Below are 57,671 nucleotides of genomic sequence, written 5' to 3' on the forward strand. Positions count from 1 at the left end.
ATTACCATGTTTATGCTATTGATGACGTGGCAGAGGCGCTCACTCTACTAACTGGTGAGAAACAGAACCACCTTTATGCCCGAATTGAGAAGCGTCTGGACGAGCTGCAACACTGCGAACCAGAGCAACCATGGTACAAGCGAATCTGGTAAAGTGACTAGTCGGACTTGTTTAGCGTACAAGTGTTCGCTAAGCTAGCTGCACTTTTCACGCCGCAGACAAGGTGTTTATGACTCAATCAAGCTTAAATCGCGAAGACCTGCTCGCTTGCTCCGAAGGCAAGATGTTTGGTCCAGGGAATAGCCAGTTGCCCGCCCCCAACATGCTGATGATGGATCGCATTGTCACCATTAGTGACGAAGGCGGCGAATACGGTAAAGGCTTCATCCACGCTGAACTCGATATCACCCCGGATCTTTGGTTCTTTGAATGCCATTTTAAAGGTGATCCGGTTATGCCGGGCTGTCTCGGATTAGATGCCATGTGGCAGTTGACGGGCTTCTTTCTGGCCTGGAGCGGCGGCCCCGGCCGTGGCCGTGCGCTAGGTGTTGGCGAAGTAAAATTCACTGGTCAGATTCTCCCGACAGCCAAGAAAGTAAGCTATTTCATTGATATGAAGCGCGTAATTAAGCGTAAATTATTCATGGGCGTAGCTGACGGTCGCGTTGAAGTTGACGGTAAGACCATCTATACCGCTAAGGATCTTAAGGTAGGATTGTTCACCGACACATCCAACTTCTGATTCCGTCTGGCACAATCACGTTTTCATAAAAAAGCCCGCTTTATGCGGGCTTTGTTTTTTCAGAAGTTGATAATCTTTAGCTAATTTGCCTTGGACAGATTAACGATATAATCCTACACTCCGCGCTTCTTGCGCGTCGCGCCAACCGCCTAACCACTGACAACGAATTTCTTGATTTTGATACGGACATAGCTCTTTTGATCGACCCGCTACACCAGCTTGGAAACCTTTTGCATGTGCCCGTTCCAGGCGATCGCGTTTCTGTCTTTTCATCATTAATTTCCTCGTCCAGTTGTTCTTGTAATCTTTCTTACTAAGAGCGAATTTTTTTTCGCTCTTGTATTATAGATAGCAACTTAGAGAGGGAGTTCAATAGCAAAAAAAAACGCTTTTCCAGTTCGCCGGCTAAGCTGCTGAAAAAGCGTCAGATCTGCGTTCAATTTTTTTTAGAACAAGTTTTTCCGTTAAGCTTTGATCCAACGACGAACCGTAATAAGGCCACCGATCAAGAACATAGCGAAGAGACCTCCGAAGCCAGTCGCAGCGCCCTGGCGCTCAACACGATTATCTATAACTGAACATTGATTGGGTTCCCCCGAGGTGGGATCCAGGATAATCGTCTTGGCAAACTGCTCAGTTCGCATATTGCCTTCATCATCGACAATTTCAGTTTCGTTAATTGTCGTTGCGGCAATCACACCATCATTATTAATGCCATCGGCAGTGGCAATAAATAACTCAGCTTCGCAGTCAACAGTAGTATTGAGATCGACAAAGGCTACGTTTTCCGCGGCGCTATCGTAGCTGAAGCCAACCCGGCGACGTTGCGTCGACAAGCTTGCTTCAATCTCACCAGAACCAACGATCACGCCGGCATTATTAATTGCTGCTGGTAAGGTACTGGACCCCACGAAAAATCCCGGGAGTTCGGTAAAGGTGTCAGTATCAATTTCATACATGAAGCCAACATTACGTTGAATCCCCTGAATGCTGCGGATGACAAAACCAATCACCTGGTTTTCATCATTAATGTCCGTTGCAGCGCCCCAGATATAATCTGGATTTTCAGTGATTGGCAGGGTTTCGCCATCTTTAAAAATTGCAGGCATTTTGATCCGGCGATTTGCTTCGGCAATGCCTTCGTAATAGGTCCAGCTTTGGCCCACTGCAATACCATTATTATTGATTGCGAACGCATAGCTGGAGAAATCAGCGTCGTCGTCCTCAGCGCGTTCCATCAAGGTCGGATAGTAATCCACAGTGATGATGTCACCGTTGGCATCGAGCTGCCACACTGCTGCCTGTATGTCGTAAATAGACTGATTGCTGGCAATGCTGGTGCGGTTGTAATAATTCTGCAGGTTTGTTGCTGTAGCATTGCGCAACGAAAACCAGCGCTGCCACATACAGCCGTAGACGGAACGGATCGCGTCACCTTCCGCAAGTGCGGTTTCACACTGTTCCGCATACTCTATGGCGTCCGGACTCAAGGCCGTACTGACAAAACCGACCGCCATATTTTGATCGTTGATCTCCATCATGGCTGATTCACCACCCAAATAGGCCTGTTCTGGCGCTGGGTAGGTCTTGGTCTGGTTACCGTCTGCCCACATTGCCTGACGTATAAAATCGCGCTCAGCGGCTTCATAGGTAATAGTTTCCGGGTCATCGCCATCGGTGGTGTAAGTAAAACTCTCGTAGCGATAAGGTGCAGTGCCCCAACCTACCCGAATATCATTGTTATTCAGACCGTAAAAATAGTGGTCAGAAGTGTTCGCTAATTCTGGGGTTTCGGGGTCGGTATCGTTAAAAAAGTTATTAAAAGTAACACTCTGGCCATCGAAATAGCCCGCAAAATAGAAGCTGATGCGTGGATTCCGAAGCTGTGGACTGACGCTATCGCGCAATATGCGAACCAATTCGCTGTACTGGTTATAACTCAGTGAATAATCGGCCAGGTCTTCTGACTCAGGATCAATACCAATTGAGGCCAGTGTGCTTGGCTGAACCTTGGTTAAATCAATTTCAAGATCGTTAGGAAACTGTCCTAATAGCGTTGTATGCCGATTGTCGTTGATATCCGTTGGATACAAATGGCGGACTTCTTCAGGGGTTTCAAGTTGTTGAAACGTGAAGACTTCGGCCTTTGCCGGGCTTAAAAAAGACGAAGCGACAGCTACGCTAAGCACCCCTAAAGTAAATTTTTTCATATGTGATTCAACTGCTCTCTTTTTGTAAATTTTCGAGTTCTTCCCAACGTTCAAGCGCAGCAATAAGCTCGTCTTCCAGAGCGGCTAAACGCTCAAGAACCGGCCCTGTTACTTCATGCGGCTGATCATAAAAGTCAGCGTTGCTGGCTTGCGCTTGTAACTCCTGTTGCTCTGCCTCTAATGATTCGATGCGCTTGGGTAGCATATCAAGTTCACGTTGCAGCTTATAGGATAACTTTTTCTTTATTGGCTCTGAAGCTTTGCTTGCAGGCTTTTCTGACTGCGGCTGTACTGGTTTAGTTCCCTTACTCGTTTGATGCGCTAAATAATGTTCAACATCGTTAAAATCCCCAACGATTTCGGTGATTTTACCAGCGCCCTCAAACAACAGAATACTGGTCGCGGTATTGTTAACGAATTCGCGATCGTGGCTCACCAGAATCACTGTCCCCTGGTAGTCTGCGATGATTTGTTCAAGCAGTTCGAGGGTATCTATATCAAGATCATTAGTGGGCTCATCAAGCACCAGCAGATTACTTGGCTGCAAAAACAGCTTGGCCAACAATGCCCGATTACGCTCTCCACCAGACAGCGCATGTACCGGCGTGCGTGCTTGTTGCGGAACAAACAGAAAATCCTGTAAATAGCTCAGGATATGGCGGGTGCGCCCGTTAAAGGTAACATCCTGCTTGCCTTCGCCTACGTTTTCGGCCACTGATTTCTGCGGATCAAGTTTCGCGCGGTGTTGGTCGAAGTAAGCCACTTCGAGGTTGGTCCCCAGCTTCAACACACCACTATCGATTTCCTGCTGCCCCAACACCACCCGGATTAAGGTACTCTTACCACAACCGTTTGGCCCCACAAGCGCGATCTTATCGCCTCGTTGTAGGGTAAGGTTAAAATCTTTAAAGATTGGCTGACCGGCAAAGCTTAAGCTCATGTTCTCGCCTTCGAACACCAACTTACCCGAGCGTTGCGACTCCTGTACTGCGAGTTTGGCAGACCCTTGTTGCTCCCGGCGTCGTTTGCGTTCATTGCGTAAGGCCTGCAACGCACGCACCCGGCCTTCGTTGCGTGTGCGTCGCGCTTTAACGCCTTGCCGGATCCAGGTTTCTTCCTGTGCCAGTTTTTTATCAAACTCGGCGTTGTGCTTAGCTTCAACTTCTAACAGTTCTTGTTTTGCGGTTAAATACTGATCGTAGTCGCCAGGAAACGAGCTCAATTTTCCGCGATCAAGATCAATAATACGGGTTGCCAGACGGCGAATGAACATACGGTCGTGGCTAATAAACAATACCGCACCCTGAAAATCCAGCAATACGCTTTCTAACCACTGCACCATATTGATGTCGAGGTGGTTGGTTGGCTCATCGAGCAGCAATAAATCAGGATCAACAACCAAAGCACGCGCCAGAGCTACGCGCCGTAACCAGCCGCCGGACAAGCTCGCCATCGAGGTGTTTTCGTCCAGCCCTAAGCGCGTCAGTGTTTGCTCGATGCGCGTTTGTAACTGCCAGCCATCCGCGGCTTCAAGCTGGGTTTGCAAGGTTGCAAGTTTATCTAACAGCTTATCGTCGGGTACTTCCTCGGTAAGTTGTTGCGAGACTTCATGGTACTGCTTCAATACTTCGCCGACATCAGCCAGGGCTTCGGCAACATAATCGTAGACACGTTGATCCGAGTTCGCAGGAGGATCCTGAGGCAACCTCGCCACCACTGTATCCCCTACTTTCTGTATGGTTCCCTCGTCGAGCTGGATGTCTCCGGCAATCGCTTTTAGCAGGGTTGATTTGCCGGCACCATTGCGGCCTACCAGACAGAGTCGTTCGCCTGCTTCGATAAGCAAGTCAACACGATCTAATATGGGTTCATTACCAAAGGCGAGCTGTGCCTGTTGCACGCGTAAAACCGTCATACTGTTACAAACTCCATTAATTGCTCACCGAACGGCCAACGTAGTTCCGCATCGTCTGCTTCTCGCACTAACACCGGGACCAGTAAGGCGTATTCTTCATAAAGTTCCGGTTGTTCACTGATATCGACCCAATGCAGACGAATCGGCTCCTCCAGTTGCAACTGATGCAACTGGGCAAGGGCTTCATTACACAATGGGCAATTCGGCTTACTCAATAAATAAAAATCAGTCGACACGCTGAGTCACCTTATACAGCTGATGAATACCTTTATGTCTTGCAAAGTCCGGGCTAATCGAGCGTTTGGTCCAGTCTTCTGCCTGCAAAAAAGCCTCAGCCAGGCCAGCTTCATCCAGTTTGAAGCGACGTTTGTTGTTCGAAAAGATAATCACGCCATCATCTTTCAATAATCGCGCGGCAAGCTTGAGCAACTGCACATGGTCACGTTGAATATCAAGCACATCATGCATCCGTTTCGAATTGGAAAAGGTTGGTGGATCGAGAAATATCAGATCAAAACGTTGCTGTGGCGGTTGTCGCTGTAACCATTGCATGCAATCGGCCTGTATAAAGCTATGTGGTCGCAGCTGCAGGCCATTGAGACGAAAATTCTCTTCGCCCCAGGCAAGGTATGTTTTGGATAGATCCACAGAGGTAACTGCCCGCGCGCCACCTAATGCCGCATGTACAGAAGCACTACAGGTATAGGCGAACAGGTTCAGAACAACTTTATTCTGGCTCAATTCGCCAATGGTTTTTCGTGCCCAACGATGGTCAAGAAACAGACCGGTATCCAGATAGTCACTTAAATTGACGATAAACTGTGCGTTGTACTCGTGAACAACGGTAGTAATGGCCCGCAAGTGTTGACGCTGGTACTGCTGTTTGCCCGCTTGTTTCTGGCGCACTTTTAAATGCATATTAGCGGCTGAGAACGGCAATACTTCAGCCAGGGTATCAAGCAAATGCCATAAGCGTTCTTTTGCCAAGGCTGGCGGAATATCTTTAGGTGCTGCATATTCCTGAATGACGAGATGTTCGTTATACACATCCACTGCCGCGTTGTATTCGGGCAGGTCTGCATCATACATGCGCCAGGCGCTAAGACTTTCTTTTGCCGCCCATTTTTCAAATTTTTGGTAATTCTTTTTAAGCCGGTTAGCTAAATCATCAGATTGCTCTTTAGTAAACTCAACTTGCTCCTGACTCAAGTCATAAAGCGCCAGAATCACCTCAAGGGCACCGTTATACAGCTTGTATTTTTTGTGGCTGCGCAGTTTAACTCGTTTTAACAGACTCTCGTCACCGGCTAAAATCGCTATTTGCCAGCCGTTAAATTCCTGCCGTAACCGTTGACCAAAGCGACGATACAACAACAAGGTCTCGACTTCTTCGCCTAGCCGTTCTCCATAGGGGGGATTACAAAGCAGCAATGAGCTTTGCTCGGAAGCCCCCCTCTCTGGCGCATTGAGTTTGGTTGCATCACTGGATTCCCAGGTGAAAAAGCCATTCAGTTCAAGCCGTTGCGCGTTTTGATCAGCAATAGCCAATACCCGGGGATCATTGTCCGAACCATACAGACGCAGTGGTCGTGCCGCTTTTGCCTGTTGGTGTTGTTGCTCTGCCTGACTGAGGAGCTGTTGCCAGATTTGTGGTTGATGTTGCTGCCAATGGCTGAAACCCCAGTGGGTGCGACGCAAGCCTGGCGCATGCTCAAGCACAATCATGGCGGCTTCAATAAGCAAAGTACCCGAGCCACAAAATGGATCAACAATAACTTCTGTCGCGGAATTTACCCCGGCGCGAATAGCAATCGCTGCCGCCAGGGTTTCACGTAGTGGTGCCTGCCCCTGTTGCAGGCGGTAGCCCCGTCGATGTAGCGCTTCACCGCTTAAATCCAGGTACCAGGTCAATTGATCACGCTGTAGATGGGCGTTAATGCGAATGTCCGGCTCCGCTTTATCAACGTTGGGCCGCCCTAGCCCGGCGTGGCGGAAGTGATCGACAATACCGTCCTTGACCAGCTGTGCACCAAACTGGGTATGTCGGATCTGTTGATTCTGGCCGGTGAAATCGACCACAAAGGACTGCTCGGCAGTCATGTGCTCGGGCCATGGCGTGGCAGCCACTTCAGCACTAACCGCGGCCAGATCTGAGCCCACGGGACATTGACCAAGCTGTAGGAGTACCCGGCTCGCCAGGCGGCTCCACAAACATACGCGGTACGCACCTTCGAGATCGCAGCTAAAGCGACAACCGGCTAGGGTTTGTTGTACATCATCGATGCCCAGGCTATGTAACTCATCGAACAGCAGTGGTTCGAGACCTTTGGCACAGGTTGCAAAAAGTTGCAAAGCTGACGTCATAATTGTGGATGATCCTTTTGCGTCATTGAAAACGGCTCGATTATACGTGATGCAGAGCGCACTGTATTGTCGCAATTGTGCTAAAAAGCAGCAGTCGGACCGGAATCGGTGAAATAATCAGCAGTTGCTGCGAATAAGCATTGCGTTATCCTGAAAGCTTGGTAACATGCGCAGCATCGGACGCGGGGTGGAGCAGTCTGGTAGCTCGTCGGGCTCATAACCCGAAGGTCGTAGGTTCAAATCCTGCCCCCGCAACCAATTCCGATAACTTGCCAATGTTCCTCGATTTGTTCCTGATAGCTATTTTCTGGTAGTGACCCAATATAACCTAACAACACGTCTGACAGCATGTCTGCGCCGCGGGCTACGATATTTTGTCCGTCCAGCGACGGGAAATCTCCCCCGCCGGTAGCGCGGTAGTTGTTGGTTGCCACATAAAATTCATCGTCTGCGGCCACGGGTTGAGCCCGGTACGTTAAATTAACGATCCTGTCACCGACTGGCTGGCGGACGTCGATGTTATAATCGACTCCCAGAATCATATCAAAATTATAATGCGGGAAATCTTCGTTAATAAGTGACCAGCATTGTTCTGATTGCTTCCCTGCTACTGTCGCGGCGGATAACAATCCCTCAGCGCTGTGTTCTAACCAGGCTTTCAGTTGCGCACCATTAACTTTAACGACATCCAGAGTATTAGGATAACGGTAGAGATCACCAATAGCCCCGCGAGTGATCGGCCCCGCGGCAATAGTAGTCGCCCGATCATTGGCAGCAAATGCTGCATCAAAAGGCGCGGCCGCGCTTAGCAACGGCAAATCAGCTAAGCCATGGGCCGTTAGCAACTGCTGTGCCTGCCAGGCCTGCGCTCGTTGTACAAACTGTACTGCACTACTTGGCTGCACACGCGCGGTCTTATAACTCAAAGGTACCAGGGTCTGCCCTATTGGCTGCTGCATGAAATCCAGAGTTGCTTTGTGCGCAGGGTCTATCTGTTGTTTTATGACGGGAGCTTCGTGCATGCTGTCATTAACAGCACGCACGCTTGTCTGGAAATCACTTACCTGCCACTTCTTGTCGGCAAAATCATAGGTAAGCTGTAAGTCGATAATGCCCAGATGGCTGCCATAAATTCCTGGCTGTACGGCGGGAATACCGCGGATAGTGCCGAGATTGCTATTTACTTCAGGCAACAGGTCATAAACATTAGTGCCAGGGAAAACTTCATGTTGATGCCCTAACAGCAACGCATCAATGTCCTTGATGCCGGCCAATAACCAGCCAGTTTGCTCGGCATCTTCTGGGTTGGCGGTATGCTTTGGCATGCCGGTGTGGGCCGCGAGAATTACCACATCAGCGCCCTGGTGACGCGCTTGCCGGGCAGCATCACGGGCACTACTTAGCATGTCGTCAACCTGGACCTTATGCTCGAGATGGTGCTGATCCCATTGCATGATTTGCGGCGGAACTACGCCGATTACCGCAACTTTTAAAGGAACAGGCGCGGACGACGGTGGCGTCACTGAATAGTCAAACCAGGCAATAGGTGTTAGTTGCGCTGCGAGCGCCGAAGGCGCTTGCTCAAGTAACTGCAGGTTACTGCTAACAATTGGAAACTCTGCATCGCGGTAGCTATGGGCAAGAAAATCCAGGCCAAAATTGAATTCGTGGTTGCCAAGGTTGGCAACATCGTACTTTAACTGATTCAGAACAGCGATAATGGGATGCGTCGCCTGTGCCACTGGAAATTCAGCCACAGCCCAATCGGCAAGTGCTGAGCCCTGGAGCAAATCGCCATTCTCAATCAGTAAGTTAAGTGGGGCTTCTTTTCGGGCCTCGGCAATGAGCAGCGCTGTGGCAGCCAGACCCAGGCCGGGTTTATTCTGTTCAGAAAAATAGTCGTAACTCAGCAATTGACCATGAACATCACTGGTTTCCATGATCCGCAAAGAGGTCGTATAACTGCCATGATTGGGCATCGTTCGCTCGCAACTGCTTAATCCGCCGATAAGTATGGCAGAAATTGTAAGGAATTTGAGACTATGCAACACCAGAAGCTCACTTATGCGTGGCGTAAATGATCGTCGTCGTAGTGTAATTGCAGGTAATGACTGGGTTGAAGACGATTATGCAGAACTTTCACCGACTCGAATTGCTGCATGACTTTGACATCAGATATTGTCAGTGAATTGGTCAGCAGCATACATTCAGCGAATTCATCGTCGATGGTCATGATTGCAAAAATGCCGGTTTCGGTACCTGAATTGAGCTCGATTAAGGCTCCCGTTTCGAGGGTATAATTTGGCACCGTTTCACAGGACTGAAAGTACCAGCTTTGGGGCATCTGTGGGCGCCCGAAACGTTCCAGAATTGTGCGATTAATGGCCGCTTGAGTGAGCAACATCGGATCCCATAATTCATAAGCTGACAGGGCGTCGTAAAACTCCTGAAAACAGCTCGCATCTTCCATGGTGAAGGCAGCATGCATGGGTTTCATCGGAATTAAGCGGGAAGGTTTGTAGGGACACTTGTGCACAAGACCATGGTCAAGTTCAATAACGAGCTGTTGCTGCTCGGGGTCATATATCCAGCGCCAGTGCTGAGATGCGTGCACGGTTATCCCCTTTTTATAGTTATTAGATGCTGCTTAACATAGCTAAGATAAGATTAAATTACAAGCGATTCACTATGTCCGCAATTAATTTTGGACCTTTATAAATAAAGCCTGAGTAAATCTGTACTAAACTGGCTCCTGCAGCTAGTTTTGCCTTGGCAGCAGCGTGCGAATCAACACCACCTGCAGCGATAATAGGTACAGCACCGTCGAGCAATCCGGATAGTTTCCGCACAATACGGGTGCTGTCCTCAAATAACACCGCCCCACTTAAGCCTCCGGCCTCTTTGGCATGGGGTAATCCTGCTACCGCGTCGCGGCTGAGCGTGGTATTGGTCGCAATTACCGCATCGATCTCATGTTTCACTAATGCACGAGCCATGGCCTGCAGTTCTTCATCTGTCAGGTCCGGCGCAATTTTTACGGCAACAGGAACATAACGGCCATGTTTAGTGGTTAGTGCTGCTTGTTCCCGCTTCAGAGCGCTGAGTAACTTATCCAACGCTTCCCCATGTTGAAAAGCGCGCAGACCAGGGGTATTTGGAGAGGAAATATTCACTGTGATGTAACTGGCGTATGGATACACCTTACGCATACAGTAAACATAGTCTTCGACGGCACGCTCTTCCGGCGTATCCTTATTCTTGCCAATATTAATGCCAAGTACGCCATTGAACTTTGTGTTCTTTACTTGTTCAACAAGATAATCCACACCTTTATTATTGAATCCCATCCGATTAATGATCGCTTCCTTTTCCGGAATGCGGAATAAACGCGGTTTCGGATTCCCCTCCTGCGGCCTTGGAGTTACCGTCCCTACCTCAATGAAACCGAAGCCCATTTGCGCGAAGGCCTCGATACATTCAGCATTTTTATCCAGGCCTGCAGCCAGGCCAATCGGATTCGGGAACGTTATACCCATAACTTTAACCGGTTTAGGCGTTACTTTTTGCCGCCAAAACATGGCTAAAGGCGTGCGCGCATAACGACTCAACAGGTTGAGTGTGAGTTCATGTGCTTGCTCTGCATCTTTGCGAAAGAGCCACGCCTTAGCCAGTCCGTACATTAAGAAGTCACCGTGCAGTTATGGTTAAGTAACATTAGCTCGCGTAAAGCCACTGAGAACTTGGCAAATTCATGGCTCTTAGTGGTACGGAAATCGGCCAACATATGCAACCAGCGATCTACATAGGCTTGATTTTCCTTCATCCAAAGATCCAAGACTTCAAGCCCGTCAGTTTTAGCATCACCGCTTTTCAGCATACTCATGGTTAATGAGCGCTGTTGCCAGTCAAGCTCTTCACGGAACGCCGCGCGCGCTAAAGCCTGCCAGTGGTTGTCAACGGGTTGTGTATTGATTTGCTCAAGGAACCAATGCAGAGATACCCGCGCGCCCAGATGGAAATAGGCGAGCGCTACGCTGCGTACCTTACGGTTCGTTTCATGCACAATATCGGCAATATCAAGAGCTGAGAACAAGGTCGATAACGTGCCTATCTGCTGTGCCAGTTTTGCTGGTACACCAGCATTGGTTAAACGTTCAATTTCTTTCTCAAGACCAGCTCGCTCTTCGGGAACCAAATAATCCAGCACATTCTTGCGCAGATCATTAAAGGCGCCCTGATAAAAGTCGAGACGTTGCTGAATTGTCATATGCTCTGGTTTGCGATGGCGCAGGAACCAACGAGTGGCGCGGCGTACCACGCGACGTAGCTGGAACAGCATATGGTTTTGCATTTGCGCCGGTATTTTATTATTGCCAGCTTCAATCTGCTCCATTAAGCCGCGAAGATCGAAGCACTCACGCGCAACTACGTAGGCTGAGGCCACTTCCGCTGCGGTTGAGCCGGTCGCATCCATTTTTCTGAACACGAAATTAGGTCCCATATCGTTGACAATATTATTTGCCAGGCGGGTCGCAATAATCTGTGCCCGCAATGGGTGCGCCTGCATCGCGTCCGCATAAGGTTCTTGCAGCGGTTTCGGGAATGCATTAATCAATGAACGCGCATGGAATGGATCCTCCATCACCGCGTCATCGAGCAAATCTTCTTTCAAAACCATCTTGCCGTAAGCGGTAATAACCGCAAGCTCAGGTCGTGTGAAGCCTTCATTATTGGCCTGACGCTCCGCCAGTTCATCATCATCCGGTAAAAATTCCAGACTACGATTAAGCTGACCTTCACGCTCCAGATGGTGAATAAAGCGTTGCAGCTCTTTGATCTGGTCAGCGCCACGCAGGGCCGTTACGGAAATCGACTGGGACTGACGGTGACAATCCTTGATAACGATTTGTGAGACTTCATCGGTCATGTCGTAAAGTAATTTATCACGCTGCTTGCGCGTGAGTTCACCATCAGCAACAAGCCCGTTCAGTAAAATCTTGATGTTTACTTCGTTATCCGAACAGTCAACACCACCAACGTTATCAATGGCATCGGTATTGATACGTCCACCGTTGCGCGCATATTCGATGCGGCCAAGCTGGGTAAGTCCCAGGTTACCGCCCTCTCCAACAATTTTAGTGCGCAGTTCGTTACCATTCACCCGCAAAGCATCGTTGGCGCGATCGCCAACATCACTGTCGCTTTCTTTGCTGCATTTCACATAGGTGCCGATACCACCGTTCCACAACAAATCGACCGGCAGCGTTAAAATGGCGCGGATCATATCCGTTGGGGTCATGGATTTCTTCTGTGTATTAAACAGTTTTTTCATTTCCGGGCTGAGTTCAATGGCTTTCGAACTCCGTGAGAATACGCCACCACCCTGAGAAATCAGTTTACTGTCATAATCCTCCCACGACGAGCGTGGCAACTGGAACAAACGTTCCCGCTCAGCGTAGGTTTTCTTCGCATCTGGATCCGGGTCGATGAAGATATGTAAATGGTTGAACGCAGCGATTAAACGCGTGTGCTTAGATAACAACATGCCATTACCAAACACATCACCCGCCATGTCACCTATGCCAACTGCAGTGAAATCGGTGGTCTGACAATCGACCCCCATTTCACGGAAGTGCCGTTTGACCGACTCCCAGGCGCCGCGCGCAGTAATACCCATTTTCTTGTGGTCGTAACCGACTGAGCCGCCTGAAGCAAACGCATCCCCCAACCAGAAGTTGTAGTCATTAGAAATTCCATTGGCGATATCAGAGAACGTTGCAGTACCTTTATCTGCAGCCACCACGAGATAGGTGTCATCGTCATCATGACGGACCACGTCTTTTGGTGGAACAACATCACCGGCCACAATATTGTCGGTGATGTCTAATAATGCCCGGATAAAGGTGCGGTAGCATTCTTTGCCTTCTTCAAAGAAGGCTTCGCGTTCTTCCGGCAGTTTTTTGCAGTAGAAGCCGCCTTTTGCACCCACTGGCACAATCACGGTATTCTTAACTTGTTGCGCTTTTACCAGACCAAGAACTTCGGTACGGAAATCTTCGCGTCGGTCTGACCAACGCAAGCCGCCGCGTGCAACTTTACCGCCGCGCAGGTGCACACCCTCAACCCGCGGCGAATAAACGAAAATTTCGTATTTCGGCAGCGGTAAAGGCATTTCCGGAACTTTTTCAGGTAAGAACTTAATTGAGATGTACGGTTTTTCCTGATCATTTGCATCATTCTGGAAAAAGTTAGTACGTAAAGCAGCAAGAATTAATTCGACATAGCGGCGAATAATCCGGTCATCATCAAGGTTCGCAACATTATCGAGCTCACTGGTGATGCGCGTTTCCAGGGCTTCGATTTTTTTGTTGCGGCTTTTAGCTGCGGGATCAAATTTGCTGTAAAAGAGTTTCACGATCAGCGTTGCGATAACCGGGTACTTGCTGAAAGTACTCTCAATATAGCTTTGGCTGAAGGTGGTACCAATCTGCCGCATGTATTTGGCAAACATGCGCAGAATAATAACCTGACGTCCGGTTAAGCCAGCGCTTAATACCAGACGGTTAAAACCGTCGTCTTCATAGTGCCCGTCCCAGACCCGCGCGAACGCGTTCTGGAATAAGTCACGACTGGCTTCAAGATCAAGCTTGGTGTTGCTGTGTAACATCTGGAAATCCAATACCCAGAACACATCACCATTGGTCGCTTTGATTTGATAAGGGCTCTCGCCAATTATGCGCAAGCCAAAATTTTCCAGCATCGGCAGCACGTCTGACAAATGTATCGGCTCGTCTTTGTGGAACAGCTTCAGGCGGATACGCTTACTTTGTTCGTTTTCTTCACGCGAACGGTAGAACAACATACCCAGCTTGTGCTCGTTATCGAGCGCTTCCAGTTGCTGAATGTCAGCAATGGCCACCGATGGCAATACTTCTTCTTTGTATGCGCGGGGGAAGGCATTGGCATATTTCTTATTGAGTGCATTGGTCTTGGATTCACCAAACGTGCTACGCAATATACGCTCAAAGTTGTCTTCCCAAGTACGCGCTGCTTCAACCAGGTCGTGTTCCAGTTCTTTCACGTCAATGTCCTGTACGTGGTCACCAACGCGCACAGTATAATGCGTGCGCGCCAGAGAGGATTCAGAGAAATAAGTAGTAAATTCCACATCGTATTTGCTGCCCAGTCGTGCAGATAAAATCGCCTGAGTTTTTTGGCGCAGCAATGTGTTGTAACGCTCTTTAGGAACATACACCATACATGAGGCAAAGCGTCCAAAGATGTCGCGGCGCACAAACAAACGGGTCATGTCACGTTCCTGCATTTGCAGGACGCCCAGGCCAACATCTAGTAAGTCGTCTTCGCTGGCCTGCACCACTTCGTCGCGTGGATAGGTTTCCAGAATGTTTAGCAGCGCTTTTGCGGCGTGTGAGTTCGAAGCAAAGCCAGACTCATCCATCACCCGTTTAATTTTTTCACGAACTAATGGTACGTCACGCGCGCTGTTGTTATAGAAGCTACTTGAGTAGAGACCAATAAAGCGGTCTTCACCTATCACCTTGCCATTTTTATCAAAGCGTTTAACACCAATATAGTCGCAGTACGCCGGACGATGTACCCGCGATCTTGAGTTGGTTTTGGTCACCAGCAATAAGGTATTGTTAAAGGTTAGCTCACGCGCTATTTCCGGCAGTGAGGAAACCAGACGTTCCTTATTGGTCGCCGATTTTCGCATGAGACCTAAGCTCGACCCTGCCACCTGTCGAATCTGATGATCGCCTTCTACCGCTTTCAGGTCATAGCGTCTATAGCCCATCAGGGTAAAGTTGTCTTGCGCCAGCCATTTTAAGAAGCGCTGCGCTTCTTTGAGCTCATTGGCATCGCCGGGATAATTTATGTCGCTCAGCTCTTTCGCTACACTTTCAAGGCGCTCACGCATTGGTTGCCAGTCGCTAACCGACACCGTGACATCATCCATCACTGAAGCCAGCTCACGTTTTAACTGAGCCATTGCATCTTTGCTGGTCTGACGATCAATTTCTATCAGGAATACCGTGTCGACTTCATTGTCACCGCGGGTGCCGGCTTTTAGTAACTTGGTAATCCGGTGCTTTTCATCACGCTCATGACTCAGCGGCAAATGCAGCAATAAATGCGAATTAATGCCTAACCGTGACAATGCCATGCGAATGGAGTCGACCATAAATGGCATATCACTTTGGATGATCTCGATGATGGTGTGCGCGGATTCCCAGCCATGCCGGGCAACTTCAGGATTGTAAGCTTTAATTAAGGCTTTGTCGCCCGGGCGGTACTCATTAAAACTATGCCAAAGCCCCATGATTGCGCCATAGAGATCGCTGTCGTTGCGTTGCGCCAGTTCATCGGACGAAACATTTCGGAACATACGTAAGGCAAAGTCTTGGATGATATCAGCACGGTCGCTCGCGCGTTGCTGAATGAGGGTGGCCACTTTTTGCAATATCACGGGAGTCTGGCTATCGCCAACAGAGTTCATGCTAAGTATCCTTGTAACCTTGAAAGGTGTAACGCTACTTTGTTTTTATCAAAAAACGATGTTAGCTAGTATTGTCGGACATTTAGCTAAGCTATTCAATGCTTATTACTGGGAAAAAGTAGTGTTCAGACCACGTCTGACGCGGCCTGAACATGATTATGACAGGTTACTGCATGATTATTGCTGTGATTCCCCTTTCTGCTCCAGGGCACTGGCAATTTTCTCATCAAGATCTGGCGCTAAATCAGCAAGTTGTTGCAGCTGAAGCAGGCTTTCTTTGAGCATTTCCTGACGTCTTGTATCAAATCGCCGCCATTGCATGAAAGGTGTAATTAAGCGTGACGCGACCTGCGGGTTTAGCGTATTCAGTTGCGTAATTATGCGTTGTAATAATTTATAGCCACTACCGTCCTGTTGATGGAAGCGTAAGCTGTTGCGGCTGAAGCTCGCAAGCAGCGCATAAACACGGTTCGGATTGCGCAAAGAAAACGCCGGATGGTCCAGTAAATCGTTCACCCGCTCGACGGTCTTCTCGTGCAATGCGTTGGCTTGTACAGCGAACCATTTATCCATTACTAACGGCGTATCCTGCCATTGCTCAGCAAACTCCTCCAATACCTGTTCGGCGCATGGCAACTGATGTTGCACGGCAATTTCGAGTGCGCCCCGCTGTACTGTCATATTGCCCTGCTGTAACGCGAGTCGCGCAACTTCCGCATCGTATTGTTGCGGTTGCGCGAGCGCTAAGAAATACAGGCAACGCTGACGCAAAGCCCGGTCCGCCATAGCTTCGCCACTTAAGTCTTCAGGTTGATCATCGAGAGCATTGTAGGTCTCCGTAAAAGCCCCAACCAAAGCTTCAGCAAGTGCACGATCTAGGCTCGTTACGGCTTGCTCAATGGCGTCCAGTGGTGCATCGGTAGGATAATATTCCAGCAATTCTTCGGCACTTGGCAAAGTGAAAATGAGAGCCTTTAAGGCATTATCAATCGGCGCCTTCAGTACTTTTACTAAGGCTTGCAGTTGGGTTTCAGAGAGTTCTGCGGATCCTTTAACGTTTACTGCCTGCTGCAAACACGTCAGGTAAATTTGTTGCGCCGCTTCCCAGCGGGTTACTTCTTGTTCCGCGTGACCAAGTAAAAGCTCAAGCTCGGCAGTCGTCATCGACGCATGTAATTTCACCGGTGCGCTAAAATTTTCCAGCCAGGCAATTACAGGTTCCTCTTCAACATTGTCAAAGCTCAGTGTGGCCGAGCTATCATTTAGTACATACAGCTGGCTGCCCGACTCATGTTCACTGACCTGCTCCGAACCTTTCAGCAGTATACGCTGACCCGTTGTGCTATAGGCACTGAAGAGTAATGGAATAGTCAGAGGCGCTTTGTCCGTCTGACCCGGTGTCGCGGGAGTTCGTTGCGCAAAATTAAGAGTCAAAGTGCGTTGTTCGGCGTCATAATTCTGCTTGATCCGTACTTCGGGGGTACCGGCCTGACTATACCAACGACGGAATTGCTGCAAATCAACCGGATTAGCGGTTTCCATGGCCGCCACGAAGTCTTCACAGGTGACAGCCTGTCCATCATGGCGCTCGCGGTACAGTTGCATGCCGGTCTGAAATCCCTGTTCGCCTAACAAGGTATGTAACATGCGAATAACTTCCGCCCCCTTGTTATACACAGTGACGGTATAGAAGTTATTCATTTCAATGACTTTGTCAGGACGGATAGGATGCGCCATAGGGCTTGCATCTTCATTAAACTGAAAACTGCGCATGACCCGAATGGCGTCGATACGATGCACTGCACGGGAGCCTAAATCGGAACTGAATTCCTGATCGCGGAACACCGTCAGGCCTTCTTTCAGGCTTAACTGGAACCAGTCACGACAGGTAATACGGTTGCCCGTCCAATTATGGAAATACTCATGGCCAATTACCGACTCAACATGAACAAAATCCCAGTCTGTAGCCGTTGCCTGATCCGCAAGAACATATTTCGAGTTAAAAATATTGAGGCCTTTGTTTTCCATGGCGCCCATGTTGAAGAACTCAACGGCGACGACCATGTAGCGATCGAGGTCATAAGCAAAGCCGAATCTTTCTTCATCCCATTGCATCGCCCTTTTTAGTGATTCCATGGCGTATGTCGCGCGGCTCAGATTACCTTTATCGACAAATAATTCGAGGCGCACATCACGGTCTTCTACTGTGCGATAGTGATCTTCAAGACGGTCGAAATCGCCCGCCACTAAAGCAAACAGGTAGGCCGGTTTCGGATGAGGATCGTGCCAGGTTGCATAATGGCGACCGTTATCCTGCTCGCCTTCGGCAATCAGATTACCGTTACTAAGCAAGTACGGATACTGTTCGCGATCGGCGGTAAGGGTTGTGGTAAACACCGCCAGGACATCGGGACGATCAAGGTAATAAGTGATCCGACGGAAACCTTCGGCCTCACATTGGGTACAAAATGCCCCACCCGACTTGTATAAGCCTTCTAATGCGCTGTTGGCACTGGGGTTAACCTGAGTAATGATATCCAGAGTAAATTCGTCCGGTACGTCATTCAGGATTAACTGCTTGTCCGTCAATTGGTAACTATCCGCTGAGCGTGTCTGGCCATCGACGGCAAGCTCAAGTAATTCGAGGTGTTCACCGTCGAGTTCGAGTGCCCCGGGATGTTGTCTTTTAAGCTGTAATTGTGAGTGAACGCGGGTTGCATGATCGTCAAGATCAATGCTCAGATGAACCTTCACTATAGTAAATGCCGGAGCGCGATAATCGCTCCGGTATTTTGCTGACTTCTTCGACATAACGACTCTTAACTGCTTGCGTGGATTGGTGTATTAGGTGCTTTGTCACGGTGTAAAATACGAATACCCGTGTAACCATAAAACATTGCGATGAGTGGCGTTAACCAATTAAAGAATGCAAATGGTGCGTACTCCCACGGGCTTACCGCGAGCGTTCCCATCATAAATGCACCACAGGTGTTCCATGGAATCAACGCGGAGGTTAAGGTACCGCTGTCTTCCAGGGTACGTGAGAGAACTCGCGCATCAAGCCCGCGTTTTTCATATTCTTCCCGGAACATACGACCTGGAATCACAATGGCCATGTATTGGTCTGCTGTGAGCAAGTTCGCACCAAAACAGGTAAATAATGTTGCTGCAATCAAGTTCCCGGTTGATTTGGCAAAGCCTAGAACGCCCGAGATAAGACGTTGCAACAGACCGATTTTTTCGACAATTGCGCCAAATGTCATGGCGCTAAGAATCAACCAGACGGTGTTGAGCATACTGGACATACCGCCGCCACTCAGAAGTGAATCAAGCTGCTCGCTGCCTGTTTCCACTACGATACCGTCAGTAAGGGCCATCCACACCACCTTGAGTGAGGCTACAGCAGAGCCGTCACCGGCAAGTTTCTCGATTAATTCAGGCTGAAAGATCACAGCCCAGGCGCCGCCTAATAAGGCGCCAAAGAATACCGTGGGTAACGCAGGTTTGCGGGTCGCAGCCAGGTACAAGAGGACCAACAGTGGGACTAACATCTCCCAGCCAATATTATATGCGTTGGTCAATTCCAGCTGCATCGTTTCGAGTTTTAGCGCACTGGTTGTAGCTTCGACATTTAAACCAAGCAAGAAAAAAAGCACTAACGAGATAAGGTAAGCAGGCCCTGCGGTGTAAACCATGTATCTGATGTGCGCAAATAACTCGGTGCCGGCCACCGCAGGTGCAAGGTTTGTAGTATCTGACAAAGGCGACATTTTATCGCCAAAATAGGCGCCTGAAACCACTGCTCCGGCAGTAATGCCGGGAGATAATTCCATTCCTGCTGCAACCCCCATTAACGCAACACCTATAGTTGCTGCGGTGGTCCATGAACTACCAATGGCAAGCGCGATGATGCCGCAAATCAGCGCGCTGGCGGCGTAGAACCAACTCGGGTTAAGAAGCTCCAAGCCATAATAGATCATGGTTGGTACCGTTCCGGATAATAACCAGGTACCAATCAGGGAGCCAACAGCAAGGATAATAAGTAAGGCACCCAGAGCAACAGAGACCCCTTCCTTAATGCCTTCTTCAATGTCGTCCCAGCGGTAATTGTTGACAAACCCTATGATAACCGCAACACCACCGGCCACCCATAGTGCAATCTGGTTGGGACCGTAGGACGAGTCTTCTCCAAACAGGTAGACCGAACCTGCAAGAGCGCAAATGAGAACCAGCAATGGAATTGTAGCCTGCAGCAAGCTCGGCTCTTTAAAAACTGTAAGGGATTGATTTCGCATAATTGTCTCTGAAAGTTACCTTTAATGTTTTTGTCGTTATCTGCTCAGTGGAACAATTTATTTTAAAAATTAAGTACGCCAATCAACTGCATAAAAATGATTGCGATGATAACCGGAGCTAACCAGCGCACCATAAACAACCAAAGACGGAACAATGTCGGGTTGGTATCGAGTTCATCCTGGCTTGCAGAGCGCGTCATTATCCAACCACTAAACACCGCTAATAACAGGCCACCAAGTGGCAGTAAAATTGAGCCGGTGGCGTAATCAATAAGATCAAACCAACTACCGAGTGTCTTGCCCGGAACCTGCCAGTCTATCTGCGTCCAGGGTGCTCCGGCAAAGGAGTAAATAGTAACCTGCCCTAACAGCCATAAGCTAAAAACGGCAACAATAGTAGCTTTCCAACGGCCCCAGTCACATTTTTCTTCAAGAAACGCAACTGCCGATTCTATCATCGCGATAGCTGAGGTAAATGCGGCGATAACCAACATGACGAAGAAAGCTGTACCGACCAGAACACCACCTGGCATCGTACTAAAAGCTACGGGCAAAGTCTTGAAAATAAGACCCGGTCCGGCTTCTGGAGCCAGCTGGCTACCAAAGACGATAGGGAATATAGCCAAGCCAGCCAGCAGAGCCACGAAAGTGTCGGCCAACGCCACCCATAAGGTGGTTTGTACAATTGATGTTTCTCGTGGCAGATAAGCGCCGTACATAATCACCACACCTGAGGCAAGGCCCAGAGAAAAGAACGCATGGCCAAGAGCAAGTAACACCCCGTTGATCGAAAGGTCAGCGAAATTAGGAGCGAACATAAAGCTCATTGCACTGCTAAAATCACCAATCGACGCCGCATATATGGCGATCAGGATTAATAGCCCAACCATTATCGGCAGCATCCAACGTACGGTGCGTTCCAGACCATCTTTCAGGCCTTTGCCAACCACCACTGCCACGGCCAACAGAACAATTGCATGCCATACGGTTAGTCTTAGTGATGAACTGACAAGTTGATCAAAGACGCCGCTGATTTGCGCAACAGACTGGCCCTGAAAGGCGCCGCTGGCTGATTCGTAGACATAGGCCGCAGCCCATCCTGCAATCACGGCGTAAAAGCTAAGTACTAAAAAACCGGTCGCCATACCCAGCCAACCGGTAATTTGCCAGAGGCTACTGCGTCCCGACTCCTTGGCAACTTCACGAGCGGCAATCCCCGGGCTATGCCGCCCACGCCGGCCGATAATGATTTCTGCCATCATCACCGGGATGCCGATCACTGCAATACAGAGTAAGTAGACCAGAACGAAGGCGCCGCCACCGTTTTCGCCGGTAATGTAGGGAAACTTCCAGATATTTCCCAAGCCGACCGCAGCCGCTGTTGAAGCAAGAATAAATGCCATGCGGCTTGACCAGCGACTGGCAATTAGTTTAGGACGTGTCATAACCGGGTTGTTCCGTAATGTTATTATTGTTTTAGGTTTAGTTTAGTCTATAAAAAAGCCGCCAAGGGCGGCTTTTGCGGTGACAAACCACAGTTAGTGCATGGCGAGCTTCATGTTATCAATCAGTTCGAAGCCTAACACTAAGGTTTCATTTAAATAAGGGTCTGGCACTTCAAAATCATCCGGTACATTTTCAAGGCTTTCGACCGGTTCGAAGCCGGCTCTAACCAGACGCTCATTGGCACGCTCTAACGCTTTTTCTTCACCTTCCTGCTCTTCGGCTTTACGTTCAGCAAGTACCAGGCTTACCCAGGTTTTATCTTTTTCACGCTGGTATTCAGCGGCATCTTCGAGGATATAAGAAAACTCTGGGTTTTCCTCAATATTTTTCTCTTTTAACGCCTGCAACTCGTTAAGCTTCGCCGCAGAAATTAATTCCAATTGTTGATAATCGGCTGTGTCAATTTTATCCCAGGGCAAAGCATTCTCCTGACTACTTTCGCCAAAAGTTTCCGAGTCGGTCACCGTAGGAAATTTCACATCAGGTTCAACGCCCCGCATCTGGGTGCTACCACCATTTATCCGGTAAAATTTAGCGATGGTGTATTGCACACTGCCGAGCGGTTCATCAAAAAAGTCGAAGCGACGTTCCAGACCTCGATGCTGCTGCACTGTGCCTTTACCGTAGGTATTCTCACCAACAATCAGCGCGCGCTCGTAATCTTGCAACGCTGCCGCAAAAATCTCAGAGGCTGAAGCGCTGTACCGGTCAACCATGACCACTAACGGGCCCTGATAAAAGATTTCGCCATCGCGATCGCCGTTGACTTCGCGGCGTCCGCTTCCGTCAGTCACCTGAACCACCGGACCTTCATCGATAAACAGACCCGTTAAGCTTATTGATTCCTGTAAAGAACCGCCACCATTGCCACGCAAGTCAATAATTACGCCTTCAGCATCGGCAGCTGTGACTTCCTCAATGAGCTTTTTAACATCATCCGTAAGCTTATGGTAAAAACTTGGAATAGTGATTACACCCATGGTCCGACCGGCGTAAGGCCCCTCTTCCATAGTTTTAATCTCAACTTTCGCGGCCCGGTCTTCAAGCTTTACTTTATCGCGAACAATAGAAATTTCAGTAGGTTTTGCGCCTGCCGCCTGGTTTGCTTTTAACACCTGCAGTTGCACCGTGGTGCCTTTTGGACCTTTAATCAGTTCAACCACTTCATCTAAGCGCCAACCGACGATATCGACAAACTCCGCGTCTTCATCATCACCCTGGGCAACCGCCACAATTTTATCTTCTGGTGCAATCTCGCCAGACTTATCGGCCGGACCGCCGGGAACCAAACTACGAATCACGGTGTAGTCAAATTCAGACTGCAGCACCGCACCGATGCCTTCCAACGAAAGATTCATATTTTGCTCAAAGCGTTCAGCATTTGCCGGAGACAGATAACTGGTATGGGCTTCGACACTGCGGGCAAAGGCGTTCATGACAGTCTGAAACACGTCTTCGCTGTTGGTCTGAGTCAAACGTTTAAGCGCGTTGTTGTAACGCTTACCCAACGTCTCAACCACTTCAGGCCACTCTTTCCCGGCCATGGTGAGGTTCAGGGCATCGTATTTAACCCGCTGCCGCCATAACTCATCGAGTTCTTCGCTGGTGGTTGCCCACTCGGCGTCTTCACGATCATAGTGATAACGGTCGCCTTCGGCAGCGAAGTCAAATGGCTTTTCTTCGTCGAGCAAGCTGAGCGCATAGACATAGCGTTGATAATTACGCTGCAGTGCTTTTTCGAACAAAGAATACGCCGGACTGAGCTTTCCGGAATGGATCATGTCATCAAATAAATGCTTGTATTCACTGGCTTGCTCGACATCTGAGCGCAGCAAGAACATCTTATTGTAGTCAAGCATTTCGAGGTAACGATCTAAAATTTGCTCCGATAAAGCATTGTCTAACTCCATGTTTTTAAAATGGTAACGGGTAAAATAAGTAGTCACCCGTTGACTGACAACGCTGTGTTGATCTTCCTGACTCAAGGCCGGTAGCTCGTCGATTTCATGTGCTGGCGGCAGCGCAATAGCTGCGGACACCAGACCACACTGCAAAGCGACAGCGATAGCTAAATTTTTAATCGTTACCTGTGGCATATAATTACTCCTGCTGCGCTAGAAATATAGCATCTACCGTCACTTTGACCGTCAAGCCATTGTGAAGTTGCACGACAACATCATTTCGATCCACTTCAACCACTTCGCCGGCGATAGGTTGTTTACCCGCTTTAACCTGAACCTTTTGTCCCGTGCGCAAGTTTGCTTTTTCCGCAGCTTGTAATTTAGGTTGAGTCACTTTCTTGCTAGCCCGCTTCGTCGGGGCTTTGGTTTCAGCTGTAGTTTTTTCCGCAGTTTTATTTCGATTCGGAACCTTTGCCCGTTGCGGTGTCGCCCGAGGCTTTGCGGTTGCAGCTTTTTTGCGCTCTGCTGCCGCGGCCTTGGATTGGGCCAAAGCCTCTGCCGCATGGGTTTGCTGCTCTTCATCTACTTTACTTACCGGCTCTCCAGTAAGATCAACGCGTTCAGCGCCTTGCTTCATCGCGCGCAGGTAACGCCAGCTATTGGTGTAATGGCGCAGCGCCGTGCGCAAGCGCGTTTTACTGACACTGTCATCGTCTTCCAGCTGCTTTGCCAGATCTTCAAAAATTCCAATTTTTAATGGTTTGGCATCGCCATCGAGAGAAAAACATGCAGGGAATTTTTCCGCAAGATAAGCCAGAACCTCTTTGTTATTACTCAATTTCTTAACTTCAGTCATGATCTTCAATTTCCTGCTGACGGGCGTCAGCTAGTTGTTCCAAAATATACGCCTGCATTTCATCACTCTCGAGGCCCAGCAAATCCGGGTTCTCTATCCAATCGAAAAGTGTACGGCGAACGACTTCTTCCAATACGTCCAGATTATCATCTTCTTCACGGTAGCTATTGATATAGTGTAATAGCTCATTCATCTGATCGACAGCTACTTCGGCGTCGTCATCAAAAAAAACCATGTCTTGCACGCTGACAAGATAAGCGTAGACATCAAACTCACTATACATTTTCAGACCAACGCAGCTGCGACCAGTTTAGGCTTTCAATGAAACGACCAAGTTTACTCAATCCGTCAGCATCATGTTGCGTAAAGCGATCGACTGTAGGACTATCAAGGTCAAACACCCCTACTACCTGTTGATCAACAACCAGTGGCACTACAACCTCTGCGTTGGAGGCGCTATCACAAGCGATATGCCCGGGAAATTCATGCACGTCACGTACCAGTTGCGTGGTGCGCGTCGCTGCTGCCGTTCCGCACACACCTTTACCAAAAGCGATACGTAAACAAGCGACTTTGCCCTGAAACGGACCGAGAACCAGTGTTTCCGATGCTCGGGTCAGGTAGAAACCTACCCAATTGACATCTTCCAGCTGATCATAAACCAGGGCAGATATATTACTTAAGTTGGCAATTAAATCCGGCTCACCTGACGTGATGGCTTCGGCCTGGGCTAACAGTAAATCGTAATCAGTTTTGCTCATGCAATTAGGACTCGTCGGCTGACTGTGGAAAGGTTGCGATGGTCTGCCGGCTATCTGATCGCAGGCTATCACGCAGTTCGCGTTTGCTGCGGGTAACCAGCAATCCGTCGGCACCGATACGGAAAGGTTCTTCTGATGGACAATAGGTGGCCTGATAGGCCATCACCAATTGTACGGTATTTTCTTTTTGTGCTTCGGTAAGCGCGACACCATCGGGCCAGCGACCGGTCTCTACCGCTTGTACCAGGCGCTCGTAGGTATCCGGTGAGATACTGGCCAGTAAGTCCTGAAACTCCATCAACGGCCTCTTTTCAATAACATGATGCGGACGCGGTTAATCAAAAACCAAATCACGCTAAGGCCCATTAAGCCATAGCTTACTTTGGCGTACCACGAGTCAGGATGAGGTTGTTCCAGAAAAACATAAGTGAATGCGCCTATAGCTAAAAGTAGCGCTAGCATGGACTGACTAAGCAGCTTATCCTTCCGGCGTTGCACCGCGCGCAACTGTTCGCGTTCGATGTCTTCACTGGTGCGGCCTGCGAGTACAAATTCGCAGTGCGGACAGGTTTTCGCTTTATCCGAAATTCGCTTATTACAGGAAGGGCAATGAATGAGTGCCATAATGTCCTCTATCTTCATACTTCGAACTAAGCAATATAAGGGTTTGGGCGCTAAATTCAAGCATGGATCCCTGCTCAGTTAAAAAAGAACCCGCGACGAAGCGCGGGTTCCTCTAAGATCAAAGAGCAAATTACTGTTCTTCTTTCTTTTTCGCTTGCTCGGCATCAAAATCCTGCCAGTAGGCTTTGACGGTATCTTTCATCTCGCGTCGCAACAGCATGATGCCCAGTAAGTTAGGCAAGGTCATCAGTACAATCGCAACGTACGACAATGTCCATACCAGGGTAGTATCCGCAAACGAGGCGATGAAAAAGCCAGCTACGTAGATGATGCGGTATGGCATTACCCCGCGTTGGCCGAATAAGTAGACCACCGCCCGGTCGCCATAATAAGACCAGGCGATCGCAGTCGAAAATGCAAACATAAGTAAGCTGATAGGAACAATATACTCGCCCCAGTCTCCCAGGAAACCATTACTGAAGGCGATGGACGTCAAGGCTGCGGAATGGACCAGGCTCTCGCCCATGATGACGATGTCCTCTTTCATTAAGCGGCCATCTTCGATGCGCAAGGTACCCGAATATGGATCTTCGCCGGCCACGATAAAGCGCACATCTTCAGCAACAGAACGCGCATGCAGCATGGTGTAACCATTATTAACAGCTTCACCACCTTGCACCTCAATGATGCCGGTATATTTTTCGATGGTGTTTTGGTCAGTACTGTTTAAATAGTGGTACAGCGCTGTCCGGTCTGCTTCGTTATTATCATTGTAGCTACCAGCGACAATCTCAAGGTCGGTACGCGAGAATACGTTTTCGTGTTTCTGGTTCCAAACCCCTGAAGACAAAATCACCAGGCCGGTTAGGGTACAAACGATAATGGTATCGATGAAGGGCTCGAGGATAGATACAAGACCTTCTGACACTGGCTCATCCGCCCGCGCTGACGCGTGCGCAATTGGCGCAGAACCCTGACCCGCTTCGTTTGAGAACAAGCCCCGGTTAACACCGCGGTTGAACGCATAGGCGAAGGTTGCACCAAGGAAACCACCTGTCGCCGCTGAACCGGTAAAGGCATCAGTGAAGATCGCCGCAAAAGAAGGGCCAATTTGATCCAGATTGTAGAAAATAACACTGAATGCACCCAGCACATACAGCAAGCCCATGATCGGCACGATGCGCGAGGTGACCGCGGCGATGCGCTTAATACCGCCAATGATAACCATGGCTAACAGAATCGCCAGGATACCGCCGGTCAGCATTGGATCAACGCCAAAGCTCATTTGCATACTCTGAGCGATGTTGTTGATTTGCGGCATATTACCTGTGCCGAAGGAGCTGATGATGGTGGCGATAGCGAAAATCACTGCGAGCCACTTCATGTTCAGGCGGCGATCCATGTAATACATAGGACCACCTGCCATAGTGCCATCTTCGGTCTGCACCCGGTATTTATGTGAGAGTGTGACCTCTACAAACTTGGTCGTCATACCCAAAAAGGCGGTAATCCACATCCAGAATAATGCGGCAGGACCACCGAGGAAGATCGCCAGCGCCACACCACCAATGTTACCGGTACCTACGGTGCCCGAAAGGGCTGTTGAGAGTGCCTGAAAGTGACTGGTGTCCCCTTTTGCGCCCTTTTTATCGAACTTACCGGTGACGACTTTCCAGGCATGTCCGAAAAAACGGATTTGCGGAAAACCCAGGTAAAGCGTGAAAAAGATACCTACACCCAGCAGTATGTATGGGAAATAGGCCGCTGAACCAAGATAGCTGTCCAACAGTAAAAGAAAGTTATTGATGGCTTCCAAGGTAGCCCCCTTGTCCAATTGTTATCGTTATTTATTGTGGTTATTGTGGTAAAGCTAACTTGCGCGAATTAATCGCGCAAGTTATTTGCAACAGCATAGACCGCACTGAGTACATCAGCACCTAATTGTGCACTGCGGTTTGCCGACCAGCCAAAGTCTTCATCCGGCAGGTTCGCATTATCTTTGAACGGCATTTCCAGAGTGAACGCTAAGCAATTGAAACGCTCTGCTACGGCATTACTTGCCACCGTCAGATTTGCTTCACCCGGGCCGTCGACCTCGTAGCCATGTTCAACCTGAAACTCTGGCGTAATGGCTAACAAAGTATCTTTAAAGCGCTGCGCCAGTTTTGCGTGGCTGGCATCATAGCAAGGAACACCCTCACAACCGGCAAGGAAGTTATAAGGTAAATTCTCATCACCGTGAATATCTAAGTACAAATCAACGCCGGTTTCCTGCATTGCCTGCAAGACATAATAAACTTCCGGGCTGCGTTCTAACGACGGTTCCTGCCATTCGCGATTCAGGTTGGTGCCGACGGCATTGGTGCGTAAATGACCGCGTACGCTGCCATCAGGGTTCATATTAGGTACGACATAGAATACCGTGTCCTGCAATAACTTCCGCGCCGCACCATCTTCATCATCAAGCAGACGCCCAAGTAAACCTTCAATAAACCATTCTGCCATGCTCTCACCCGGATGCTGGCGTGCAGTCACCCAGATCTTGCGCTTCGCATCGGAAGGCTCACCGATCACCAGCAGGTTCATATCGCGACCATCAAGTGTCGCGCCAAGCCAGACGTGTTCAACCAAACTTGATTGTTGCGCGGACTGAATCAGATCCTGATGACGTTCATAGGAATATGGTGTGAAGTACGCAAAATAAACACTTTCCTGCTCAAGGGTATGGCGAATGGTAAGTGTTTTGCCATCGAAACTGGTAGGTACACGGAACCAGGTTTCGCGGTCATAGGAAGCTACCGCTGAATAGTCTTTCCAGCCATCAGGATAAGCTGAATCACCGGCATTAGTAATGCGCATGACGTGTTCAGCACCGACTTCGCCATAGAGTTTAAAGTGAAACCATTGATAAAAATCTGATTGATGATCCTTGCGGATCTGCAGCTCAATGGCATCTTCATTGGTTGCGTCGATAACTTCGATATTACCGCTATCGAATTGGGCAGTGATAAACATTCGCTTATTTCCTGTAGTTTATATATTTAGTTCAAAACAAAAGCGCCATAAGGCGCTTTTGTAGAGAAAAAACCGTATTACACCGGCAAGTTCATAAGTTGCTGGCCAGCCATTTGCTCCGCCACACGAATCACCTGGCAACTGTAGCCGAATTCATTGTCATACCAAACATATAACACTGCCCGGTCTTCGTCTACGATGGTGGCATGGGAATCAATGACGCCGGCATAGCGCGAACCAACCAGGTCAGTTGATACGATTTCGGTTGAGGCTGTGAAATCGATCTGAGCTTGCAAGTCAGAATGTAAAGCCTGCTCACGTAAAAAGCTATTGAGCTCTTCTTTACTGGTTTCTTTCTTCAGGTTCAGATTCATAATCGCCATCGAAACATTCGGCGTCGGCACCCGAATCGCATTTCCGGTCAACTTGCCAGCCAGCTCAGGTAATGCTTTTGCCACAGCTTTTGCGGCGCCCGTAGTGGTCAGAACCATATTTAATGGCGCTGACCGTCCCCGCCGTTCGGCTGAGTGATAATTATCAATGAGGTTCTGGTCATTGGTGTAGGAATGCACGGTCTCAACATGGCCATTACGGATGCCATAATTATCGTTAATCACCTTCAGGACTGGGGTGATGGCATTGGTGGTGCAGCTTGCCGCGCTGACAATTAGGTCGTCCGGCTGAATATCGCGGTGGTTGACGCCGTACACGACATTTTTAATTGCGCCTTTTGAAGGAGCCGTTAACAGAACCTTCTTTACACCTTTCGATTTAAGGTGCAGACCTAAGCCCGCTTCATCTTTCCAGATACCCGTGTTATCGATGACGATGGCATCATTGATACCATACTGTGTGTAATCAACCTGATCCGGGCCGTTCGAATAGATGACCTTAATGCTGGTGCCATTGGCACGGATCGCAGAATTTTCATGATCAACAGTGATTGAGCCGTTAAACGGCCCGTGAATTGAATCACGACGCAACAGACTTGCACGTTTCTCCAGGTCACCATCACGTCCACCACGGACAACAATCGCACGCAAGCGCATTTTATTATTGCTGCCGTTACGCTCAATCAGCAAGCGAGCTAATAGTCGACCAATGCGGCCAAATCCGTAGAGCACCACATCCTGCGCGGGAATTTCGTCTGCTTTATCAACAATGTCGACCAGCTCACGATGTAAGTAATCTTCTATAGAAGCACCGTTGCCGGCGTCTTTGTGTAAATAATTAAAAGCTAATTTACCTAAGTCGACACGGGCCGGTGCAAGCTTCATTTTGGCCAGAGCTTCAATGAAAGGGAAGCTCTCACGTAACCGCAGTTTGATACCCTCATGCCGGCGGATAAGGCGATGCGCCTTGATAATGTTAATGGTGTCGACATTTAACAGAGAACGGCCATAAACTAAAATTTCGACGCCGTAGTTGCGGTACAGACGGCCGATTAATGGCTGCATTAGCTCTGCGTATTCTTGGCGTTCCTGCCAGCTTTGAAGGGTCATATCCTGCTGCTGATCACTCATGCGATTACCTTTACGTTGCATTGGAAAGAAGATAAACAAAAAGTGCGCGCTATTGTACTTAAAACACCGGTTCAGTGCCAGAAACTCTGTATCCTCAGTATCAGCGTGATATAATCTGCGACCTGTTTATTGATTTCAAAGCATACTAAAAGGCTTGCCCACCGAGGAGTTTACCATGTTACGCCGTACCAAAATTGTGACGACATTAGGTCCCGCAACTGATGACCCAAGCACGCTCGAAGCGTTAATTAAAGCAGGTGCGAATGTTGTCCGTTTAAACTTTTCTCACGGTAAGCCGGAAGATCATCAACAGCGCGCAGCCATGGTACGCTCGATTTGCGAGCGGCTGGGAACTCATGTGGCCATCCTTGGTGACTTACAGGGTCCAAAAATTCGCATCGCGAAATTTGTACATGACACGGTCACCCTTGACGAGGGCGATACTTTTATTCTGGATGCTGAACTGGGTACCAATGACGGAACCGGACAAAGCGTCGGTATCGACTACAAAGAACTGCCTGAAGATGTGCAGCCAGGCGATATTCTGCTATTGGATGACGGCCGTGTTCGTTTGCAGGTTGAACGGGTCGAGGGAGCCAAAGTACACACCACTGTTACTATCGGTGGCAAGCTCTCCAACAACAAAGGCATTAATCGCCTTGGTGGCGGTTTGTCAGCCGCTGCGTTAACAGAAAAAGATTATGACGATATTAAATTAGCTGCCCAGATTGGGGTGGATTACTTAGCCGTGTCGTTTCCGCGTTCAGGTGAAGACATGCATGAGGCGCGCCGGTTATTTCGCGCAGCAAACGGTACTGGCATGTTGTGCGCCAAAATCGAACGCGCAGAAGCAGTGGCCACGGACGCTGCACTCGACGACATTATTCGCGCCTCCGAGGCGGTAATGGTTGCCCGTGGTGACCTCGGTGTGGAAATTGGCGATGCTCAGTTGGTCGGTAAGCAGAAACGTATCATCGAGCGGGCGCGCCAACTCAACAAAGTTGTTATTACCGCCACACAGATGATGGAATCGATGATTGAAAATCCAATGCCAACGCGGGCGGAAGTTATGGACGTTGCCAACGCCGTGCTGGATGGCACTGACGCCGTCATGTTGTCGGCGGAAACTGCAGCCGGCAAGTTCCCGGTAGCCACCGTAAAAGCAATGGCGGAAATTTGTCTGGGTGCGGAAACCCATCCTTCGGCGCGGATCGATAACAGCGAACTGGAAGAGACCTTTACCAATATTCAGGAAGCGACGGCAATAACCTCCATGTACGCGGCAACGCATCTGACGGGGGTCAAAGCCATTATTGCGTTAACCGAGTCCGGGTCAACGGCAAAATTAATGTCCCGCATCCACACCATATTGCCGATCTTCTCGCTATCACGCCATCAGGAAAGCCGTAACCGTTGCGCGTTGTATCGCGGCGTTTATCCGGTAGCTTTCGATTCGACCAAAAGTAAGCCCGAAAATTTAGTCTACGACGCTATTGCCCAAATTAAGGCCCGTGGCCATCTGGCAACCGGCGACCTGGTGGTACTGACGCATGGTGATGTGATGGAAACCGTCGGCTCGACCAATACCTGCAAAATCATTGAGGTTAAGTAGCAAAGTTTTTGATAAGACTATCAACGGTTGCGCGATAGTCGGCTAACTTATTGCGCAAGTGGCGCTTTTGCCCAAAGGAAAGTGTCTGGTAAAGATCCAGCAGTAATTGCTGGGTCAGCGCCCGGTTATACTGGTTAGCTTCAACCAGGACCTGGCTACGCAGACCGTCTGGCGCTGTAATCAACAGGCTCATGCGATCGGCATAATCCGGCGCCGCAGGGTCTCGCAGTGTTGTTGCAAAAAGCTCCAGCCAGGTCTCCTGGTACGCCAGCCATTCCGCCTCGTTGTTTACCCGGTCATCAAGCCAGCGCCGTAGCAAGGTGCGCTGCTCTGCCTGCAACGGACCTAACCACTCTTTTGCGCGTTCCAGGGTTCGCTCGAGACGCTCTCTGCGTCGCTCCGACGGGTCAAGTTCTGCATCTTCTTCGCGTTCTTCCTCAAGCCGCTCATGTAAATTGCTGATGAGCTGTTCCCGCTGTTCAACAGAGAGTTGCGGCAGGTAGGTTAGCGCATAAGGTTCGAGCTGATTGCGAATGGTCGCCCAGAAGTCAAAAAGCCGATCGCTGTAACTAATAATATCGCGTGCCCCGAGTTCGTCCTGATCAAGGGTGACAATCAGTTCGTCCAACATGGTCCGGTAGCGGGGTAACTGTGTGCGGGCGTGCCATAGATGAAGTTCATCAATACTGCGATCGACGTTGTCTTCGAGTTGCCCGGATAGGTCGACATATTTCGCCAATTGCCATTCGACAAAGGTATCGGCAAAACGGTAGCCAAATTGGGTTGAGCAACCACCGAGAATAAGCAGCAACGAAAGCAAACAAACACGACCAAGTAAAACTTTTAACATGGGGTTTGTTGCTCCCTTTTACAGATAGGTTAGGTTGTAAGAATCAGTCGTTTAATACGTTCTTTGTAACTGCGACTCACTTTCAGTTCTTTGCCATTTTTCAACACAATATGGTATTCACCATTTTGCCGGCTGCAGAGTTTTTCAATTTGTTCTAAGTTAACAATTGCCGAGCGATGAATGCGCTGGAAACGGTTCGGATTCAACTCATCTTCGAGTTCTTTCATGGTACGGCGCAAAATATGCGTCTCGTTTCCTGCATGAATACACATGTAATCACCCGCCGCATCAACCCATTCAATGGAGTTTATTGCGACTCGGGTAATTTCCCCACTTTCTTTAATCGCAATATGTTCAGGATAGCGAACATGACCGACATCTTCGTTGTCAGCTAATTTTTTCAGAATCGCTTCACAATCTTCACCAGTAGCATCTGCAAGTAAATTAAGCATACGTTGCTGTTGCTGATCGCGTTCACGTTGCGCGAGATTTTTTTCCACCCGGCTTAAAGTCTGACGTAACCGATCATGATCAACAGGCTTTAATAAGTAATCGATGGCGCGCACTTCAAACGCTTTAATGGCGTACTGATCGTAGGCTGTGACAAAAACTACGATGGGCAATTCGGCACCGCGGGCCTTGGCCTCGCGCAGTAGCTCAAAGCCATTCATACCCGGCATCTGGATATCGAGGAAAACTAAATCCGGCTTTAATTCAATAATCTTTTCCAGCGCCTGACGGGCATTCGGGCATTCGTCGAGCAGCTCAACCTGCGGGAATTCCTGCAAACGCACAGTCAGACCACGGCGCGCAAGCGATTCATCATCAACAATAAGTGTACGAATTTTGCTAGTCATTAAAGGTCAACCTGTTCGAAAGGAATGCGAATTTCCACACGCATGCCGCTGGGCTCGTTAGCTGATAATGTAAATGAGTAACGCTTACCATACAAGGCTTGCAATCGATCGCGTGTGTTTGCAAGGCCAACACCGCCCCGGTTGACTAAATCGTCGGCCGGCTGTTTTACGCCAGGTCCGTTATCGGAAATAACGACCACAAGATCCTCACCCTCATGCTCTGCATGCACAATAACCTCACCACCCTCTTCCATTTTGGCGATGGCATATTTAATCGAGTTCTCGATCAATGGCTGCAGGAAGAGACTGGGAACCAGCGCATTTTCGACGCTCTCATCGACTTCAATAGTGACTTTGAGGCGCTCGTCAAAACGTACTTTCTCGATATCCAGATACAACATCAAGGCTTCAATTTCCCGCGCTAACGGGATCTTTTTTATCGGCTCGTTATCCAACGAAAAGCGCAGGAATGAACTTAATTTGGTCATCATGCGGTTGGCAAGCTCGTTTTCCTTGATCAAGATTAACGTCGAGATCGCGTTTAAGGTATTAAACAGAAAATGTGGATTAAGCTGATAACGCAACATCTTCAATTGCGCCTGATGCGCCATAGATGTCGCCATTAAGGCTTTTTGTTTCTCATCCTGAAGCATCTGGTAGTACTTAATACCAAAGTAAAGGCCACTCCAGCTCAGCATGATATAAAACTTAGCGGTGGTATTTTTAAAGTAAAACCAGTTACTTTCGGGTCGGAATCCGAATTTGTAGATTTCCCAGTAGGTTGCATTATCAATCACGGCCCAGATACTGGCGCTGGCGTAGGCGGAACCAAGTACAACCAAAATCAGGAACCAGGGCTTGCTGTCCCATATCTGACGATACAAATAGCGCAGTGGAACGGTTAACAAAAAACCGGCATAGGCACCAAGCAGGATAATAATGGCATAGATGTCACGCATTTCGTGCATCAGTGAGCCGATGTAATGCACCAGTGCATAACCGCTCCAGCCAGCTGCCTGCAGCACCCAGAAAAACCGGTTTCGATCATCTAATAAAGCTTGCCAGCGTCCCATCATTGTTACAGCCGTTATCTTAGTGGTGTAACGATTATACCGGTAGTTGTCGTCGCTGTCGGTTCATTTATCGCAGACAACCCACTGTATAGCGTGTCTCTGCCGTGCTAACCTTTTTCTAAATAAGCTGAAATCAAAGAGGTCGCCGTGCTGCATTACGAAATCACTCCCCTTGACCCTAACGGACATCAATTTGCTGTCACAATTCGGGTGACGCCAAAGCAACATGAGGCATTAGAACTCAAACTTCCCGCGTGGATACCCGGTAGTTACATGATTCGGGATTTTGCCAGGAACATTCTTGATTTGCATGCCGAGGCCAATGGCCAAGCGCTGGCAATTACCGCTATTGATAAGCAAACCTGGCGCGTTGCGCCTACCGATGCAACGGTGCAGATCCACTATCAGGTCTATGCCTTTGATTTATCCGTTCGTAGCGCTTACCTCGATCAGTTTTTCGGTTTCTTTAACAACTCAAGCCTGTGTCTCGCGGTTAACGGCCATACTAAAGAATCCGTTGAGCTTTCGGTGGTGCTGCCTCAGCAATTAGCCCATTGGCAGGTTGCCACGGGAATGCCGCGCCGCTCTGGCGATGCTTTTGCGGCTGGTACCTTTAAGGCAGACGATTACGAATCTTTAATTGACTATCCGTTTTTGCTTGGTGAGCTTGATATTCATGAATTCATCGCCGGTGGCAAAAAGCATGCGTTCGTTACTGCTGGAAGAAACTTCGCTGATTATGAGCGAATTTGCGGTGATCTGGCGCGAATATGCGAGCATCAGATTAATATGTTCGACAAACAAGTGCCCTTTGAAAATTATCTGTTTCTAACGATGGTTGTGGGTAAAGGCTTTGGCGGCTTGGAACATCGCAACTCCACCGCTTTAGTCTGTAGCCGCAAAGATCTTGTCAGCAAAGGTATTCGCCAGACCATCGACAGTGACTACCGGACATTTTTAAGCCTTTGCAGTCATGAATATTTCCACAGTTGGAATATAAAAACCCTGAAGCCAAAAGACTTCATCCCCTATCGACTGGATGCCGAGCAGTACACGCGACAGCTGTGGTTTTATGAAGGTATTACCTCTTATTATGACGATTACGTGTTACATCAGGCGGGCTTAATTGACGCCAACACTTATCTGAACCTTATCGGCGATACCCTGGCACGGGTTCACCGCGGTGTTGGGGTGGATCGTCATACGGTCGGTGATTCCAGTTTGCAAGCCTGGAATCGTTTCTACAAGCAAGATGAAAACGCGCCAAACTCCATTGTCAGTTACTACGCCAAAGGTGCGTTAATCGCTTTATGCCTGGATCTGATGATTCGCCTGGAAAGCGATGGCCGGATAACGCTGGCACAGGTCATGGCCAAGTTTTGGCAAGCCTACGGCGCCAATCAGCAAGGCACCACAGACACCAGTTTTGCCGAGTTTCTCGCCGCTACCTACGAGTTGCATCTGGGCGCCTTTATTGAACGTGCGGTAACTACGACGGAACCCTTGCCAATGATCGAATTGCTGGAACAGTTCGGTATTGATGTGCAACGCCGCCCGCCGCAGGATGATACCGGCTTTGGTGGTAAGCCAGCAGCACAGCCCCTTCCTGTGGCATTAGGCGCTAAATTTAAAGGCTCCGCTGCGGGGCTGGAATTACAGGTGGTGTTTGCTGATGAAGCTGCCCATGAGGCAGGTTTAAGTGCCCAGGATAGGATCATTGCGATTGATAACCTGCAGGTGACTGACGCCAACATGCGTGAAGTGTTCGAGCGTTACCAGCCCGATGATGTGGTTACCGTGCACGCCTTTCGCCGCGATGAATTACTGACCCTGGAATTGCGCTGGCAGGCACCAAAAGCCAATAATTATATTCTTACTGTTGCCGATCGTAAGCGCGCACAAGGCTGGCTGGCGTTAGCCACCTAAAAGTGTTCCAGCACCAGCGCCGGATCAAGCCGCACATTGCGCCAGTTAACGCGCCAGTCAAGGTGAGGTCCGGTCGCCCGGCCGGTCGCACCAATGGCACCAATGACAGAGCCCTGAACAAGTTCATCACCAACCTCGACATCAACCCTGCTCAGGTGGATATAGGTGGTGGTAACGCCGTGGCCATGGTCAACGATAATGGTACCGCCGGAATAAAATAAGTCATTTGCAGCAAATACCACCTGCCCCGGCCACACCACTTTAACCGGTGTCCCCGTTGGCGCAGCTACATCAAGCCCAAAATGTGGATTGCGTGGCTCACCATTAAAGATACGTTGACTCCCGTAGACGCCGCTGATGCGGCCCTGCGCAGGCTCAATCACAGGTGTCAGGAAATCATGCCGCGGACTGAAGGTCTGCCGGGCCCGCCACACTGCAGTGGCCTCTTCTCTGGCACGAGCGACCTGTTTAGGGTCTGGCGTGACAGTGCGCTGTGGTACCCCTTCGACGCGATCAATTTTATACTCACGCGGCGCTAAATCGAGCTGCCGGGTTATCTGTTCACCACCGGGGCGGGTAACAACTAATTCCTGTGTTCCGGTCGCGTCGCGGCCAAATCCAAACACCACCACCCCTTCCGCAGAAACTGTCAGTTGCTCGCCGTTTAAGCTAACTGAATTTGCCGGGTCGGTTTTACCAACCATGAGCGCACCTGAGGTTGTCGCCCCGGTTAATTCGATAACGTCCTGCTCAGCAGCTTCGCTGGCATAGCTCACGGCATTTAGCCCCAGCAACACCAGCAGTGAAGTAATAAACATCTTTACTTTAGGCATAGCCAATAGCTCCTTTACCTACGCCCTCGTAGGCCTTAACCGTCACTGCAGCCTTATCTTTAAGTTCAGCGTGGATGGCCTGTGCCAGATATTCGGCAATGCATTCCACTGTTGAATCGTTGTCGATAATGTAATTTTCCGCTTTTGGCACAATCAGTTCAAAGCGCCCCTGATCAGCTACATAACCATAGCCAACATGGGTCTCATCGCTGCACTTTAATGCTTCAGCTGAGCGTTGTAACGCGGCCACCGGACTGACATCCTCACTGGAGCCAAGATAAATATCGCGCCATCGCTCAGCCCAGCTTTGCTCAACCGCAGGAGCACGGGCGCCGTCTAGCTCGACTTGTATGCGGGAACGGTGACCATGGGCAATACGTTGACAGTTGCCATCGTGCTTTTTCAAACCATGGGTGTAGTGATAATAAGCACCTTCGATTTCTTCCGCGCGCAAAGTCACTTCCAGCCCGGCAACATTGCCGGGTAGCTCACGCTTGATGACAGCGCGCAAATAGGCATTGATGGATGCCATAGTTACCTGCTCTGCATCAATAAACGCAAAGGCATCGGCTGGGCAGAATAAATGGATGGAACCTTGCTCCGGGCGCAAAAAATCAACCCAGTAACAGCTGTCATCGGCGTCGTGCGTCACCAGAGTGTATGGATGATTCGCCGGTACCGCGAGTTTGTGATCCACGGCATCGTCAATGATCCGCTTAATCTGTTTTTTTACCCGGCCAAAGTCCAATACCATGGACTGTTCGTTCAGGCTGCCATCAAGCACAATATCAACGATCCAACTTTCTCCCACGATGCCACGTTCAGGACACAGGTAGGAAAAATCAATGACCGTCAGATCGTTTACAAATAACTGCATAGAAATCTCTGTTGGAAACTAGGTTTTATCGCTGCCAATAATAGCATCATCAGGTCTTGACGAGAACTTGAATTACCGCAAACCAGTCGACGATAAGCTTGAAGCACAAAAGTAACAGTAACACTCCCATAACCCGGTCAAGCCAATGTCCGTAGTGCCAGATGCGCTGATAGAATGCCGGCACCGTCAGTAAGGTGGCAAGCAGCACAAACCAGAGCCCGGTAGCAACCGCCATATAAAGTCCATAACCGACTTTTAGCAATGTCGGTGTTTCGGGGCTAATTACCGCAGTAAACAGCGCCATAAAAAACAGTGTTGCTTTGACATTCAGGCCGTTGGTGATAAATCCCACGCGAAAGGCTTTACGTCGGGAAAGCTCACCAGCCGCAGCAGCGGCATCAGGTTGCGCGTTGCGTGGCTGCGATTTTATCGCCTGCCAGCCAATCCAGCCCAGATACAAGGCACCGAGCAGCAACAATGTCGCATAAACCCATTGGTAACGGTGAATAATTAAGGTCACCCCCAACAGCGAGTACGCGATATGGACAAGAATTCCGACGCCTATACCTGCGGCCACCCAACGCCCGATGCGACGTCCATAGGCCAGGCTGTAGCGCGCAGTAACGGCAAAATCCGGCCCCGGGGAGGCAACTGCGAGAAAATGCAAAATAGCTATTTCGATAAATTCACGTAAATACATTGCTCAGTGACTCTATAAAGTTTAAATTTACGCAATACAAATTTACTTAACTGCAAATTCATTTTAATGCGAAAAGGTTGCTACCGTGAGCTTGAAAGACTATTCGTTAAACGCCCTGAGAGTTTTTGCTGTGGCCGCAAACGCGCCATCATTTAAGCATGCCGCACAACAACTCGAGCTTTCGCAATCCGCCATTACCCGCCATATTCAAACTCTGGAACAACAGCTCGGCACACCATTATTTCATCGTGATAACCGGGTTCATGCGTTAACCCCCGCCGGTGAACTACTCGCACCTACGCTGCTCAGTCTTTTTCAGCAGCTGGAGCAAGCCGTGCAACAAGCACGGACCTGTGGTGACGAAGAGCTTACCACATTGCGGGTACTGGTCCCTGACACTTTCTTACGTTGGTGGCTGGCCTCACGACTGGCTGATTTTTCTGCAATTTATCCGCATATTCGGGTCCAGGTCGATACCTATGCCGAAGATGAACAAGATGTTCAGCTGTCGCAAATTGGCCAGGCGTTACAACATGGTCGAGTCGACCTGGCGGTACTCAGCGGCAAGCTTAAAGATCGCAGCTTACAACAGCAATTACTTTATCAACCGCAATTTTGCCCTATTGGCTCACCGGCAACGGCCACTTCAGCCGCAGCGGCATGGTATGCCAATCCGGCAAGTGCGGTATGGCAAGCTTTCTGTAAGCAACACAAACAGCTAAGCCAGTCCTACCCGGTACAAAGTGTTCCTAAGGCTAGCATTGGCCTTGATCTGCTCACCAGTCTGTCGGGTTTTAGCCTGATTAATACGCTTTACGCTCAACATCCCCAGTTTAATCAATGGCCACTACAGGCCGAAGCCGCAATTACCGCAAAATCCGGCGTTTATATTTGCCTGAAAGCACGCGAACGCCATCCCGTTGCAGTTATTGCCTTCAGCAAATGGTTAGCTAACCGCGTGCAACAGAGTATGGCCGCTTTAAGTCAGACGCCGGGCGTTTAGCCAGGCGGCGGCTAAAATCGCACTGAAAGTGAGTAAGATTGCCGTTGGTGACCAGCCGGTATCAATCAGAATCCCCATTAAAAACGGTGCTAATGCGGTAGAAAATACCATCATGGCGTGAACTAAAGCACGCACCGTTGCTAAGTACCTGGTGCCATAAACTTCTGCCCAGAGCGTTCCTGAAAGTGCCGAGTTAATGCCAGCACTGACCCCCGCCAGTCCCAGGAAAGCCCACCAGGACCAGACCCCGAAATTGGCTGCCAGCAGCACAGTACCAAAGGTTACCGGCAAGATATTTAAGCCAATGAAACGCTTTGACCCCAAGCGATCAATCCAGTCGCCGGCGAACACAGAAACCGTCACCCTGCTTAGAGAAAAAATCATAATTGCGCTAGCAGTTGCTGCAACAGACCAGCTTTGCTGATCGGCCAGCCATAATTGGTTTAACAATAGTGCCGTAACCACAAAAGGAAGCCCCAGCAAGGCTGGGAGCACCACCCAAAACTTTCGCTGGCGGAGCAAATCACGCTGCCGTAATGCCACCTCCAGTGCGGCGGCCTCGTCAGGGGCACTGACCGCTGCGGGGACTTCATTCTTGGGTTTATGGGTCTGCAACCAGAGCATCACTGGCAGTCCACAGATTAAAAATACGGCGAACAGCCACCAGGTTACCTGCCAGTCATAGGCGGCAACCAAAGCAACGATAAGTACCGGTAACAGTAACTCGCCTAAAGGAAATCCCATTCCCGCAAACGCCACCGCTTTACCGCGCTGTTCGACGAAATAGCGGCCCATGCTGGTCATGGCAATGTGACCCATAAAGCCCTGCCCAAAAAACCGCAGTCCGGCAAGCCCGATAAAAAGCGTAACTAAATGAATTGGCCAGGTGATCACGAGCGCAGATAAGGCAATACCAATAAAGGTAAAACTGGTGAACTGTGCCAGACTTACGTTGTCGAGTTGCTTCCCAATGCGCATCAGCAACAGCCCACCGATAAAGGTCGCGGCTGCATAGATAGCGCCGTATTCTCCGTGACTGAGCGAGTGCGCCGTGCGGAAGGAATCGGTAAACAAGCCCAGCAAAAAGGTTTGTCCGAAGCTTGAGAAAAATGTAGCCAGAAACCCAAAGGCTAAAAACTGCGGGTGTTGCCGCAGCAATCTGAAATACTGCCTGAACATCTTTATTTTAACTACCTTGGTGCTTTTGGTGGATACCGCTCAGCAAGACTCACACTATCGCCGGTATGGGTGACAACGCGAGCATGGCGCCGATTTAATTGCCGTGGATCAGAAACGCCACAGGAGTGAGCGATGATGTTAACGCCGTATTCCAGGTACTTATGGTAGTTGGCGACGCGCACGGATTTATCTTCCGGATCGAGACCACGTTGCAGCTTTTTATTATGCGTTGTAACGCCCGTCGGACAGGTGTTTTTATTACATTGCATCGCCTGAATACAGCCAATCGAAAACATGAAGCCGCGGGCTGAAACAATAAAGTCAGCACCTATCGCCAAAGCCCATGCGACATCCGCAGGCGAAATCATTTTGCCTGAGGCTATGACCCTGATCCGGTCTTTAAGTCCGGCGGCGATGAGTTTATCAATTAAAATAGGCAGGCTTTCAGACAGCTTTAATCCTACATAATCCATCAACGGCTGCGGCGCCGCGCCGGTTCCTCCATCTGCGCTGTCTAAAGTTATGAAATCAGGCGCCGCTTCACTGCCACGCCGTTGAATGGTATCAATCAGCTCATCGATCCAGCTGGGATCGCCCATGACAAACTTTATGCCTGTTGGTTTGCCGGTAATCTTGCGGATCTTACCGACCATATCGAGCAGGTCGTCGTCGGTTTTTATTTCCGGATGACGATTCGGGCTAATGGAGTCTTCGCCCTCGGGAATTCCCCTAATTTCAGCAATTTCCTTATTAACTTTTAAAGCCGGCAAAATACCACCTTTACCAGGTTTGGCACCCTGACTAAGCTTCAACTCAAACATTTTAATTAATTTATGTTCGCCAAGCTCCTTCAGCCGCAATTCATTTAACGAGCCGTCATGATTACGGACACCATATTTAGCGGTACCGATTTGGAAAACCACATCGCATTTACCTTCAAGATGATACGGACTTAACCCGCCCTCCCCGGTATTGAGCCAACAGCCGGCAAGCTTGGCTCCTTTCGACAGCGCTCGAACTGCGACTGGTGATAGCGCTCCGTAGCTCATCCCTGAAATATGAAAGTACGACACGGGTTCATAAGGATGATCACAAAAAGGCCCGATTTGAACGGGTTCTGGGTGGGTTTTCTCTTCGGTCTGACGGGGATAAGGCGCGTTGGCAAAAATGATGGTGCCACTTTTGGTCAGGTCACGGGTTGAACCGAATGCCAGGGTTCGATCAGCATTTTTCGCAGCGCGATAGACCCAGCTGCGCTGCGCGCGATTGAACGGCATCTCTTCCCGATCCATAGCAAAAAAGTATTGCCGGAAGAATTCACCGAGATGTTCAAAAATGTAACGAAACCGCCCTACTACGGGAAAGTTATGACGGATCGTATGCTTGGTTTGGGTTTTATCAACAATGTACATCACCACCACTGAAATGATGCCGACAATGATAAGTAACACAAACAAGCCCAACAGCCACTGGGCCACGATAAGCAGCGTACCACTGTTCATCCATGGGTTATCGGTCATTAAAATCACCTCAAAATCTGATTCGCTGCTTCTAATGTACAGGGCTGCGGGCTTCGCAACAAGCCTAACTATCCGTGATCTCCGGATGCCTTAAGGCACTGAATACCTCTGCAAAAGTTGTTGCTTTTGGATAGAGTCTTACCGATTCACCGGTACGTTCCATGATCTTTAACGCGGCAATCCAACCGATGATCTCACCGTCATTAGTGACCATAACAAAATCCCGGCTGGCCGCCTGCATGGTTGCGGCTATATCGCCAATCTTGGCGCGTTGTACCTGCGCGAGCGTCAACATCGGCATGCGATTCAACGGTTGCATCAGGAATCGCGCTTCAATCTGGCTCCAGGGCAGTTGTAATAAGCTACAGAGTGAACCGCTATACCGACTGTGCAGCTCACGTGCCATCAATACACCGGCAATTGCGCCATCATTATCAATAACACAAGCATAGCGAGCGGAACCGCCGTCGAAGGCCTCTTCAACTTCTGGTAACCGCAACGAGCCCTTGAGCACCAACGGCGGATTACGGCTGAAATCTTCGAGCACAGCACTGGCAGGTGCATGCCAGTCAAGTTTGCCCGTGGTGACAGTTACGGGTTCAGGTAAACGTAAGTTTGCGGGCGTATTTTTCCACGCAAGAGTATGAAATTCGGACATATAAAGCCCCTTAATAAAGTTAACTGAATAAGGTTGGGTAACTTGTATTAAGCGTGGCTGGGTGGTGCTCGTGGCTGGGGGACTAAATAGTAAGTAACGCGCAACTGCTGCTGCGTATGCCGTGCAACAACACTCTGACACACAGGTTGTGCTGTTATCGCAGAGTGCAGCGTCAGATCCGCATCACTGTCACTTTCATTGTTCGGTACTGGTAATACTGCAAGCGGAGCACTGCTGGCGGCCTGATAACCACTGTCATGCGAAGTCGCACGCTGCACCGTGGATGTAGCGCCTAGGCTGACAAGCGTAAAGAACAGTAACAGACGGATGAACACGAGCGTTCCAGAGAAATTAGATTTCGATGGATTAAATATGGGACTGGAAGAAATTAAATTCAAGCTGAGAAGCTAAATAAAGTGGTGCCCGGGGCCGGACTTGAACCGGCACGCTGTTGCCAGCGAGGGATTTTAAATCCCTTGTGTCTACCAATTTCACCACCCGGGCATAACTAAGTATTACCTGAGGTTTTATTCGATGGAGGCGGGACCCGGAGTCGAACCGAGATCCACGGATTTGCAATCCGCTGCATAGCCATTCTGCCATCCCGCCATCAAATTTGGAGCGGGAAACGAGATTCGAACTCGCGACCCCAACCTTGGCAAGGTTGTGCTCTACCACTGAGCTATTCCCGCATCCAGTGCCGACGCATTCTACTGTCTATTTCGGCAAGGTCAACGATTTTTTGCCATTAAGCGGTTTGTTTGCTTATTTTTAATCCACTTGGCTTAAATCTGACCAGGCTGCTCGCAAATACTCCCACATTGACCATAAAGTCAGCACAAATGCGACGTACAGCAGCAGTGTTGCCAGCACTACAACAAAGGTATTGGCTTCCCAGATGAGTCCGCCAATCGCGACCATTTGTGCAATTGTCTTGAACTTACCTAAGTTGGAAACCTTAACGTGCTCTTGGCGCCCTATTCTCGCCATCCATTCGCGCAGCGCCGAAACCACCAGCTCACGGCTGACGATGGCAAGTGCGGGAATACTGATCCACCAGGTCGCATAGGTTTCGACCACGACGATCAATGATGCGGCAACCATGACTTTATCTGCCACCGGGTCGAGAAACTCACCGAACTTCGTGAATTGATTAAATTTCCGTGCGATATAACCGTCCAGCGCGTCTGTAATTGCAGCCAGTGCAAAAACAAACGCCGCCCAAAAGTTCGCATCACTGCCGGGTAAATAATAAATGCCGAGAAACACCGGAATTAGCAGTATTCGGAAGCTTGTGAGCAGATTTGGCACATTCCACATAGGGTTTGTCAGTCCTTTATTCATCACGAAAAGCATGGTAAATGGTTTCAGCGAGTTCACGGCTGACACCGGGTACGGCAGCAAGTTGGTCAATACTAGCCTGTTTTACCTGCTGTAATCCACCTAGATTTTGCAGCAATTTTTGTCGCCGCTTGGCGCCAATGCCAGGAATATCTTCTAAGCGCGAGGTCCTTCTTACTTTGGCCCGCCGCTGACGGTGTCCGGTAATCGCAAACCGGTGTGATTCATCGCGGATATGTTGCACCAGATGCAACGCAGGGGCATCGGCTGATAAAGGCACAGTGGCATGGCTACCGGCCAATATCAGCGTCTCTAATCCCGGTTTACGCGATTCACCTTTGGCCACACCGATAAGTAGTGGCGCAGCTTTATCAACTTCACTCGACCAGTCAGCAAAATAGTTCTCGGCCTGACTTAACTGGCCTTTACCACCGTCAATAAAGAGAATATCAGGCATGGGCGCAGCATCAATCCTGGCATTTTTAACAGGATCAAAGCGGCGCCGCAAAGCCTGCGCCATCGCCGCATAATCATCACCCGGGGTAATACCTTTAATATTGTAACGCCGGTAATCGCTCTTCTTTGGCCCTTGCTGGTCGAATACCACGCAGGATGCTACGGTTTCCTGCCCCATAGTATGGCTGATATCAAAACATTCCATGCGCGTTATTGGCCGGCCAAAATCAAGCACCTGCTCCAGCGCCTGGGTGCGCATCATCATAGTACTGGCCTGATGGGATTTACTTTCCAGTGCATTCAAAGCGTTTTTCTGAGCCAGAACCTGGTACTGGCGGCGTTCACCACGCACGCTGTGGGTCATGCGTATTTGTTGCGCTAACGCCTGTTCCAACGCCGCTAATTCCTGATTGGGATCTAATACTGTTGCGGCATTTTGCTCAGGTAAAATGATCTCTTTGGGTAATCGGCGTTCGACCTGATCATTCAGATAGAACTGCAACAGGAAGGCCAATAACACCTCACTGTCTTCGGTATTCGCCGGTACTTTCGGGAAATAACTACGACTGCCCTGCACTGAACCGTCGCGAATAAAGAGTAGGTGGACAGCGGCAATACCACCCTGCCGGGCGTAACCAATCACATCCAGTTCCTGCTGATTACCAGTGACTGCATTGCGCTCCTGTATCTGTCTTAGCGCACCAATCTGGTCGCGATACCCCGCTGCCCGTTCAAATTCCAGTTCGCTACTGGCGGACTCCATTTTGATCACCAGCCGATCGATGACCTGCTGGTTCTTGCCCTGCAAAAATTGTGTCGCCAACTCTACCTGCTCACGGTACTCGGTGTCGGTACAATAGCCTTCGACACAGGGCGCCAGGCAGCGTTTGAGCTGATACTGTAAACAGGGACGACTACGGGCACGATAATAAGAATCATCGCATTGCCGCACGGGAAAGAGTTTCTGCATCAGGCGTAAACTGTTGCGCACCGCGACACCATTTGGAAAAGGTCCAAAATAGCGGCCTTTTTCGCGCCGCGTACCACGGTGAAATGCCAGGCGTGGATGCTGATGCTCGCTTACCAGAATATAGGGGTAAGATTTATCGTCACGTAATAAAACGTTGTAGCGCGGCCGATATTTCTTGATGAAATTATTCTCAAGGATCAGCGCTTCGGCTTCGGTATTGGTAACAGTAACGTCAATGTCGACGATCTGCTTGACCAGGGTTTGGGTTTTTGGGCTATCGACCTGAGCACGGAAGTAGCTGCCCACGCGCTTACGCAGGTCTTTGGCTTTGCCAACATAGATAATATCGCCTGACGCATCGTACATACGGTACACGCCTGGTTGATGGGTCAGGCTACGCAAAAACTGCTTTGCGTTAAATGGCTCCCTCGATTTCTTCATTTAAAACAATGGTTACCTTTGGTTCAATTTCGACGAGACCCGTCTGTATAGCCAAATGGGTTAAGGCGACGTCTCCGGATAACTGCAGTTTATCAAAGATTCGGTACCTAAAGGTATTTACTGTTTTACTACTGATATTAAGTAGCCGGGCGATTTCGGCAACACGCTTGCCCTGCCCAATCATTTGCGCCACCTGAATCTCACGTTTACTCAGGCAGGTAAGCAACACCGTTTGCTTCTGCCGCGCGGGATTTTTGGCCAGATATTCTGCTACGCTCGCAGCAACGTACATGCGGCCACGGCTGAGTGTGGTGCATGCTTGTTTGAATTCATCAAGGCTGGATGAGGCAAGCAAAAAGCCGTCCACCCGTTCCACGTTGCACTGAAAGTCGAGCACATCCTGGAAACGAGCTGCCCATAACAGCAATTGAATATCCGTGTAACGACGCTGTAGGCGCCGCCAGATTTCGATGGTCCCGTCACCACATAAGCTACTACCCAGAATGACGGTTGCGTAGGGTGATGCCTGGATCGCCTCACGCAATTGGTGTTGATTAAAAACTATCGCGACAACATTAAACTGCGACTCCATAGATGCCAGGACGGTTGTCATGCCCTGGCTGATCAGTTCCGAAGGGACTGCCACAATGAACTGCGTCATGTGAGTTTCCTTATCCCAAAGTTCCGAAAGATTTCGGCATTCACACTAAACCCGTTTTAGTGCGTTTCAAGATATGCCCTGTCTCTTTAATATGCGCAAGATTAAATATGATAATTTTGTTGAAATACATGGATCTTTACATTGTAAAGGTCAAAATAACTCAGTTTTTATTCATTTGATTCCAGGCTTTTCTTCGCCACGGACGTTAGCGAAATCCTCAACCAAAAACCGTCACTGTCTGGCGGCTGATTGCGACCAACTGACCATCGTCATCCCAGATATGCGCATGGGTATGTCCGTAGCCGTCTGCGGCATAATCAATTGTAGCCACATAGTGCCACCAGGCATGTGATGACTTTGCCGGAAGTTCACTTGGAAACTCTATGGTCCAGGTTAACGAACTTGCCGGGGTAGGCTTGGTTAGATGGGTGAGTAAAGCTGGCGGCCAGGCATCAACCAACGCTAGTAAATGTCCGATGCTTACCACAGAGTCGAGTTCACGAAACCGCATATAGCCACCAAACTGGCGGCTTTTGCTGCCGCAGAAAGGTAGGCCACCCAATGTGACCCGATAATCGAAGGCACGGGTAAACTCGGGAACAGCAGCTCCCTCTGGAAAGCTTTGCCCTTCTTCTGCGCGTTGACCTTCATCAGGATCAGGGGTATCCGTCATCTGCACCACGGAGCTCCGCGCCCGACCGTAACTCAGGAATGCCGCGAGCACCACTTCATTTTGCTGGATGATCTCTACCGCAATCTGGGTCACATTCTTGCCTTGCCGCAGAACTCGTCGCTGCAGCTGGGCAGCACCGTCTAATACAGGTGCCACGAAGGATACGGTCATAGCACGTAACTGCTGGTCAGCTGCGGCTCCAGCTGCGGCATGACGCCAGGCGATGGCGGCAGTTAAGCCTCCGAATAACGCGCGCCCCTGCCCCCAACCCTCTGGTAGTTGAATCTCTTGCTCAGCAGCTTCGGTGATTTGTGCGAGAATAGCGTCAAAATTTTGCATAGCGGACTCATCTGGTTTTTGTTTTTTTTAGTATAAACAGGTACGACCAGATGTGAAAGAGGCAATAAAAAAGCCCGCTAACAAGGTAGCGGGCTTTTCTGGAATTTGGCGGAGAGAGAGGGATTCGAACCCCCGGTGAGTGTGAACCCACGCCTGATTTCAAGTCAGGTGCATTAAACCGAGCTCTGCCATCTCTCCGGTGTCACAAGGCTGTATGCCTCAAGACGAAGCGAATGATAAAGAGCCGAAACGCGGTTGTAAAGCAAAAAATTGAATCTTCCGGGCCGTTTGCTGTCATTTTATACAATCAGACACAAAATTCACTTGAAAGCATTGCGACTCACCCCCACTTTTGAGATACACTGGGAACAGTTATTTATTATCGGAGAATGAAATGAACAACCAAGTTCACGTTTCGACCACACAACGTGGTGAATCTGTTATACAGACCAATAAAGTTTTACGAAACACCTATATGTTGCTGGGGTTAACGCTGGCTTTTAGTGCCTTTACTGCATTTTTATCAGCGAGCATGAATTTACCTCACCCGGGCTTGATTATTACCCTGGTTGGTTTTTATGGCCTACTGTTTCTTATTCATAAGAACGCCAACAGCACGATGGGGCTGGTGCTAACTTTTGCCCTGACAGGTTTCATGGGGTACACCCTTGGCCCTATCTTGAGTATGGTGAATGCCATTGGTCCGCATGGTGCTGAGATTATTATGACCGCACTTGGCGGTACTGCATTGATTTTCTTCTCGTTATCCGCGTACGTGCTGACCACTAAAAAAGATATGTCATTCTTAGGCGGTATGATGGTGGCGGGTTTCTTCGTTATCATCGCACTGTTTATTGCCAACTTCTTTCTGAATATGCCAATACTTGGTCTGGCGTTGTCAGGACTCTTTATCCTGTTCTCAGCCGGTGCCATTCTGATGCAAACCAGCTCGATCATTCATGGCGGTGAACGCAATTACGTACTGGCCACAGTGACCTTGTATGTGTCCATCTACAACATTTTTGTCAGCTTACTGCATATTCTGATGGCCTTTGGTGGCGACGAATAACTGCTTGTGACTGATCTTGTCATCTCGGTGCATGCGGCACCTTCAACCGCCGCAGCACCGCCTTCGACCCGCAGCCTGTTAGCGTTAACCTACGCCCAGGCTGCGCTTGCGTTAGGCCACACGTTAAAGCATGTCTTTTTCTATCAGGCTGGCGTATTGCACGCGCAGCTGGATCAGGATCAACAATTGACACCCGTTGCCGCTGAATGGGTGCGCTTAAGCCAAAAACATGGTTTCCCACTGATCGTCTGTTCAACCGTCATCGAAAACGATTACCAACTTGAGGCAACGCACCTGCACTCTGCTTATGAACTGGGCGGACTGACTGAGTTCAGTATGGCTGTAGCGCAAGCCGAGCGCGTGGTGCAATTCTGATGAGCATTTTTATTGTACAAAGTCAGCAGCCTGATGCTCTGGCAACGTGGCACGGTCAGGATATGTTGCTGGCACTTGCAACCTTAGAGCTCAATCCGCAGTTGGTCGTGCTTGGTGAGGCGCTGCGTCAGTTGCAAACTGGCCATGACGCCCGTCGCCACGAGCGCTCATTACAAAAACGTTATGCGCTGATGGAGTTGTATGACTGCCCGCCGCCGCTCGTTGTGACGGAAGAACTCGCGCAACAACAGCTTAATACCGAAGATTTCGTCTGCGACGTGCAGACCGTCAGTTATAGCGAATTAAGCCAGTTGCTTGCCTCCAGCAGTAAAGTGATAAGGTTCTAGCTTATGTTTGACGCTCCAGCGGTAACCGAACAAACTGTTTTTTATGTTCGCAGCTGGCCTCTGGCTAAGCATGATTCTGCTTTATTGCAGGAATCAGCGCTACAGCAACAGGTGATTTTGATACTTACCGAAACCGCGCTGGTGCAACTTTGGCAGCAGCCGGATGAGTTGGCTCAGTTTCCGTATACCTGTTATGCCATTCAAACAGAGATCCAGGCGTTACGTGATACAGTAGCGGAACTCAATGAACTGCCCTTTCCCGCATTTATCATGCAGCTAAATGATGCAAGCTGGGTAGAACTGACGTTACAATCGCAACTGGTCACCTACTTTGCTTAACTTTAAGTAACCTACAACTATGTTTGAACTGAACGGTCAGCAGTACGCCACAGATAAACACGAGTACCTTGCCAACTTTAATGAATGGAACCCTGAGCTTGCCCGGCATATCGCTGAATTAGAGGGTATTGAACTCACTGAGGCGCATTGGGAAGTGGTTAACTTTGTCCGTGATTTTTATCAGGAATTTGACACCAGTCCGGCGATGCGGGTGCTGGTAAAAGCGATAGGCCAGCGCTTAGGTGCGGACAAAGCCAATAGTCGCTACCTGTACCGATTATTTCCTAAGGGTCCGGCAAAGCAGGCAACCCGTATTGCCGGGCTGCCTAAACCAGCGAAGTGTATTTAAACTTTTATCTCGTTTTTACCACCCATGTAAGGCTGCAGTACGGTTGGGATCTTTACTGAACCATCCGCCTGCTGGTAATTTTCTAATACCGCGACCAGAGCCCGGCCCACCGCAAGACCTGAACCATTAAGCGTATGCATTAACTCAGGCTTTTTTGCCCCCTTACGACGGAATCGTGCTTGCATACGACGCGCCTGAAAGTCACCCATGTTTGAGCACGAACTGATCTCGCGATAGGTTTGCTGGCTCGGCAGCCAGACTTCCAGATCGTAAGTTTTGCAGGCGCCAAAGCCCATATCGCCAGTGCAGAGCAGAACTTTACGGTACGGCAATTCAAGATGCTGTAACACCCGCTCAGCGTTCTCAGTAAGGGTTTCTAAGGTCGCCATTGAGTCTTCCGGCTTCACCAGCCAGACCAGCTCGACTTTATCGAACTGATGCTGGCGGATCAGGCCGCGGGTGTCACGGCCATGAGAGCCTGCTTCACTACGGAAGCATGGCGTGTGCGCCGCGTATTGCAGCGGTAGCTGATCTTCATCAGCAATCTCGTCACGCCACAAATTAGTCAGCGGAACTTCTGCTGTTGGTATCAATGACATCGGCACCTGATTTTCTGTCGCGCCCTGGACATGAAACAGATCCTCGCCAAACTTAGGCAACTGACCGGTGCCAAACAAAGTATCGTGATTAACCAGGTACGGCACATAAGCTTCAGTATACCCGTGCTCATTCACATGCAGGTTCAGCATAAACTGCGCCAACGCCCGGTGCAGCTGGGCAATGGCCCCTTGCAGCACGACAAAACGCGCCCCGGCCAGCTTGGCGCCGCGAGCGAAATCCATGCCCTGCGCAAGCTCATGGGCGACGTCTACATGATCCTTAGGTTCAAACTCAAAATCACGCGGCTCACCCCAGCGGCTGATTTCCTTATTGTCTTCCTCATCCTTACCCAAAGGCACGGAACTGTCAGGAAGGTTAGGTACACCAGAAATGATCTGGTGCAATTCCGCCTGAATATCATTTAAATCAGCTTTCGCCTGGTCGAGCTGGTTACCAAGATCATCTACAGCGGCCAGCAGCGGTTCAATGTCTTCGCCCTGAGCTTTGGCTTTACCAATCGCTTTGGATCGTGCATTACGCTCTGCCTGTAAGTTCTCAGTACGGACCTGAAGTTCCTTACGACGTTGTTCCAACTGCTGAAGTTGCACGACATCTAAAGAAAAATCCCGCGTTTCGGCGAGGCGAGCTGCGGTTTCTGTGAGTTCACTACGAAATAACCTGGCGTCTAACATGCTAATTCCAAATCGATAAAAAATAAGTTTTAAGCCCCAGCGCAATCAGCACTGCAGCGATACAACAGACAAAATTTAAACTGGCGTAGGCCAAGGCTTTCAGAGTTGCTCCAGCCTGTAGCATTAACACGACATCAAGTGAAAACGCCGAGAAGGTGGTGAAGGCGCCGAGCACCCCAACCCCAAGAAACAACCAGGTCGATGAGGTCACCGCCCCTTGCTGCTGCCCCAGGAACAAAATTGCCAGTAAAAAAGAGCCTACTATGTTAACGATAAGTGTGCCGAAAGGGAATGACTTGCCGAACAAAGCCAGGCTTCCAACTGTCACGCCATAACGGGCCAACGCACCCAGCGCTCCACCTAGCGCAATATAAAGCCAGTTAGTCAGCATCATCATCCCGCTTCCAGTCGCTGGCCTGGTCATTTTGCTGCAACCATTCGAGTTTTGCCCGCAACTGCTTCTCTAAGCCACGATCACTTGGCTGATACAGATCCGGCTCGCCGATAACGCTGGGTAAATAACGCTCGCCCGGCACGATCGCCTGCGGGAAGTCATGGGCGTAACGATACCCGGCACCAAAACCTTCTTGCTTGTGAACCTTGGTAGGCGCATTGCGCAGGTGATTGGGTACCGGTGCATCAGGATAATCCGCAGCGAGCTTCTTAGCTGCGTTAAAGGCACGGTATAAAGCATTACTTTTCGGCGCCAACGCACAGTAAACCAAAGCCTCGGCAATCGCCCGCTCACCTTCAGCAGGGCCGACTCGATGGAAGGTATCCCAGGCATTCAACGCCAGTTGTAGAGCGCGGGGATCAGCAGTGCCTATATCTTCTGAGGCGATCGCTAACAACCGCCGGGCAGCGATCAAAGGATCGCCACCGCCTTGCAGGATCCGTGCGTACCAATACAGCGCACCGTCTGCAGACGAGCCGCGAACGGACTTATGCAACGCCGAGAGCAAATCGTAATAAACATCACCTTGCTTATCGAAACCGGCCTGGCGTCCGCCAATAGCTTCCACCACCAGTGTGCGTTCAATGGTCGCGCCGTCACTCACCGAATCTGAGCAGATCTCGAGATAATTCAATAAGCGCCGGGCATCACCCCCCGCCACATCAAGTAAGTAGTCTTTTGCCGCGCTGGTAAGTTGCAGTTGGCGCTTGCCGAGTCCGCGTTCCTGATCGGTCAAAGCCTGTTCAAGCAGCCCCGCGAGTTCATCAGTGGTGAGTGATTTCAGCCGATAGACCCGGGCCCTTGATAATAACGCGCCATTTAACTCAAACGCCGGATTCTCTGTGGTCGCCCCCACAAAAATAATGGTGCCATCTTCAATATGAGGCAGAAAAGCATCTTGCTGGCTTTTATTAAAACGGTGAACTTCATCAACGAAAAGTAAGGTGCGTACGCCCTGCTGTTGATTGTCTTTTGCCTTGACGATGGCCTGACGAATTTCTTTGACGCCGGAAGTGACCGCACTTAAACGTTCAAGGGAAGCAGCACCGGTTTGCGCAATAATTTCAGCAAGTGTAGTTTTGCCGGTACCTGGCGGTCCCCAGAGTACCATGGAGTGTAACTGCCCCTGCTGAATTGCATCACGCAGGGGCTTGCCGGGCCCCAGTAAGTGGCTTTGCCCAGCATAGTCGTCGAGTTTAAGTGGCCGCATCCGCGCCGCCAACGGGCGAAAATCTGGCGCAAAATCAAAACTTTGGTTGTTCACCAGCCACCTTAGTCGTTGTCGCCTCGTTGATCATCGATCGCTACGCCTGCAGGCATTTCAAACTGAAAGGTGCTGGGTGGTAGCGCGGCATTAAGTTGCACATTACTGAGCGCAATGCGGGTAAGTTGATTTTGCCCGTCATCAAGAATCACTTCGCTCAGCACATCATCGGCAAAGTTTAATTGCAGGCTTTGCTGAGCTTCAGCACCGTCCACGGGCTCGAGCTGATAGCTGGTGCCTGCTGCTGTCACCTGATAATCAGCCCATGCCGTGGCGTCACCATCTAACAGCAACAAAAAGGGACTCTGGCTTGCTGAATTCTGCTGATGGTTTAACGTAACCTGTTCGACAAAGGGGTCATAGTAGTAAATGGTGGAACCATCAGCGACCAGCACTAACTCATCGGGTGCATCACTTTGCCAGAAGAATTTATTGGGCCGCGCCATAGCTAAACGACCCTGCAGCTCTTGCACTAACTCGCCCTGGGCGTCAACCACCTGCTGCACGAAGTCAGCTTGCAAGGTACTGACTGGCGCCAGGCGTTCCTGCAATTCAGCGCGGGCATCACTGGCCCAGCTTGCGCCCGAGAACAACAATGCGGTCATCGCCAGGGTAGTACTCATGAGAAGCTTCATAGTTTTTCCTTAATCGCGTGGTGGGCGTGGCGCGAGAACATCGCGTTGGCCGTTACTAGCTGCACTACTAACGACACCGCTAGCTTCCATTTGTTCAACAATACGTGCGGCGCGATTGTAACCAATTCTGAATTTCCGCTGCACACTGGACACCGAAACGCGCTGGGTTTCAGTGATAAAGGCAACGGCTTCATCGTACAAGGGATCGCTTTCGCCGTCGTCATCGCCCGCACTTTCTCCGGGTAACAAGGCATCGTCACTTTGGTCACCACTCAAAATTTCTTCCAGGTAATTTGGTTTACCACGGCGCTTCCAGTCGGCCACGACGGCGTGCACTTCATGGTCGTCAATAAAGGCCCCGTGAACCCGCGTCGGAACGCCACTACCTGGCGGCAAGTAAAGCATATCACCCTGCCCCAGCAACTGGTCAGCGCCAGGCTGATCGAGGATGGTTCGTGAGTCGATTTTTGATTGCACCTGGAAAGCGATACGGGTCGGAATGTTGGCTTTGATTAAGCCGGTAATTACGTCCACTGAGGGCCGCTGGGTTGCCAGAATCAAATGGATACCGGCCGCCCGCGCTTTCTGAGCAATACGCGCAATGAGTTCTTCGACTTTCTTGCCGACGATCATCATCATGTCAGCAAATTCATCAATAACGACCACAATACTTGGCAGGCTTTCGAGTAGCGGCGGCATTTCGTCCATTGAATCGCCGGGTTTCCACAACGGGTCGCGCAGTGGTTCACCTTTTGCTGCAGCCTCTTCGACTTTCACGTTGTAGCCTTTCAGATTACGCACACCAAGCGCCGACATGAGTTTATAGCGACGTTCCATCTCGCCGACGCACCAGCGCAAGGCATTGGCTGCATCTTTCATGTCGGTGACCACTTCCGTCAGCAAATGCGGGATCCCCTCATACACCGAGAGCTCCAGCATCTTCGGATCAATCATGATCAAGCGCACTTCTTCTGGCGTGCTCTTGTACAGCAGGCTCAGAATCATGACGTTAACGCCAACGGATTTACCTGAACCTGTGGTTCCGGCGACCAGCAGATGCGGCATTTTGGCCAGATCTACAATCACTGGCTGCCCGGCAATGCCTTTGCCCAGCACCATGGTTAACGGTGAGGCGGCTTGTTGAAATGCATCGCAGCTGATTACGTCGCTGAAGAACACCGTTTCACGGCTCTTATTTGGTAACTCCAGACCAACGTAGGATTTGCCTGGAATAACTTCCACGACCCGCACTGAAATTGCCGATAGCGAGCGGGCAATATCCTTATCAAGATTTGAGATCTTTGACACCTTCACGCCCGGCGCGAGGTCAAGTTCAAAACGCGTAATCACCGGGCCCGGCTGCACGTTTGCCACCTTCACTTCGACACCAAAATCCTGCAACACGGCTTCGACGGTCTGGCTTATTTGTTCCAGTTCCTCTGGTGTCAGTGGATTACCCGTTTTTGCCGGTTTGTCGAGCAAGGCAATTGAAGGTAAGGGATCAATGGGACCCTGAACATCAGTGACTGGATAATCGTCGTCATCCGCTTCATCCGCTGCCTCATCTTCCGCTTCGACCTGTGCTCTGGGTTTAGCATCCGCACGGGCAATCTTCATCGATTTCTTCTCTGCCGCGCCAAACAAGCCGAGATCGGGCTCGTTCTCTTCTTCTGCGGTGGTCAGGGTAATATCTAAATCCAAATCAGGCTCACGACGTTCAAAAATATCGTCCGCGGCATCATCATCTGCGGTCGGTAACGGCTTCACTTTACGGCGCTTTTTCTTACGCTCCCGTGGCTCGTCATTTGCCGTACGCAGGCGTTTAATCAGCGCTTTACTGCGTTCAAACAACCATAGAGTCGCCTGAATTGCCCATTCTCCCAGTTTATCCGCCAGCCATACCCAGGAGATACCGGTGACCAGGGTCAAACCGGTGCATAAGAAGGTCAATAACAATAAGGTGGTGCCAATCAGATTGAAATAAGGCAGTAAGGAACTGCTAATGACATCGCCAACGACCCCACCGGCAGAAAACGAATACAGTTCAGAGAAGTTCAGTGATGCCAGCGCCGAGGCGCCAACCAGAGTCAGAATAAGACCAATCAGGCGCAGACCCAGGGCCAGATAATCGAGTTCAATCAGTTTGTGGGGCTGCCGGAACATCACATAGCCAAGCCCCGCCAGGCCAAAAGGAATCGCATAAGCCACGAAACCAAAAGAGAATAGCAAGGCATCGGCAAACCAGGCGCCAATGGCTCCTGCCGCATTTTCAATGGCTCCCTGATAACCTGTTTGCGACCAGCTCGGATCGGCGGGATTAAAACTCACCAAAGCGAGAAAAAGAAAAATCGCAAAGGCCCCACACAAGATGAGCCCGACTTCGAGTACGCGCTGAGCACCGCTCATGACGTAACCTGCGGTCGTTGTTGCACCACTGCCATGCTGATCATCGTTGTTCCCTGTTAGCGTCTGTTTTTATTTTAATACATGCTGTTTTTGCTTAGTTTCACTAGTGTAGCTTGTCAGCGCGAGAGATTCAGCTGTTTTACGCTGACTTTGCTAACCTTTTATCAGAACTTTATTATCGTTTTTCACTTCTTCCATAACCACATAGGTGCGCGATTCATTTACACCTGGCATCATCAACAAGGTTTCCCCCAGGAGCTTGCGGTAAGACGGCATATCCGGCACCCGGGCTTTAATCAAAAAATCGAAATCTCCGGCAACCAAATGGCATTCCAGAATTTCCGGCGTTCGTTGCACCGCTTCACCAAATTCCGCGAATGCGTCTGACGAGGTCCGCGTCAGGGTGATTTCAACAAACACCATCAGGTTGGCGCCCAGCTTTGCCGGGTTAATGCGCGCATGATAGCCTTCAATCACCCCCTCCTTCTCCAGCTTCCGTATCCGTTCGCTGCATGCCGTTGGGCTAAGCCCCACCCGCCGGGCGATTGCGACGTTACTGAGACGGCCTTCCTGCTGCAACAGCCTTAGAATTTTCCGGTCTATTCTGTCAATAGTTATTTCAACGGGTTCTTCAGCATTAAACATTGTTTTTCACTATCATTTGTTTATTTAGGTTCATTATAGACGGAAAACTATAGCAAAAAAAGTACGAAACAAACCCGGTAGTTCGCCTATAATTGCCGCCGTAAATCCTTATGTTTAACCGACAACCTGAATGGGAAGCAATCCATGTTAATTGGTGTACCTAAAGAGATTAAAAACCACGAATATCGTATCGGCCTTACTCCAGCAGCTGTACGTGAATATGTTGCCCATGGCCATGAGGTTATGGTGGAAAATAACGGTGGTGCGGCAATTGGTTTTCTTAATGAAGACTACGAG

At 49.7% G+C, this 57,671-nt stretch carries 52 protein-coding genes and 5 tRNA genes (2 of these 57 cut by a window edge); 12 read left to right on the forward strand and 45 right to left on the reverse strand.

What is annotated here, in order from left to right; genetic code table 11:
• Both CWI69_RS03285 and fabA read left to right on the forward strand, forming a co-directional pair.
• Positions 1 to 152: the final stretch of a Lon protease family protein gene (locus CWI69_RS03285; RefSeq protein ID WP_126761855.1), read on the forward strand. It extends 1,762 nt beyond the left edge of the window; the window shows 152 of its 1,914 coding nt (coding positions 1,763-1,914); its start codon lies beyond the left edge, outside the window; its stop codon occupies positions 150 to 152.
• Positions 153 to 229: 77 nt separating this feature from the next.
• The gene (gene fabA / locus CWI69_RS03290) at positions 230 to 742 is read left to right on the forward strand and encodes a 3-hydroxyacyl-[acyl-carrier-protein] dehydratase FabA (protein WP_126761857.1); all 513 of its coding nucleotides are present in this window, start codon (positions 230 to 232) and stop codon (positions 740 to 742) included.
• Positions 743 to 841: 99 nt separating this feature from the next.
• Here the strand turns inward: fabA and rmf are convergent, their stop codons facing one another.
• From rmf to rlmKL, 5 genes are all read right to left on the reverse strand, one after another.
• Positions 842 to 1,015 carry a ribosome modulation factor gene (gene rmf, locus CWI69_RS03295; RefSeq protein ID WP_126762823.1) on the reverse strand — a complete coding sequence of 58 codons (174 nt, stop codon included), beginning with the start codon at positions 1,013 to 1,015 and terminating at the stop codon, positions 842 to 844.
• A gap of 191 nt (positions 1,016 to 1,206) precedes the next feature.
• Positions 1,207 to 2,952, reverse strand: a complete 1,746-nt coding sequence (locus CWI69_RS03300) for a DUF3466 family protein (protein WP_126761859.1) — start codon at positions 2,950 to 2,952, stop codon at positions 1,207 to 1,209.
• A 7-nt stretch (positions 2,953 to 2,959) separates the two neighbouring features.
• On the reverse strand, positions 2,960 to 4,867 hold the full coding sequence (gene uup / locus CWI69_RS03305) for an ATP-binding cassette ATPase Uup (protein ID WP_126761860.1): 1,908 nt from the start codon (positions 4,865 to 4,867) through the stop codon (positions 2,960 to 2,962).
• On the reverse strand, positions 4,864 to 5,103 hold the full coding sequence (locus tag CWI69_RS03310; RefSeq protein ID WP_126761862.1) for a glutaredoxin family protein: 240 nt from the start codon (positions 5,101 to 5,103) through the stop codon (positions 4,864 to 4,866). Before CWI69_RS03310 ends, uup begins: the two co-directional genes overlap by 4 nt.
• Positions 5,093 to 7,231 carry a bifunctional 23S rRNA (guanine(2069)-N(7))-methyltransferase RlmK/23S rRNA (guanine(2445)-N(2))-methyltransferase RlmL gene (gene rlmKL, locus CWI69_RS03315; protein ID WP_126761864.1) on the reverse strand — a complete coding sequence of 713 codons (2,139 nt, stop codon included), beginning with the start codon at positions 7,229 to 7,231 and terminating at the stop codon, positions 5,093 to 5,095. Before rlmKL ends, CWI69_RS03310 begins: the two co-directional genes overlap by 11 nt.
• A 181-nt stretch (positions 7,232 to 7,412) precedes the next feature.
• Between rlmKL and CWI69_RS03320 the strand changes: the two genes are divergently transcribed.
• A tRNA-Met gene (locus CWI69_RS03320) sits at positions 7,413 to 7,489 on the forward strand.
• On the opposite strand, the gene CWI69_RS03325 is transcribed toward CWI69_RS03320, so the two are convergent.
• The 16 genes from CWI69_RS03325 to CWI69_RS03400 all read right to left on the reverse strand — a co-directional run bounded on the left by CWI69_RS03325 (position 7,468) and on the right by CWI69_RS03400 (position 30,230).
• Positions 7,468 to 9,210: a bifunctional 2',3'-cyclic-nucleotide 2'-phosphodiesterase/3'-nucleotidase gene (locus CWI69_RS03325; protein WP_126761866.1), complete on the reverse strand. Its 1,743-nt coding sequence runs from the start codon at positions 9,208 to 9,210 to the stop codon at positions 7,468 to 7,470. The genes CWI69_RS03320 and CWI69_RS03325 overlap by 22 nt on opposite strands.
• An 83-nt stretch (positions 9,211 to 9,293) precedes the next feature.
• Positions 9,294 to 9,845, reverse strand: coding sequence for a cell division protein ZapC domain-containing protein (locus tag CWI69_RS03330; RefSeq protein ID WP_157984231.1), 552 nt, complete (start codon positions 9,843 to 9,845; stop codon positions 9,294 to 9,296).
• Between the two features lie 58 nt (positions 9,846 to 9,903).
• Positions 9,904 to 10,911 carry a quinone-dependent dihydroorotate dehydrogenase gene (gene pyrD / locus CWI69_RS03335; protein ID WP_126761869.1) on the reverse strand — a complete coding sequence of 336 codons (1,008 nt, stop codon included), beginning with the start codon at positions 10,909 to 10,911 and terminating at the stop codon, positions 9,904 to 9,906.
• Positions 10,911 to 15,749 carry an NAD-glutamate dehydrogenase gene (locus tag CWI69_RS03340; protein WP_126761870.1) on the reverse strand — a complete coding sequence of 1,613 codons (4,839 nt, stop codon included), beginning with the start codon at positions 15,747 to 15,749 and terminating at the stop codon, positions 10,911 to 10,913. The genes pyrD and CWI69_RS03340 overlap by 1 nt, the downstream gene beginning before the upstream one ends.
• 177 nt (positions 15,750 to 15,926) lie before the next feature.
• A complete protein-coding gene (gene pepN / locus CWI69_RS03345; RefSeq protein ID WP_126761872.1) occupies positions 15,927 to 18,560 on the reverse strand; it encodes an aminopeptidase N in 2,634 nt (877 codons plus the stop codon).
• A gap of 8 nt (positions 18,561 to 18,568) precedes the next feature.
• Positions 18,569 to 20,044: a Na+/H+ antiporter NhaC gene (nhaC, locus tag CWI69_RS03350; RefSeq protein WP_126761874.1), complete on the reverse strand. Its 1,476-nt coding sequence runs from the start codon at positions 20,042 to 20,044 to the stop codon at positions 18,569 to 18,571.
• A gap of 62 nt (positions 20,045 to 20,106) precedes the next feature.
• Entirely contained in the window at positions 20,107 to 21,489 is a 1,383-nt protein-coding gene (locus CWI69_RS03355; RefSeq protein WP_126761876.1) for a sodium-dependent transporter, read from the reverse strand.
• Positions 21,490 to 21,582: 93 nt separating this feature from the next.
• Complete coding sequence (gene prc, locus CWI69_RS03360) at positions 21,583 to 23,646, reverse strand: carboxy terminal-processing peptidase (RefSeq protein ID WP_198678873.1); 2,064 nt, start codon at positions 23,644 to 23,646, stop codon at positions 21,583 to 21,585.
• 4 nt (positions 23,647 to 23,650) lie between these two features.
• Complete coding sequence (gene proQ, locus CWI69_RS03365) at positions 23,651 to 24,307, reverse strand: RNA chaperone ProQ (protein WP_126761878.1); 657 nt, start codon at positions 24,305 to 24,307, stop codon at positions 23,651 to 23,653.
• The gene (locus tag CWI69_RS03370; RefSeq protein ID WP_126761880.1) at positions 24,300 to 24,590 is read right to left on the reverse strand and encodes a hypothetical protein; all 291 of its coding nucleotides are present in this window, start codon (positions 24,588 to 24,590) and stop codon (positions 24,300 to 24,302) included. Before CWI69_RS03370 ends, proQ begins: the two co-directional genes overlap by 8 nt.
• Positions 24,583 to 25,068 carry a GAF domain-containing protein gene (locus CWI69_RS03375; protein WP_126761881.1) on the reverse strand — a complete coding sequence of 162 codons (486 nt, stop codon included), beginning with the start codon at positions 25,066 to 25,068 and terminating at the stop codon, positions 24,583 to 24,585. Before CWI69_RS03375 ends, CWI69_RS03370 begins: the two co-directional genes overlap by 8 nt.
• A gap of 4 nt (positions 25,069 to 25,072) precedes the next feature.
• Entirely contained in the window at positions 25,073 to 25,366 is a 294-nt protein-coding gene (locus CWI69_RS03380; RefSeq protein ID WP_126761883.1) for a YeaC family protein, read from the reverse strand.
• Positions 25,366 to 25,692: a zinc ribbon domain-containing protein gene (locus CWI69_RS03385; protein WP_126761885.1), complete on the reverse strand. Its 327-nt coding sequence runs from the start codon at positions 25,690 to 25,692 to the stop codon at positions 25,366 to 25,368. Before CWI69_RS03385 ends, CWI69_RS03380 begins: the two co-directional genes overlap by 1 nt.
• Before the next feature lie 130 nt (positions 25,693 to 25,822).
• A complete protein-coding gene (locus tag CWI69_RS03390) occupies positions 25,823 to 27,508 on the reverse strand; it encodes an alanine/glycine:cation symporter family protein (protein ID WP_126761887.1) in 1,686 nt (561 codons plus the stop codon).
• Between the two features lie 68 nt (positions 27,509 to 27,576).
• Positions 27,577 to 28,707 (reverse strand): M14 family metallopeptidase, encoded by a 1,131-nt coding sequence (locus CWI69_RS03395; RefSeq protein ID WP_126761889.1) that lies wholly within the window; start codon positions 28,705 to 28,707, stop codon positions 27,577 to 27,579.
• Positions 28,708 to 28,784: 77 nt separating this feature from the next.
• A complete protein-coding gene (locus CWI69_RS03400; RefSeq protein WP_126761891.1) occupies positions 28,785 to 30,230 on the reverse strand; it encodes a glyceraldehyde-3-phosphate dehydrogenase in 1,446 nt (481 codons plus the stop codon).
• Positions 30,231 to 30,405: 175 nt separating this feature from the next.
• On the opposite strand from CWI69_RS03400, the gene pyk reads away from it, so the two are divergent.
• Positions 30,406 to 31,842: a pyruvate kinase gene (pyk, locus tag CWI69_RS03405; protein ID WP_126761893.1), complete on the forward strand. Its 1,437-nt coding sequence runs from the start codon at positions 30,406 to 30,408 to the stop codon at positions 31,840 to 31,842.
• On the opposite strand, the gene CWI69_RS03410 is transcribed toward pyk, so the two are convergent.
• From CWI69_RS03410 to CWI69_RS03420, 3 genes are read right to left on the reverse strand one after another with little or no spacing between them, the layout of a single operon-like run.
• Positions 31,835 to 32,692 (reverse strand): DUF6279 family lipoprotein, encoded by an 858-nt coding sequence (locus tag CWI69_RS03410; RefSeq protein WP_126761895.1) that lies wholly within the window; start codon positions 32,690 to 32,692, stop codon positions 31,835 to 31,837. The genes pyk and CWI69_RS03410 overlap by 8 nt on opposite strands.
• A gap of 29 nt (positions 32,693 to 32,721) precedes the next feature.
• Positions 32,722 to 33,549: a LytR/AlgR family response regulator transcription factor gene (locus tag CWI69_RS03415; RefSeq protein WP_126761897.1), complete on the reverse strand. Its 828-nt coding sequence runs from the start codon at positions 33,547 to 33,549 to the stop codon at positions 32,722 to 32,724.
• A complete protein-coding gene (locus tag CWI69_RS03420; protein ID WP_198678874.1) occupies positions 33,549 to 34,625 on the reverse strand; it encodes a sensor histidine kinase in 1,077 nt (358 codons plus the stop codon). The genes CWI69_RS03415 and CWI69_RS03420 overlap by 1 nt, the downstream gene beginning before the upstream one ends.
• Positions 34,626 to 34,769: 144 nt before the next feature.
• On the opposite strand from CWI69_RS03420, the gene CWI69_RS03425 reads away from it, so the two are divergent.
• Positions 34,770 to 36,548: a M61 family metallopeptidase gene (locus CWI69_RS03425; RefSeq protein WP_126761899.1), complete on the forward strand. Its 1,779-nt coding sequence runs from the start codon at positions 34,770 to 34,772 to the stop codon at positions 36,546 to 36,548.
• Here CWI69_RS03425 and CWI69_RS03430 read toward each other — a convergent pair.
• From CWI69_RS03430 to CWI69_RS03440, 3 genes are read right to left on the reverse strand one after another with little or no spacing between them, the layout of a single operon-like run.
• A complete protein-coding gene (locus CWI69_RS03430) occupies positions 36,545 to 37,381 on the reverse strand; it encodes a M23 family metallopeptidase (RefSeq protein WP_377094409.1) in 837 nt (278 codons plus the stop codon). The two genes, CWI69_RS03425 and CWI69_RS03430, sit on opposite strands and share 4 nt — an antisense overlap.
• A complete protein-coding gene (locus tag CWI69_RS03435) occupies positions 37,374 to 38,258 on the reverse strand; it encodes a 6-carboxytetrahydropterin synthase (protein WP_126761901.1) in 885 nt (294 codons plus the stop codon). The genes CWI69_RS03430 and CWI69_RS03435 overlap by 8 nt, the downstream gene beginning before the upstream one ends.
• Before the next feature lie 49 nt (positions 38,259 to 38,307).
• A complete protein-coding gene (locus CWI69_RS03440; RefSeq protein WP_126761903.1) occupies positions 38,308 to 38,958 on the reverse strand; it encodes a LysE family translocator in 651 nt (216 codons plus the stop codon).
• Between the two features lie 85 nt (positions 38,959 to 39,043).
• Between CWI69_RS03440 and CWI69_RS03445 the strand changes: the two genes are divergently transcribed.
• Positions 39,044 to 39,961, forward strand: a complete 918-nt coding sequence (locus CWI69_RS03445; protein WP_126761905.1) for a LysR family transcriptional regulator — start codon at positions 39,044 to 39,046, stop codon at positions 39,959 to 39,961.
• Here CWI69_RS03445 and CWI69_RS03450 read toward each other — a convergent pair.
• From CWI69_RS03450 to CWI69_RS03505, 12 genes are all read right to left on the reverse strand, one after another.
• On the reverse strand, positions 39,938 to 41,140 hold the full coding sequence (locus tag CWI69_RS03450) for an MFS transporter (protein ID WP_126761907.1): 1,203 nt from the start codon (positions 41,138 to 41,140) through the stop codon (positions 39,938 to 39,940). The genes CWI69_RS03445 and CWI69_RS03450 overlap by 24 nt on opposite strands.
• Before the next feature lie 11 nt (positions 41,141 to 41,151).
• Entirely contained in the window at positions 41,152 to 42,642 is a 1,491-nt protein-coding gene (locus CWI69_RS03455; protein ID WP_241971048.1) for an FMN-binding glutamate synthase family protein, read from the reverse strand.
• Positions 42,643 to 42,724: 82 nt separating this feature from the next.
• Positions 42,725 to 43,318 carry a CBS domain-containing protein gene (locus tag CWI69_RS03460; protein ID WP_126761911.1) on the reverse strand — a complete coding sequence of 198 codons (594 nt, stop codon included), beginning with the start codon at positions 43,316 to 43,318 and terminating at the stop codon, positions 42,725 to 42,727.
• A 47-nt stretch (positions 43,319 to 43,365) separates the two neighbouring features.
• Positions 43,366 to 43,596, reverse strand: coding sequence for a hypothetical protein (locus CWI69_RS03465; protein ID WP_126761913.1), 231 nt, complete (start codon positions 43,594 to 43,596; stop codon positions 43,366 to 43,368).
• A gap of 139 nt (positions 43,597 to 43,735) precedes the next feature.
• A tRNA-Leu gene (locus tag CWI69_RS03470) sits at positions 43,736 to 43,822 on the reverse strand.
• A gap of 31 nt (positions 43,823 to 43,853) precedes the next feature.
• Positions 43,854 to 43,927, reverse strand: a tRNA-Cys gene (locus tag CWI69_RS03475).
• 8 nt (positions 43,928 to 43,935) lie between these two features.
• Positions 43,936 to 44,010: transfer RNA gene (locus CWI69_RS03480), tRNA-Gly, on the reverse strand.
• 79 nt (positions 44,011 to 44,089) lie between these two features.
• Positions 44,090 to 44,638: a CDP-diacylglycerol--glycerol-3-phosphate 3-phosphatidyltransferase gene (gene pgsA, locus CWI69_RS03485; RefSeq protein ID WP_126762831.1), complete on the reverse strand. Its 549-nt coding sequence runs from the start codon at positions 44,636 to 44,638 to the stop codon at positions 44,090 to 44,092.
• A 16-nt stretch (positions 44,639 to 44,654) separates the two neighbouring features.
• Positions 44,655 to 46,526: an excinuclease ABC subunit UvrC gene (gene uvrC / locus CWI69_RS03490; protein ID WP_126761915.1), complete on the reverse strand. Its 1,872-nt coding sequence runs from the start codon at positions 46,524 to 46,526 to the stop codon at positions 44,655 to 44,657.
• On the reverse strand, positions 46,501 to 47,187 hold the full coding sequence (locus CWI69_RS03495) for a LuxR C-terminal-related transcriptional regulator (protein WP_126761917.1): 687 nt from the start codon (positions 47,185 to 47,187) through the stop codon (positions 46,501 to 46,503). The genes uvrC and CWI69_RS03495 overlap by 26 nt, the downstream gene beginning before the upstream one ends.
• Positions 47,188 to 47,404: 217 nt before the next feature.
• The gene (locus CWI69_RS03500; protein ID WP_126761919.1) at positions 47,405 to 48,199 is read right to left on the reverse strand and encodes a thioesterase family protein; all 795 of its coding nucleotides are present in this window, start codon (positions 48,197 to 48,199) and stop codon (positions 47,405 to 47,407) included.
• Between the two features lie 106 nt (positions 48,200 to 48,305).
• Positions 48,306 to 48,397, reverse strand: a tRNA-Ser gene (locus tag CWI69_RS03505).
• Positions 48,398 to 48,593: 196 nt separating this feature from the next.
• On the opposite strand from CWI69_RS03505, the gene CWI69_RS03510 reads away from it, so the two are divergent.
• The 5 genes from CWI69_RS03510 to CWI69_RS03530 are packed head-to-tail and all read left to right on the forward strand — an operon-like array spanning position 48,594 to position 50,678.
• Complete coding sequence (locus CWI69_RS03510; protein ID WP_126761921.1) at positions 48,594 to 49,268, forward strand: Bax inhibitor-1/YccA family protein; 675 nt, start codon at positions 48,594 to 48,596, stop codon at positions 49,266 to 49,268.
• A 6-nt stretch (positions 49,269 to 49,274) separates the two neighbouring features.
• Positions 49,275 to 49,643, forward strand: a complete 369-nt coding sequence (locus CWI69_RS03515) for a DsrE family protein (protein WP_157984232.1) — start codon at positions 49,275 to 49,277, stop codon at positions 49,641 to 49,643.
• Positions 49,643 to 49,990 (forward strand): DsrE family protein, encoded by a 348-nt coding sequence (locus CWI69_RS03520; protein WP_126761924.1) that lies wholly within the window; start codon positions 49,643 to 49,645, stop codon positions 49,988 to 49,990. Before CWI69_RS03515 ends, CWI69_RS03520 begins: the two co-directional genes overlap by 1 nt.
• 3 nt (positions 49,991 to 49,993) lie before the next feature.
• Entirely contained in the window at positions 49,994 to 50,329 is a 336-nt protein-coding gene (locus CWI69_RS03525) for a hypothetical protein (protein WP_126761926.1), read from the forward strand.
• A 19-nt stretch (positions 50,330 to 50,348) separates the two neighbouring features.
• The gene (locus CWI69_RS03530) at positions 50,349 to 50,678 is read left to right on the forward strand and encodes a TusE/DsrC/DsvC family sulfur relay protein (RefSeq protein ID WP_126761928.1); all 330 of its coding nucleotides are present in this window, start codon (positions 50,349 to 50,351) and stop codon (positions 50,676 to 50,678) included.
• On the opposite strand, the gene serS is transcribed toward CWI69_RS03530, so the two are convergent.
• From serS to lrp, 6 genes are all read right to left on the reverse strand, one after another.
• A complete protein-coding gene (serS, locus tag CWI69_RS03535; protein WP_126761930.1) occupies positions 50,675 to 51,970 on the reverse strand; it encodes a serine--tRNA ligase in 1,296 nt (431 codons plus the stop codon). The two genes, CWI69_RS03530 and serS, sit on opposite strands and share 4 nt — an antisense overlap.
• A 1-nt stretch (position 51,971) precedes the next feature.
• Positions 51,972 to 52,367, reverse strand: coding sequence for a fluoride efflux transporter CrcB (crcB, locus tag CWI69_RS03540; RefSeq protein WP_241971019.1), 396 nt, complete (start codon positions 52,365 to 52,367; stop codon positions 51,972 to 51,974).
• Positions 52,351 to 53,688, reverse strand: coding sequence for a replication-associated recombination protein A (locus CWI69_RS03545; RefSeq protein ID WP_198678875.1), 1,338 nt, complete (start codon positions 53,686 to 53,688; stop codon positions 52,351 to 52,353). Before CWI69_RS03545 ends, crcB begins: the two co-directional genes overlap by 17 nt.
• A gap of 8 nt (positions 53,689 to 53,696) precedes the next feature.
• The gene (gene lolA / locus CWI69_RS03550; protein WP_126761932.1) at positions 53,697 to 54,323 is read right to left on the reverse strand and encodes an outer membrane lipoprotein periplasmic chaperone LolA; all 627 of its coding nucleotides are present in this window, start codon (positions 54,321 to 54,323) and stop codon (positions 53,697 to 53,699) included.
• Between the two features lie 9 nt (positions 54,324 to 54,332).
• The gene (locus CWI69_RS03555) at positions 54,333 to 56,729 is read right to left on the reverse strand and encodes a DNA translocase FtsK (RefSeq protein WP_126761941.1); all 2,397 of its coding nucleotides are present in this window, start codon (positions 56,727 to 56,729) and stop codon (positions 54,333 to 54,335) included.
• A gap of 153 nt (positions 56,730 to 56,882) precedes the next feature.
• Positions 56,883 to 57,374, reverse strand: a complete 492-nt coding sequence (gene lrp / locus CWI69_RS03560) for a leucine-responsive transcriptional regulator Lrp (protein ID WP_126761942.1) — start codon at positions 57,372 to 57,374, stop codon at positions 56,883 to 56,885.
• Positions 57,375 to 57,518: 144 nt separating this feature from the next.
• On the opposite strand from lrp, the gene ald reads away from it, so the two are divergent.
• Positions 57,519 to 57,671, forward strand: the 5' portion of a protein-coding gene (gene ald / locus CWI69_RS03565) for an alanine dehydrogenase (protein ID WP_126761944.1). It continues 975 nt past the right edge of the window; only the first 153 of its 1,128 coding nucleotides appear in the window; its start codon is at positions 57,519 to 57,521; its stop codon lies beyond the right edge, outside the window.

Origin of the sequence: Pseudidiomarina halophila, from assembly GCF_003987215.1 — a bacterium.
Taxonomy (GTDB): Bacteria; Pseudomonadota; Gammaproteobacteria; order Enterobacterales; family Alteromonadaceae; genus Pseudidiomarina; species Pseudidiomarina halophila.

Bases quoted from the DNA above. Each gene is read 5' to 3' on its own strand.
- fabA (WP_126761857.1), top strand. From the start codon at position 230: ATGACTCAATCAAGCTTAAATCGCGAAGACCTGCTCGCTTGCTCCGAA.
- rmf (WP_126762823.1), bottom strand. From the start codon at position 1,015: ATGAAAAGACAGAAACGCGATCGCCTGGAACGGGCACATGCAAAAGGT.
- CWI69_RS03300 (WP_126761859.1), bottom strand. From the start codon at position 2,952: ATGAAAAAATTTACTTTAGGGGTGCTTAGCGTAGCTGTCGCTTCGTCT.
- uup (WP_126761860.1), bottom strand. From the start codon at position 4,867: ATGACGGTTTTACGCGTGCAACAGGCACAGCTCGCCTTTGGTAATGAA.
- rlmKL (WP_126761864.1), bottom strand. From the start codon at position 7,231: ATGACGTCAGCTTTGCAACTTTTTGCAACCTGTGCCAAAGGTCTCGAA.
- CWI69_RS03325 (WP_126761866.1), bottom strand. From the start codon at position 9,210: ATGCCCAATCATGGCAGTTATACGACCTCTTTGCGGATCATGGAAACC.
- pyrD (WP_126761869.1), bottom strand. From the start codon at position 10,911: ATGTACGGACTGGCTAAGGCGTGGCTCTTTCGCAAAGATGCAGAGCAA.
- CWI69_RS03340 (WP_126761870.1), bottom strand. From the start codon at position 15,749: ATGAACTCTGTTGGCGATAGCCAGACTCCCGTGATATTGCAAAAAGTG.
- pepN (WP_126761872.1), bottom strand. From the start codon at position 18,560: ATGTCGAAGAAGTCAGCAAAATACCGGAGCGATTATCGCGCTCCGGCA.
- nhaC (WP_126761874.1), bottom strand. From the start codon at position 20,044: ATGCGAAATCAATCCCTTACAGTTTTTAAAGAGCCGAGCTTGCTGCAG.
- CWI69_RS03355 (WP_126761876.1), bottom strand. From the start codon at position 21,489: ATGACACGTCCTAAACTAATTGCCAGTCGCTGGTCAAGCCGCATGGCA.
- prc (WP_198678873.1), bottom strand. From the start codon at position 23,646: ATGCCACAGGTAACGATTAAAAATTTAGCTATCGCTGTCGCTTTGCAG.
- proQ (WP_126761878.1), bottom strand. From the start codon at position 24,307: ATGACTGAAGTTAAGAAATTGAGTAATAACAAAGAGGTTCTGGCTTAT.
- CWI69_RS03370 (WP_126761880.1), bottom strand. From the start codon at position 24,590: ATGTATAGTGAGTTTGATGTCTACGCTTATCTTGTCAGCGTGCAAGAC.
- CWI69_RS03375 (WP_126761881.1), bottom strand. From the start codon at position 25,068: ATGAGCAAAACTGATTACGATTTACTGTTAGCCCAGGCCGAAGCCATC.
- CWI69_RS03380 (WP_126761883.1), bottom strand. From the start codon at position 25,366: ATGGAGTTTCAGGACTTACTGGCCAGTATCTCACCGGATACCTACGAG.
- CWI69_RS03385 (WP_126761885.1), bottom strand. From the start codon at position 25,692: ATGGCACTCATTCATTGCCCTTCCTGTAATAAGCGAATTTCGGATAAA.
- CWI69_RS03395 (WP_126761889.1), bottom strand. From the start codon at position 28,707: ATGTTTATCACTGCCCAATTCGATAGCGGTAATATCGAAGTTATCGAC.
- CWI69_RS03400 (WP_126761891.1), bottom strand. From the start codon at position 30,230: ATGAGTGATCAGCAGCAGGATATGACCCTTCAAAGCTGGCAGGAACGC.
- pyk (WP_126761893.1), top strand. From the start codon at position 30,406: ATGTTACGCCGTACCAAAATTGTGACGACATTAGGTCCCGCAACTGAT.
- CWI69_RS03410 (WP_126761895.1), bottom strand. From the start codon at position 32,692: ATGTTAAAAGTTTTACTTGGTCGTGTTTGTTTGCTTTCGTTGCTGCTT.
- CWI69_RS03415 (WP_126761897.1), bottom strand. From the start codon at position 33,549: ATGACTAGCAAAATTCGTACACTTATTGTTGATGATGAATCGCTTGCG.
- CWI69_RS03420 (WP_198678874.1), bottom strand. From the start codon at position 34,625: ATGATGGGACGCTGGCAAGCTTTATTAGATGATCGAAACCGGTTTTTC.
- CWI69_RS03430 (WP_377094409.1), bottom strand. From the start codon at position 37,381: ATGCCTAAAGTAAAGATGTTTATTACTTCACTGCTGGTGTTGCTGGGG.
- CWI69_RS03435 (WP_126761901.1), bottom strand. From the start codon at position 38,258: ATGCAGTTATTTGTAAACGATCTGACGGTCATTGATTTTTCCTACCTG.
- CWI69_RS03440 (WP_126761903.1), bottom strand. From the start codon at position 38,958: ATGTATTTACGTGAATTTATCGAAATAGCTATTTTGCATTTTCTCGCA.
- CWI69_RS03450 (WP_126761907.1), bottom strand. From the start codon at position 41,140: ATGTTCAGGCAGTATTTCAGATTGCTGCGGCAACACCCGCAGTTTTTA.
- CWI69_RS03455 (WP_241971048.1), bottom strand. From the start codon at position 42,642: ATGAACAGTGGTACGCTGCTTATCGTGGCCCAGTGGCTGTTGGGCTTG.
- CWI69_RS03460 (WP_126761911.1), bottom strand. From the start codon at position 43,318: ATGTCCGAATTTCATACTCTTGCGTGGAAAAATACGCCCGCAAACTTA.
- pgsA (WP_126762831.1), bottom strand. From the start codon at position 44,638: ATGTGGAATGTGCCAAATCTGCTCACAAGCTTCCGAATACTGCTAATT.
- uvrC (WP_126761915.1), bottom strand. From the start codon at position 46,526: ATGAAGAAATCGAGGGAGCCATTTAACGCAAAGCAGTTTTTGCGTAGC.
- CWI69_RS03495 (WP_126761917.1), bottom strand. From the start codon at position 47,187: ATGACGCAGTTCATTGTGGCAGTCCCTTCGGAACTGATCAGCCAGGGC.
- CWI69_RS03500 (WP_126761919.1), bottom strand. From the start codon at position 48,199: ATGCAAAATTTTGACGCTATTCTCGCACAAATCACCGAAGCTGCTGAG.
- CWI69_RS03510 (WP_126761921.1), top strand. From the start codon at position 48,594: ATGAACAACCAAGTTCACGTTTCGACCACACAACGTGGTGAATCTGTT.
- CWI69_RS03520 (WP_126761924.1), top strand. From the start codon at position 49,643: ATGAGCATTTTTATTGTACAAAGTCAGCAGCCTGATGCTCTGGCAACG.
- CWI69_RS03525 (WP_126761926.1), top strand. From the start codon at position 49,994: ATGTTTGACGCTCCAGCGGTAACCGAACAAACTGTTTTTTATGTTCGC.
- CWI69_RS03530 (WP_126761928.1), top strand. From the start codon at position 50,349: ATGTTTGAACTGAACGGTCAGCAGTACGCCACAGATAAACACGAGTAC.
- serS (WP_126761930.1), bottom strand. From the start codon at position 51,970: ATGTTAGACGCCAGGTTATTTCGTAGTGAACTCACAGAAACCGCAGCT.
- crcB (WP_241971019.1), bottom strand. From the start codon at position 52,367: ATGATGATGCTGACTAACTGGCTTTATATTGCGCTAGGTGGAGCGCTG.
- lolA (WP_126761932.1), bottom strand. From the start codon at position 54,323: ATGAAGCTTCTCATGAGTACTACCCTGGCGATGACCGCATTGTTGTTC.
- CWI69_RS03555 (WP_126761941.1), bottom strand. From the start codon at position 56,729: ATGAGCGGTGCTCAGCGCGTACTCGAAGTCGGGCTCATCTTGTGTGGG.
- lrp (WP_126761942.1), bottom strand. From the start codon at position 57,374: ATGTTTAATGCTGAAGAACCCGTTGAAATAACTATTGACAGAATAGAC.